Source organism: Halomonas flagellata (assembly GCF_022487945.1).
GTDB classification, from domain to species: Bacteria; Pseudomonadota; Gammaproteobacteria; order Pseudomonadales; family Halomonadaceae; genus Halomonas; species Halomonas flagellata.
In genome coordinates this window covers 1-56,917 of record NZ_JAKVPY010000003.1, presented here as the reverse complement: position 1 = coordinate 56,917, position 56,917 = coordinate 1, and the positions used below count along the sequence as shown (strand labels likewise).

The following is a 56,917-nucleotide window of genomic DNA, read 5'->3' as shown; positions in this document are numbered from 1 at the left end:
GAGGCGTGCCATGGCATGGCCCCGGTATCCCGACGCACTCCTGGCCGGGGAGAAAGGGGGCCGGAAAGGGTAGACTAAGGTCTATGTTGATAAAATGAATTATGTGTTCAGAATGAGAAAGTCATGGCTGTAAGCGGATGCGTCCAGGGCTTTCCGGTCTGGCAGTCTGGCAGGAGTGGGCCCTCAAAGGCCGTTTCGACACCCAGCGTGGACATGCCGGTCTCGGCCATGGGTTTGTGTATTGTCGTGCAACAACTACAAATCGGAGTGACAGAATGATCAAGACGAAATGGGTAGGCAAGACGGCATTGTCAGGTGCACTTTGCCTGGCACTGTTCAGTGGCAGCGCAAGCGCCTGGGAACCGGAGCGAAATGTCGAGTTTACTGTGCCGTACAGTGCCGGCGGAGGCAGCGATATCAACGCGCGTATGCTGGTAGAAGTAATCCGCCAGAATGACCTGGTCGACCAGACGATTCTGGTCAACAACCGGCCAGGCGGTTCGGGAGCCGTGGGAAATAGCTATACATACAACAAACGGGGAGACGGCCATGCCATCATGACCTTCAACGGCGGTCAGATGATGAGCATGGTGACGAATAACGCCGATGTTCAGCTGGAAGATCTGACCCCTCTTGGTACGCTGGCGCTTGATACCTTGCTCCTGGGGGTCGCTGCCGACAGTGATATCGAGGACGTGGACGATCTGATCGAACAAGCGAAAGAGGATCCGGGCAGTGTCACCATTGGCGGCGCCGGGCGAGGAGGGGAGGACCATCTCGCTTTCGCCATGCTCAATTCCGGCCTGGGTGCTGAGTTCCAGTATGTGCCCTTCGGGGGAACGGGGGAAGTGACCTCGGCCTTGCTGGGTGGCCACATCGATGCGGCTGTATACAAGCTGGGTTCGCGTATGGATCCCACCCAGGTGCGTAGTCTTGCCGCCCTTGCCGAAGAGCGTCTGGAAGCACCCTATGACGAGGTGCCGACCTTCGCCGAGCTCGGTTATCCCGATATCCAGCTCATGATCTTCCGCGGCTATGCCGGTCCTCCCGAGATGCCCGAGGAGGCCGTTGCCTACTGGGAGGATGTGCTGAAGAAGGCCTCGGAAAGCGAGCAGTGGCAGAACGACTATATCGAAAAGAATAACCTGCTCGGTACTTTCATGGGTGCCGAGGAAAGCGCCGAGTTTTACAGTAAGGAGAAGGCCAGGTATACCGATAAATTCAAGGAAGTCGGTATCATAGAGTGAGGTCAGGGGCGGCGATGTGGTGTGTCTGACATGCCATGCGCTGCCCTGTTTGCTTTGTTGTCGTTCCAAGTGTTTATTTCAGTCATCAATATGCATGGATGAACAGGGCTTTCATGATGAAGGGGGAGGTGGATATGAATGCTGAAAAGTCTCCTGAGACAGATAGCCTGTCCTGGTTGCCGGCTTTGGTCACTATCGGCATCGTGCTGATGGGGACTTCATGGGCTGTGCTTGGGTATTTTAAATACGGGTTTTGGGTAAATGATGGCCCAGGCGGTGGCTTCTTCCCGGTTGTGGCAGGGCTAGGTGCGGCCGTGCTCGGCACCTATGAGCTCTTGTTTTCTGCGGTAAGAGCCAAGGCCATAGGAGCAAAATGCCTTTGGCCAGCGGCTGCCATGGCAATAACGGTTGCCACTATTCCCTTGCTCGGCATGGTTCTGGCCATGACGCTTTTCATCGTGTTGTGGATTCTTCACGCTGAGCGCAAGACATGGCAAAAGGCTGTCCTGACTGGACTCGGCGCTGGCGTGGCAATCTACTTGGTGTTTGGCCTGTGGTTGAAGGTTCCGTTTCCTCAAGGCCTGTTCCTTGAGATGATACAATAAGGGGTAAGTCTCCCATGGATATCCTGCAGTCACTATTGTTAGGTTTTGCGACCTCTCTGACCGTTCCCAATGTATTTGCTGCGCTGGTCGGGGCAAGCTTGGGGATAATGATCGGCGCCATTCCGGGGCTCGGCTCAGTGACCGGGGTTGCTCTCTTGTTGCCACTGACCTTTCAGATGGATCCTATCACCGGTATCATTATGCTCGGTGCGCTGTATTATGGTTGCATGTATGGGGGGTCCTACAGCGCCATCATGCTCAATATTCCCGGTGATGCACCGGCCGTAGTGACCGCACTCGATGGTTACCCCCTTTCCAAGAAGGGCCAGGCAGGAAAGGCGCTGTTTACCGCCAATATCTCTTCCTTCATCGGTGGTACCATCGGCATTGTCATGCTCACCTTCATGGGGGCGGCCCTGGCCAAGATTGGCCTGATGTTCGGTCCCGCGGAGGTTGCGGCCCTGGTGATCCTGGCCCTCTGCTCCATTGGCTGGCTGCTTGGTGACATTCCCAAGAAGGGTCTGATCTCGACATTTGTCGGTATCATGCTGTCCATGGTAGGAATCGGTCTGGCCTTCGGTCAGCCACGCTTCACCTTCGATTCAATGTACCTGTTGAATGGGATTTCCTTTATTCCCCTGGTCATCGGCATGTTCGGCTTCAGCCAAGTCCTGGAAATGATGGTTAACAGGATCGATGCGGCAGGATTGATGACCAAGATCGGTCTTCGGGGGAGCCTGTTGGATAGAAGTGAAATGCGCCGCATCATTCCAGCATCGCTCCGTTCGGGTGTTCTGGGTAACCTCGTGGGGATTCTTCCCGGTGCTGGCGCTACTACCGGCTCCTTTTTGGCGTATGTTCTCGAAAGGAAGGTGGGACGCAACGGCGATAAGCTTGGTACAGGTAGAATAGAGGGTGTGGCGGCTTCGGAAGCCGGAAACAACGCCGCGGCGGCTGGCTCCTTTGCCCCGCTTCTCTCCTTGGGCATCCCAGGATCCGGCACTGCTGCCGTCCTGTTGGGAGGCTTGATGATGTGGGGTGTACAGCCGGGCCCCATGCTCTTCCAAAACAGCCCTGATTTTGTCTGGGGTCTGATTTCTTCCATGTACCTGGGTAATGTCATGGCGGTACTCGCTGCCTTGGCTATTATCCCCTTCCTGGTGAAATTGCTGAGAGTTCCCCCTGCCTTCATGATTCCTGTCATCGCGGTTGTCTGTGTGGTGGGGTCCTACAGTGTCAATAACAGCATGTTTGATGTCTGGTTCATGCTGGGAGCTGGGGTGGTGGCCTACTTCATGAATGTCGCCAAGTATCCGGTGGCGCCCCTGCTGCTGGCTTTCGTACTGACACCCAGGCTTGAGACCAGTCTGCGTCAGGCATTGGATATTTCGCGTGGGGATTTCTCGATCTTTTTCAATAGCCCGATTGCAGCCACGTTGCTTAGCATTACTCTGTTGTTCATCGTGTATCCCTTGGCAAAGAAACTGCTATTCGTTTCTCGAAAGGGGAAGGTGTTGGCCAAATAATGATAGGGCTTTATGGATTTAGTTGGATGTAGTGATTGTATGTTGAGCCGAGATGGTGGCTAGCCTCATTCTTTTTCGAGATGTGATATGAACGATAGAAAATATGAGATTATTGAACATTTGACGGCAATGCTCGGGGCTAGTGGCGTGTTGCATGAGTCTGGTGACTGTGAGCGATATCGTCGTGATTGGGCCGGCCATGAGCTGGGGGCTCCCTTGGCGGTGGTGCGTCCGAAGAATACCGAGGAAGTTGCCCAGGTCGTTGGCTTCTGCCATGAGCACAGGGTGTGCATGGTGCCCCAGGGAGGACATACCGGTCTGGTCAAGGGTGCTTTGCCTGACAGCCGCTATCCCGAGGTGGTTATCAGCCTTGAGCGCATGACGCGCATTCGCCACATCGATCCGCTCAACTTCAGCATGGCGGTCGACAGCGGTTGCATCCTGGAGCAGGTCAAGCGTGTGGCGGAAGAGCATGACTGCTTCTTTCCCCTCTCGTTGGGTGCACAAGGTAGCTGCCAGATCGGTGGCAACATCGCCACCAACGCCGGCGGCGTCAATGTGCTGCGCTATGGAATGATGCGTGAGCTGGTGCTGGGCATGGAGGTGGTATTACCCAACGGCGAGATCTGGAACGGCATGCAGGCGCTGCACAAGGACAACCGGGGCTACAACCTGCAGCAGCTGTTCCTGGGCAGCGAAGGAACACTGGGCATTGTCACCGGAGCGGTGCTCAAGTTGTCGCCTCGTCCGGAGCAGTCGCAGACGGCCCTGCTGGCACTTCCCTCCGTTGAGGCTGCGGTGCGACTGTATGCCCAGGCCCGACGTGCCTGCAGCGATCTGCTTTCCGCTTTCGAGTTGATCCCGCGTCAGTGCATGGAACTGGCTTTCGAGGCTTCTCCCCAGTTGTCTGACCCGCTCGATACCGCGTATCCCCATTATGTGTTGCTGGAGTTGGATGCCACGGGGCCCGTGGATCTGGCCGGAATGCTCGAGCATCTACTGGAAGCGAGCATGGAGTCTGAGGTGGTACTGGACGGAGTCCTGGCATCCAGTGGCCAGCAAGCCGATCAACTCTGGTTGATCCGTGAAAGCATGGTGGAGGGACAGCTGCTTCGGGGCGAACATCTGCGCACGGACGTGTCGGTGCCCATTTCTGCGATCTCCCGTTGTGTGGAGCAGGCCACGGCAGCCGTCTCCGCTATCGAGCCGAAGGCCACGACAATCGCCTACGGCCATATCGGCGATGGCAACCTGCATATCAATGTCCTCCCGCCTGCAGATATGGCGAAGGATCAGTTGTCCCATCTGCTCGGGCGCCTGGAGACAGCCATCTTCGAGGTCGTGGACCGTTGCGATGGCAGCATCAGTGCCGAGCATGGCATCGGGCGTAGCAAACAGGAGGCGCTGCTAGCCAGGAGTTCCGAGACGGAGTTGAAGCTACTGGCGGGTATCAAGGCGGTCTTCGACCCCCATCACCTGATGGGGGCAGGGCGTATATTGCCATCTACAGGGGAGGCATCGTGACCGTCTCGCCTTCTCTGTTTCACCTTGAGCTTGCCCCTTGGAAACTCGGGTTTCGAACATCATGACAGGAACCACAATGCAAGCCATCACCCCACGTCATTGTCTGCCCGAAGACCTCGCTAATGCCCTGCTGGTAGGGCGGGTCTGGCGAGACACCCCTCGCTCCGGTCCTGCCATCGTGATGGTCCGCCATGGCCAGGTGGTCGATATCACCGCCAGCGTTGCCACCATGGCTGACCTGCTGGACCGCGACGATGCCGCGACCTTCGTTGCCAATATCCAGGGCGAGGTGCTGGGGCCGGTCGAGACCCTGTTGGACAACTCCCTTGCTCATCCCAAAAGGTCACCCTACCTGCTGGCACCTTGCGACCTTCAGGCTATCAAGGCCTGTGGAGTGACCTTCGCTGTCAGCCTGCTTGAACGCGTGATCGAGGAGCAGGCCGGTGGCAGCCCGCAGCGGGCCAGCGAGCTGCGACAGGAAATCCAGGCATTGATTGGTGGCGATCTGTCGCAGATTCGCCCCGGTTCACCCCAGGCCTTGGCGCTAAAGGCCGAGCTGCAGGCCAAGGGTGTCTGGTCGCAATACATGGAAGTGGGAATCGGCCCCGACGCTGAAGTGTTTTCCAAAGCCCAGCCACTCTCCTCGGTGGGATTAGGCGACCGGGTCGGGCTACATCCGGACTCGCAATGGAATAATCCCGAACCGGAGATCGTCCTGGCGGTGGCTGCCGATGGCACGCCCCGTGGCGCGAGTCTGGGCAATGACGTCAACCTGCGCGATATCGAGGGACGCAGTGCCCTGTTGCTGGGCAAGGCCAAGGATAACAATGCCTCCTGTGCCATTGGGCCTTTCATTCGCTTGTTCGATGACCGGTTCACGCTTGATACCGTGCGTGAGGCCAAGGTTTCGCTGCGTATCGAGGGGGAGGATGATGGTTTCTCGCTGGAAGACAGTAGCGACATGCGCGAGATCAGCCGTGACCCCATGGAACTCGTGAATCAGACCATCGGGGCGCATCATCAGTACCCTGATGGTTTCATGCTGTTCCTTGGCACCATGTTCTCGCCTATCCAGGACCGTGATGGCCAGGGCCAGGGCTTCACCCACCATCTGGGCGACCGGGTGACCATCGCCACCCCCAGCCTCGGTGCACTGGTCAATGCCGTTGGCCGCAGTGATCGTTTGCCCCCCTGGACCTACGGACTGCGCGCCCTCCATGCCCACCTGGCGCGTCAAGGTCAGGCCTGAGCCCTGCGTTAGCCTAGCCCGATGTCCTACATCGGGTCTTTCACCGAATCGAATGCGAAGGTAAAGGAGGAAACCATGTCCCTTACAGGACAACTCTTGATCGGCCAGCGCACCGTCACCGGCACCCGCGCCGAGATCCAGGCCACCGACCCGGCCACCGGCAAGCCCCTGACGCCAGTCTACCCCGGGGGCGGCGAGACCGAAGTCGACCAGGCCTGCGCCCTGGCCGAGGCAGCCTTCGCCAGCTACCGCGAGAGTTCGCTCGACGAACGTGCGATGTTCCTCGAGACCATTGCCAGCGAGATCGAGGTGCTCGGCGATGCGCTGATCACCCGCGCCATGGCGGAAACCGGCCTGCCGAGGGCGCGCCTGGAGGGCGAACGCGGCCGCACCTGCGGCCAGTTGCGCCTGTTCGCCTCGGTAGTGCGCGCCGGCGAGTGGCTCGACGTGCGCCTCGACCCGCCGCTGCCCGAGCGCCAGCCCATGCCCCGCGTCGACCTGCGTCAGCGCCACGTCGCCCTGGGCCCCGTGGCGGTGTTCGGCGCCAGCAACTTCCCGCTGGCCTTCTCGGTGGCCGGCGGCGACACCGCATCAAGCTTAGCCGCCGGCTGCCCGGTGGTGGTCAAGGGCCACTCCGCGCATCCCGGCACCTCCGAACTGATCGGCCGTGCCGTGCACGCCGCGGTGGCCAAGTGCGAGCTGCCCGAGGGCGTGTTCTCGCTGCTGTTCGGGGCGGGCAACGAGATCGGTCAGGCGCTGGTCGCCGACCCGCGCATCCAGGCGGTGGGCTTCACCGGCTCGCGGCGCGGCGGCACCGCGCTGATGCAGACGGCGCAACGCCGCCCGCAGCCGATCCCGGTCTATGCCGAGATGAGCTCGATCAACCCGGTGTTCCTACTGCCGGAGGCATTGAAAAACCGAGGCAAAGAGATCGCCGAAAGCTTCGTCGCCGCGCTGACCCTGGGCGCCGGGCAGTTCTGCACCAACCCCGGACTGCTGCTCGGCGTAAAGGGCGAGGCACTTGATGCCTTCCTTGTCGCTGCTGGCGAGGCGGTCAAGGCCAGCGCCGCGCAGACCATGCTGACCCCGGGCATCCATGGTGCCTATGAGGACGGGGTCGGCGCACTGGCCGGGCATGACAGGGTCCGCGAAATCGCCCGTGGCCAGGCCGGTGATGGCCCCTACCAGTGCCAGGCGGCGCTGTTCGCCGCCGCGGCGGACGACTTCCTCGCCGACGAGGCGTTGCAGGCCGAGGTGTTCGGCGCTAGCGCGCTGGTGGTCGAATGTGCCGACCTGCAAGAAATGCAACGTGTCGCCGCCCACCTCGAGGGTCAGCTCACCGCCACCCTGCAACTCGACGACGGTGATCTCGAGGCGGCCAAGGCACTGCTGCCGGTGCTGGAGCGCAAGGCGGGGCGGGTGCTGGTCGACGGTTGGCCGACCGGGGTGGAGGTGTGCCACGCCATGGTTCACGGCGGACCCTTCCCGGCCACCTCGGATGCGCGCAGCACCTCGGTGGGCAGCTCGGCCATCCGGCGCTTCCTGCGTCCGGTATGCTACCAGAACCTGCCGGCAGCGCTGCTGCCCGAGGCGCTCCAGGATGCCAACCCGCTGGACGTGACCCGGTTGGTGGACGGTCGGCGTGAACTCTGAATCGCCGGCCAATATGACACCACTCGGCCGGCGCAGTGCCAGCCGAGTGGTATTGTGGCTTATGCCGTTGTGTCGGTTGAAGCGTCGTATTGGCTGACAGGGTGCTGAGGCTCAGGCGTCTAGCGGTTTGAGGTGTGCAAGGTAGCGATCTTTTCGCGCCACATAGCTCTGGCTGCTCTCGGCCAGTCCCGCCACTTCATCCGGACTCAGGGTGCGCACCACCTTGGCCGGCGAGCCCAGAATCAGCGAGTTGGGGGGAAACTCCTTGTTCGCGGTGACCACCGAGCCGGCGCCGATCAGGCAATTCTCTCCGATCCGTGCGCCGTTGAGGATGGTCGAGTGCATGCCGATCAGGCTGCCGTCGCCGATGGTGCAGCCGTGCAGCATGACCAGGTGACCCACGGTGACGTTCTTGCCGACGCTCAGGGGACAGCCAGGGTCGGTATGCAGCACGCAATTCTCCTGAATGTTGCTGCCGTCGCCGATGCTGATGGGTTCGTTGTCGCCGCGCAGCACGGCTCCTGGCCAGATGCTGACGTCCTTACCCAGCCTGACGTCGCCGATGATGGCGGCCTCGCGGGCGATAAAAGCGCTGTCATCGTAGCGGGGCGAGAGATCCTCGAGCGCATAGGTCGTCATGTCCTTTCTCCAGTGTTCGTATGTCGTTAGTCGGGAGGTTGTTGTCTGTCTGGCCGCTGGCGGCGTCGCCGCCCAGGGTGAGGACACCGTAGGAATCTCGGTTAGCGGTGTCAATTATTTTGAATTCAGAATGTTGTTTGTCGCCTGTGCCAGGCTGCTATCCAACTTGTTGATTATAAAAAGTAACTGGCCTTTTTTCGGTCAGAATAGACAAAAGTCTATATTGATGAAATGAATTTTGAGTTCATAATTATATTTGTGCGGTCCTGGCAATCTCCGAGCCGTGCAACAGGCACCGCAAGCCAGATCCACCACGGTGTAGTGTTCAACTGGAGGTGTACTGCCATCCGTGGATAAGGGGGCCGTGCGCCGAGCATAACGACGGCAGGTGAGGCCTCCGGGTTCCTGCCAGCCGCTGACGAAGCAGGAGGGAAACATGGAGCCAACATCGACGGCCGAGCTGGAATTCGTCAAGGATGGGCGCATCGCCTGGCTGATCTTCAACCGTCCTCAGGTCCGCAACGCCATGACCTGGGGGATGTACGACGCGCTCGAGCGTCACTGCCAGGTGTTGAACGAGGATCCGGACATCGACGTGGTGGTGCTGCGTGGTAGTGGCGGCGAAGCCTTCGTTGCCGGTACCGATATCAAGCAGTTCACCACTTTCGACACGGCCCAGCATGCGCTGGATTACGAACATCGCATCGATCAGGTCATCGGCGTCCTAGAGTCGCTGAGCAAACCCACCATCGCCCTGATCGAGGGGTTCTGCGTCGGCGGTGGCGCGGCCATCGCTATGGCCTGCGACTTCCGCTACTGCACGCCCGATCTGCGTTTTGGCGTGCCCATTGCCAAGACCCTTGGTAACTGTGTCTCCATTGCCAACCTGTCGCGCCTGATCGATCTGGTCGGCGCTGCCAGGGCCAAGGAGGTGCTGATGCTCGCCAAACTGTTCAAGGCCGAGGAAGCGAGGCTGGCAGGACTGGTGACCGAGGTCATTGCGCCCGAGGGGATCGAGGTTGAGGTCAGGCAAGTGGCCGAAAGGCTGAGTGGCTTTGCGCCCTTGACCCTGCGCGCTTCCAAGGAGGAGATCCGACGCGTCCTGGCGGCGCGACGGCCTGCCGCTGGCAGCGAAGAGGACTTGATCGCGCTCTGCTACACCAGCCGCGACTTCAAGAGTGCCGTCAACGCTTTCGTCAACAAGACACCCCATGCCTGGCGCGGAGAGTAGTGGCCGTCCCGTGGCTTTTCGCGACCTTTCCTGATCGCAACGTTTTCCAATGACAACGAGGTGGCAAACATGCTTCCCTTAACGAAAATGAAGGTACTCGACATTTCTCAGATCATGGCCGGTCCCTACTGCACCATGGTGCTCGGTGACCTGGGGGCGGACGTCATCAAGGTGGAGAAGGCCAACGGCGGTGACGACAGCCGCCAGATGGGCCCTTACATCAACGACGAGTCGACCTGCTTTGCCCAGATCAACCGCAACAAGAAGAGCATCTCGTTGAACCTCAAGGAGGAGGAGGGGCGTGAGATCTTCTATCGGCTGGCCAAGGAAGCCGACGTGATCGTCGAGAACTATCGCACTGGGGTGGCCAAGAACCTCAAGGTGGATTACGAGACCATCAAGGCCATGAACCCGGGCATCATCTACTGCTCCATCTCCGGCTATGGTCAGACCGGCCCCTACAGCCACAAGGGAGGCTTCGACCTGGTGGCCCAGGGCATGACGGGGCTGATGTCGATGACCGGCGAACCCGGCCGGCGTCCGCTGAAGACCGGCATCGCCGTCTACGATATCGGCGCCGGCATTACCGCCGTCTATTCGATCCTGGCGGCCTACATCCACAAGATGAACACCGGGGAAGGACAGCTGGTCGACGTGGCCATCGCCGAGTGCGGCCTGCCCTGGTTCACCTGGGAAGCGGCGGCCTATTTTGCGGAAGGCACCGTGCCCGAGCCGACCGGCTGGCGCCATCGCGTCTCGGCTCCCTACCAGGCCATCAAGGTGAAGGATGGCTACATCATGCTGGGCTGTGCCAACCAGCGCACCTGGGAGCGCCTCTGCCATGAGGTGATCCATCGCCCCGATCTTCTGGAGGACCCGCGCTTCGTCACCAACCATCTGCGCGGGCAGAACGTGGAAGAACTGGAAGCCGTGCTGGAAGCGATCTTCGTGCAGGACGAACGGGAAAGCTGGTTGACCAAGTGCGACCAGGCGGGTGTGCCGGCGGGCCCCATCAACAACTTCGCCCAGGCGCTGGACGATCCCCATTACCAGGCGCGCGGCATGGTGCAGGAGTTGGAGCACCCGGTCATCGGCAAGATGAAGACCGTCGGCTTCGCCAGCAAACTCTCCGAGACCCCGCCACAGATTCGCCGACCGGCCCCACTCTACGCCCAGCACACTGATGAAGTCATGGCCGAGCTGGGTGTCGACGAGGCGCACTGCGATGAGCTGCGTCGCAAGGGGGTAATCAAGTGATGACAGCGTGGAGCGGTAAAGCATGAAGATCCTCGTCGCGGTCAAACGTGTCATCGACTACAACGTCAAGATCCGGGTCAAGCCGGACAACTCCGACGTCGATCTCACCAACGTCAAGATGGCCATGAACCCCTTCTGCGAGATCGCCGTGGAAGAGGCGGTGCGTCTCAAGGAGCGCGGGGTGGCGACCGAGATCGTGGCCGTGACCGTGGGGCCCAAGGCCGCCCAGGAGCAGCTGCGCACCGCCCTGGCATTGGGCGCCGACCGCGCCGTCCACGTCGAGACCGACGAGCGCGTCGAGTCGCTGGGCGCGGCCAAGGCGCTGGCCAGGGTGGTGGAAGTAGAGCAGCCGGGCCTCACGATCCTCGGCAAGCAGGCCATCGACACCGACAACAACCAGACCGGCCAGATGCTCGCCGCCCTGACCGGCCTGCCCCAGGCCACCTTCGCCTCCGAGGTGGTCGTCGAGGACGACAAGGCGCGGGTGACCCGCGAGATCGACGGCGGCCTGCAGACCGTGGAGCTCACGCTGCCCGCGATCGTGACGACGGATCTCTGCCTCAACAAGCCGCGCTACGCCAAGCTGCCCGACATCATGAAGGCCAAGAAGAAGCCGCTGGACGTCAAGAGCCCGGCGGATCTCGGTATCGAGGTAGGCAGCCGCGTCAAACTGCTCAAGGTCGAGCCGCCGGCCGAGCGCCAGGCGGGCATCAAGGTGGGCTCGGTGGACGAGCTGGTCGACAAGCTGAAGAACGAAGCCAAAGTGCTTGGAAAGGAGCTGATTGCATGAGCATCCTGGTCCTGGCCGAACATCACGACGGCGTCCTGGCCGACGCCACCGCCCATGTGGTCGCGGCGGCGCAGCAGATCGGCGGCGAGATCGACGTCCTGGTGGCGGGCGAGAACGTCGCCGCCATCGCCGAGGCCGCCGCCAGGCCGGATGGCGTGAGCCGCGTGCGCGTCGCCGACAATGCCGCCTACGCCCACCTGCTGGCCGAGCCCACCGCGGCGCTGCTCGCCGAGCTGGCCGGCGACTACAGCCATGTGCTGGCGGCCGCTTCCACCACGGGCAAGAACGTCCTGCCGCGGCTGGCCGCGCTCCAGGACGTCAGCCAGCTCTCCGAGATCATCGCCGTGGAGAGCGCCGACACCTTCAAGCGCCCCATCTACGCCGGCAACGCCATCGCCACCGTGCAGAGCGAGGATGCACTCAAGGTGATCACCGTGCGCGCCACCGCCTTCGACGCCGTGGGCGAGGGCGGCAGCGCCAGCGTCGAGGCGGTGGACTTCGTCGCCGACAACGCCCAGTCCCGCTTCGTCGAGGAACAGCTGGCCGAGAGCGACCGCCCCGAACTGGGCTCGGCCAAGGTGGTGATCTCCGGCGGCCGCGGCATGGGCAGCGGCGAGAACTTCCAGCTGCTCGAGGGCATCGCCGACAAGCTGGGCGCGGCCATCGGCGCCTCGCGCGCCGCGGTGGACGCCGGCTTCGTGCCCAACGACATGCAGGTCGGCCAGACCGGCAAGATCGTCGCCCCCGACCTCTACCTCGCCGTGGGCATCAGCGGGGCCATCCAGCACCTGGCGGGCATGAAGGACTCCAAGGTGATCGTGGCGATAAACAAGGACGAGGAGGCGCCGATTTTCCAGGTCGCGGACTATGGCCTTGTCGCCGACCTCTTCGAGGTGCTGCCGGAGCTCGAGCAGAAGTTGTAAGGAAAGTCGCTTCCAGGTCGCGCTCTCCATGACAAACGAAATGGTGACTGACTTGTTTGAGTTCTTATGAACCTGTGGGTCAGGTCGTGAGAGAGCGCAATAAATTGATAATGTCTGCCGACGCGCCCCAGTCGTAAGCCTGAGGCGCTTTGTTTTGATTATGAGTAATTAATTGTTACCCAGCAGCGGATCCACCACGCCCAGGACGTAGAAGGCCACCAGGGCGATCAGGCCGGTGAACACCAGGTAGTAGAGCGTCGGCAGGATGGTCTTGCGGATGGTGATGCCTTCGCGGCCGAGCAGGCCCACGGTGGCCGAGGCGGCGACCACATTGTGGATGGCGATCATGTTGCCCGCCGCGGCCCCCACGGCCTGCAGGGCGACCATGAAGGCGGTGGAGACCCCCAGCGCCTCGGCCACGTTGAACTGGAACTCCGACAGCATCAGGTTGGAGACGGTGTTGGAGCCGGCGATGAAGGCACCGAGGGCGCCCACGGCCGGAGCGAAGAAGGGGTAGACCCCGCCCACGCCGTCGGCGACGAACTGCGCCATGGCCACCGGCATGGAGACCAGGTCGGCGGCGTTGACCCCGGAGTTGATCAGGATCCGCACCATGGGGATGGTGAAGATCAGCACGAAGCCGGCGCCGAAGATGGTCCGGGTGGACTCGCCGAAGGCGGCCTTGAGCTCACCGGCACTCATGCGATGCAGCACCGCGGTGACCAGCACCACCATCAGCAGGATGCCGCCGGGCAGATAGAGCGGCTCGATGCTGCCGGACACGCCGGCCTCACCGAGGATGTTGCTCCAGCCGACGCTCAGGGAGGTCAGAGCCTGCTTGAGCGGGTCGATGGTGCGCGAGGCCACCAGGAAGATGGCCAGCAGCAAATAGGGTACCCAGCCCATGAGGGTGGTGATCGGCGTCTTCCCCACGATGTCCTCGGTCTTGATCACCAGCTTGCCGATCCACTCGTCCGGCCAGGACGTGCTCTCGGGGAAGTCCCAGGTGTCCTTGGGAATCAGGAAGCCCCTTTGCGCGGCGGGTACGACGATGGCCAGGCCGACCATGGCACCGATCATCGAGGGGAATTCCGGACCCAGCAGCACACCAGCCAGCATGTAGGGCACCACGAAGCAGACACCGGCGAAGATCGCGAAGGGGGCGATGGAGAGCCCCTCCTTCCAGGAACGGTTGGCGCCGAAGAAGCGCACCATGATCACCACCATGATCAGCGGCATGAAGACGCCGACGATGCCGTGGACGATGGCCACTTCGCCGGCGATCAGGCGGAAGTACTCGGTCCAGGTCGCGCCGTCAGCGACCAGGCGCTCGGTGATCGCATCACGGTTGATGCCCCCTGAGACACCGACCACGATCGGCGTGCCCACCGCACCGAAGGAGACCGGCGTGGACTGGATCATCATGCCCACCACTACGGCGGCCAGGGCGGGAAAGCCGAGCGCGACCATCAGCGGGGCGGCCACGGCGGCCGGGGTGCCGAAACCGGAGGCCCCCTCGATGAAGCAGCCGAACAACCAGGCCACGATGATCGCCTGGACACGGCGGTCGGGGCTGATCCCCGAGAAGCCCTTGCGGATCGCGGTGATGCCGCCGGAATGCTTCAGGGTGTTCAGCAGCAGGATGGCGCCGAAGATGATCCACAGGATCGAGACGGTGAGGATCAGCCCCTGGAAGGTCGAGGCGAGCACCCGGTTGAAGGTCATCTCCCAGGCGAACAGGCCGATGAGGGCCGTGACCACGAAGACTATCGGCATGGCGGTCCTGGCGGCCATGCGCAGGCCGATCAACAGCACACCGGCCAGTACCAGGGGCACGAAGGCGAGTAGGGCAAGAGTGGTATCAGTCATGAGGCTGGTTTCCTCGGTTCGTTGTCTGGTCTTGCGTTTGAAGAACGAGTGAGCGGGTTTGCTGCCGTCGGGGCGGCGGGCGGTCGCAAGATACGCGCAATCCGACCGGGGTGGCCAGATGTGGAAAATTGGTATGACCAATCATTGGTGAGCTGGCGAGCACGACGGGGATGACGAATTCCATTGAAAATACAGCCCTTTTTTCCTCCTCGGGAGGGCGGCTTCTGGCTGCGGAGGGGCACCGTGCTTAGACTAATGGACAAGCCAGTGTCGTATGGCGACCCGGGTGTGGTCACCGGTTGGCGGGGCTCGGCAAAGCCTGGCACTATCGAACCATGAACATCATCGGATGCGAGGAGTCGGCATGACACGGGTACTCTACGATCTCTGCGGTATCGACGAGGGGCTGCGATTCTCGCCCTACTGCTGGCGGGTCAAGTTTGCCCTGGCCCACAAGGGACTGGACGTGGAGACGCGGCCCTGGCACTTCACCGACAAGGAGGCCCTGGCCTTTGCCAGCCACGACAAGGTGCCGGTGCTCGTCGATGGTGACGAGGTGGTGACCGAGAGCTACGAGATCCTGCGCTACCTGGACCGCGCCTACCCGGAGGCTCCGCTGCTGGGAGAGGGGATCGCCGAGGCCCGGGCGCGCTTCTTCAAGTACTACGCCGAGCGCTCCCTGGCGCCGGCGATGCTGCGCACCATCATCATGGACCTGCTCAACGCCATCCATCCCGACGACCGCGACTACTTCCGCGAGACTCGCGAGAAGCGTTTCGGCCGCACCCTCGAGGAGTTCCATTCGCCGGCCAAGGGTCTGGCCCAGCTCGATGCCGCCCTGGAGCCGTTGCGCGGTCAACTCACGGAGGCCGACTATCTCGATGGCGATGCACCGGCCGCTGCCGACTACCTCGTTTTCGGCAGCTTCATGTGGGCGCGCTGTGTCTCCAGCGCCGATCTGGTCTCCAATGCCGACCCGGTCTACGCCTGGGTCGAACGCATGCTCGACCAGCATGGCGGGCTGGGGCGCAGCGCCATGCGAGTCACCGATGTCGAGGGCGCCTACCGCTGAGGCGCCCCTGCATCGGCCGGGACCGCAGGAGCATGCAAGGAGAGGACGATGATCGAGCTCTACTACTGGACGACCCCCAATGGCCACAAGGTCACGATCTTTCTCGAGGAGACGGGGCTCGACTATGAGGTTCGCCCGGTCAATATCGGCCGGGGCGAGCAGTTCACCCCCGAGTTCCTGACCATTGCGCCCAACAACCGCATCCCGGCCATCGTCGACCGCATGCCGGCCGACGGCGGGCAGCCGCTGGCGCTGTTCGAGAGCGGGGCGATCCTCGAGTACCTGGCCGACAAGACCGGAAGCTTCCTGCCACAGGGCGGCCGCGAGCGCTATGTGGTGCTGCAGTGGCTCTACTGGCAGATGGCCAATCTCGGCCCGATGGCCGGCCAGAACCATCACTTCCGCAACTACGCGCCCGAGAAGATCGAGTACGCCATCGAGCGCTATGTGGGGGAGACGTCGCGACTCTATAGCGTGCTCGATCGGCGGCTGGACGACCACGAGCATGTCGGCGGTGACGACTACTCGATCGCCGACATGGCCATCTACCCCTGGGTGAGGTCCTGGGACAAGCAGGGGCAGGACATCGAGGAGTATCCCAATGTGCTGCGCTGGATGCGCACCATCGAGGAGCGCCCGGCGGTGCGGCGCGCCTATTCCCTGGTGGAGGAGGTCAACCCGAACGACGGCGTGGAGATGGACGAAGAGGCCCGCAAGTATCTGTTCGGGCAGCGCTGAGCCGCCGTCTTCCCTGCACGTGCATGACCGACGCCCGGCCCCTGGCCTGGCGCTGTCTTCCGGGGACCTGGAGAACCGTGTGATAGGGTGTTGCGGCGCACAATCAGCCCTGCTATGTTGCAATGCAACGCAAGGCGTTCTGCCTTGGCTTGCCACCCAGACGGAGGTCACCCCATGAGCAAAGCAACCACCGAGAAAGCTACCGAGCAGTTCCAGAGCGTGTTCGTCGAGCCGGCGCGTGCCTATGGCTCGCTGACCCTGGAGTACAGCGAGAAGCTGCTCTCTGCCCAGTTCGATGCGGTTCGTGCCTTCACGGACCTGGGCCTGGCCCAGGTCCGCAGCTGGCTGGACGTCAAGGATCCCGAGAGCTTCAAGAAGGTCCTGGAAGGCCAGCAGAAGGCCGCCCAGGACATGGGTGAGCGCTTCAAGGGCGATGCCGAGAAGGTCGTGGCGCTGAGCCAGGAGTACCTGCAGAAGGGCCAGAAGCTGGTCGAGGACAGCGTGAAGTCGGCCACGGCCGCCACCAAGTAACGCCGTCGGCCGTCCAGGCGGCCCCATGACAAGAACGGGCCGCCTCCCTTTGGGGAGGCGGCCCGTTCTTGTCATGGGGCCAGGGTGCCCGTCACTGGCCGCTGCCACCGAGCAGGGCGATGACCTCGTCATCCTCCACCTGGCCGAAGTCGGCGAAGAACTGCCCCACGGCCTGGAAGTGCGGAGGGGCGTCCAGGCAGACCACCTCGTCGGCCAGGGCGGCGAGTCTCTCCACGGTATCGGGCGGGGCGCAGCCGATGGCGGCGATCAGCCGGGCGGGGTCGCGCTGGCGGAGGGTGGTCAGGGCGGCGGCCATGGTGGCGCCAGTGGCGCTGCCGTCGTCGACCACCACCACGATGCGCCCCGTCGGGTCGATGGGCGCGCGCACCGGGGTGTAACGGCGGCGCCGCTCGGCGATCAGCTCGCGCTGGCGCTCGATCTCATCGGCGAGCACGTCCTCATGGCAATGGCGGGCCACCTCTCCCAGGTGCACGCTGCCGTCCTCGCTGACCGCGCCGATGGCGAACTCCGGGTTGCTGGGGGCACCGATCTTGCGTACCAGCACCACATCCAGTTCGCCCTCCAGAGCATCGGCCAGCTGCCGGCCCATGGGCACGCCGCCACGAGGTATCGCCAGCACCAGCGGATTCCGGCCCCTGAGGTGGGCGAGCCGCTCGACCAGTTGCCGGGCGGCATCGAGTCGATCACGGAACATGGCGAGTCTCCTGCGTGGTTCGCTCTGCCTTTAGTGTAGGCAGCCGGAGCACGGGTGGCTCGTGCCACCGAACGCCGGCGCCGCCAGCGGGGCCGGCGGCGTCGGTCAGGGCTCAGGCCTTGGACTCTGCTCCCTTGCCCGCCGAGGCGATCATGCCGAACATCACCCCCCGGCGCCGCCGGTAGCGATCATCCCTCGGCCCTGGCCTCGAGACGGAAGCGGGCAATCCGGCTGATCTGCTCGATGGCCGTACGGCGCTCCTCGTCCTGGTCGTTCTCCAGGCGTGTCGCGAAGGCCGCCAGGATGGCGTGGCGGTCGTTGCCCTTCACGGCCATCACGAAGGGGAAGCCGAAGCGGGCCTTGTAGGCCGCGTTCAGGCGCTCGAAGCGAGCCATCTCCTCGGGGGTACACTGATCCAGGCCGGCGCCGGCCTGTTCGCGAGTGGAGTCATCGGTCAGCTCGCCGGCGATGGCCGCCTTGCCGGCCAGGTCGGGGTGGGCGCGAATCACCTCCAGCTGGCGCTCCGGGCTCGCGTCACGCAGCACCCGGCCCATGGCCTCGGCCAGGCCTGCGGGGGTGTCCTGGGCCTCACCGAGGCCCTGTTGCCAGGCCAGTTCGGCGACCCAGGGCGAGTGCTCGTAGATGTCGCCGAAGCGGCTGACGAAGTCGTCCAGGCCGAGTCGGCTGGGGCGGGGTGTCAGGATCTTGTCGCTCATGGGTGGGCCTCCTGGGGCTCGTCACGGTTCATTTGATGGTCGCACCTCTAACTGTATACAAAAAATATTTTGAAATGTACTCCATTTGGAGCTAAAACTGTTCTCATGGATCGGGCCGATCACACCATCATAGAGGAGAGTGACAAATGGGACGCTTGACCACCCATGTGCTGGATACCGCCCAGGGCCGCCCCGGCCAGGGCATTCGCATCGAGGTCCTCCGCCTGGAGGGGGAAACCCGTACCCGGCTCAAGGAGGTCGTCACCAATGACGATGGCCGCTGCGATGCCCCGATCCTCGAGGGCGACGACTTCCTCGCCGGCGAGTACGAGCTGGTGTTCCACGCCGGTGACTACCTGCGTCGCCAGGGCGTCACGGCCAGCGAGCCGCGCTTCCTCGACGTGATCCCGCTGCGTTTCGGGGTGTCCGACGCCGCCCAGCACTACCATGTGCCGCTGCTGTTGTCGCCGTACGGCTACTCTACCTACCGCGGCAGCTAGCCTTGGACCGAAAACTGGTCGTCGGTCACCAACAACAATGCAATGAGTTGAGGTTTCCCTCATGCAAGCGTACATCCTGGACTTTGCCAACTTCATGCTGAGGTGGCTGCATGTCATCGCCGCCATCGCCTGGATCGGCGAGTCGATCTACTTCGTGATGCTGGACAACAGCCTGAAGCCCCCGAAGGACGAGAGCTGCCGGAAGAAGGGCGTGTTCGGCGAGATGTGGGCCGTACACGGCGGCGGCTTCTACCACAACCAGAAGTACGCCACGAGCCCCGAGGCCCTGCCCGACGATCTGCACTGGTCGTTCTGGAAGTCCTACACCACCTGGCTGTCGGGCTTCGCCCTGTTCGTCATCCTCTACATGGTCAATCCGGGCTTCTATCTGGTGAACCCCGACAGCGACTGGGCATGGGCGGCGGGCATGACCGGCTGGCAGGCCAATGTCCTGGCGCTACTGTTCCTGCTCGGTGGCTGGGTCGTATACAACGAGCTGTGCAAGCGCATCAGCCCCGACATGCAGCGCGACGGCTTGCTGAGCCTGGGGGTCGCCGTGCTGATGGTGGTGGTGGCGTACCTGAGCACCCAGATGTTCGCCGGGCGCGCGGCCTTCCTGCTTACCGGTGCGGTGATGGCCACCGCCATGTCGGCCAACGTCTTCTTCTGGATCATTCCCGGGCAGCGCCGCATGGTGGCGGCGATGAAGGCAGGCGAGACCCCCAACCCCCTCGACGGCAAGCGCGGCAAGCAGCGTTCGGTTCACAACACCTACTTCACCTTGCCGGTGGTGCTGCTGATGATCAGCAATCACTATTCCTTCGCCTACTCCCATGAGTACGCCTGGGTGATCATGTCGCTGTTCATCTTCGCCGGCGCCCTGATCCGCCAGTTCTTCGTGCTGATGCACTCGGGAAAGATCCAGCCGGCCTATCCCGCCGCGGGGGTGCTGTTGCTCGCCGTGGCGCTGTGGATCGCCGCGCCGGCCAGCGGTCCAGCGGTGGCGCGCGACACCGCCGATGCCGGTCCGAGCCTGGAGGAGGTGCATGCCATCGTCGAGAATCGCTGCGTGGCCTGTCACTCCCGGGAACCCAGTCAGCCCGGCTTCGGCTCCGCACCGGCCGGTATCACCTATGACACCGAGGACCAGGTCCACCGTCAGATGGAGCAGATCAAGCAGGTGGTGGGGAGTGGCTACATGCCGCTGGGCAACATGACCGGCATGACCGACGAGGAGCGTGCGACCATCGCCGCCTGGAGCGACTGATACCGCCATGGATGCGCTCCGACGGCCCGCCGCTACGGCGGGCCGTCGTGTTCGAGACAGTCGTCGATCGGGGCGCTTAGCGTATACAATGAGAGCAGTCAGGGGTCGAAGGAGAGAGCTTCATGAACCAGCGCCAGACCGTGGCCGAGCGCAAGCCTGCCGGAACTCGCCTGGGCAAGAATGGTGATGGTGCCGAACGCCATGATGCCATCTACCGCTCTATCAGCGATGCCATCATCGAGCACCGGCTCAAGCCGGGGGCTCGCCTGCGCGAGGATGCGTTGTCGGAGGTGTTCGGCGTCAGCCGTACCGGCATTCGCAAGATCCTCCAGCGCCTGGCCCTGGAACAACTGGTCACCCTGACGCCGCGGCGTGGCGCCAGTGTCACCCGTCCCACGGCCGATGAGGCCAAGGACGTCTTCGACGCCCGCCAGATGATCGAGTGCGGCCTGATGCCGGAGGTCGCCCGGCGCATCACCGAGGCCGACGTGCGCGAGCTGCGTGATATGGCACGGCGCGAGCGCGAGGCGCTGAAGTCCGGCGAGCAGAGCACGGCGATCAAGCTCTCCGCCGCCTTCCACGAGCGCCTGGCCCGGCTTTCGGGCAATGCCACTCTGGCCGAGTTCGTCGGTCGGCTCTGCTCGCGCTCCTCGCTGATCCTCGCCGTCTACGGCAACGCCGGCCACCTGGGCTGCGAATCCCATGACCACGACGACCTGATCGGCCACCTGGAAGCCGGCAATGGCGAACGCGCCCAGGCCTTCATGAGTCGCCATCTCAAGGCCATCGAGGCGTCGCTCTCGATCGTCGAGGAGGAGGACGAGGCGCCCGACCTGCACCAGATCTTCTCGGGCTGATCCTCCCAAGCGGTAACGCAACGCGACGGCGCCAGCCGGCCGAGGCCGACTGGCGCCGTCGCGACAGGGGGCATTAGCGCTGTGCAGCGTGGGCCTCCTCGATGGAGGAGAGCATCGCTTCGAGCAGGGCAACCCCCTCCTCGCCGTATGTTTCCTCGATGACCTGGCGCACGGCCGGCTGGGCCGAGGCGGCGAAGGCCTCACGCTGTTCCGGCGTGATGGTGTTGACCTCCATGGAATCGGCCAGCTTGGGCAGGCCCTGGTCGGAGGCCTCGATGATCCGGGACATGGCGCGGCCGGCGTCGACGGCGACCTTGGAGGCCCAGTCGATGATGCGCTGATGCTCTTCGGGCAGGCCGTCATAGAAGTCCTGGTTGACGAACCAGACATAGGGGGTGATCAGGTGATTGCTGATCGTCAAGTAGTCCTGGACCTCGTCGAACTTGGCGAAGGCGGTCTGCTGGATGGGGTTCATCTGCCCATCGGCGACCCCGGTCTGCAGGGCGGTATACACTTCTGCCCAGGCGAGGGGCGTGGCCCGGGACCCCATTGAATTGATAAGGGCCTCGTGGGTGGGCAGGGTCATCGTTCTGATGCGCAGTCCGTCCATGTCCTCGGGTGAGGTGATGGGACGCTGGGAGTTGGTGAACTGGAAGAAGCCGCCACTGTCCAGCAAACCGAGCACCTTCAGCCCGGTCTCCTCGTTGATATCTTCGGCCAGCATCTGGCCGAACTCGCTCTCCAGGGAGATGACCTCGTTGGCCACGCCGATGTTGGGAAAGGCGAAGGGGATGTCAAACACACCGATCCTCGGGTAATGCTCGGCAACGCCACCGGCGGTGGAAATCGAGGACTCGATGATGCCTTGGCGCACCTGGGCGATCGCCTCCGCATCCTTGCCGAGCTGGCCGGCCGGATAGATGGTCACTTCGATCTCGCCGTTGCTCGCGGTCTCGACGAGTTGCTTGAACACCGCCGATAGGGCGCCGGCGTTGCTGGCCATGATTTCCGGCGGGTTGACGTGGGCGATGCGCATGGTGGTCTCGGCGGCCGCGGCGGCGCCGGCGATCCCCAGGGCCAGGCCGAGGCCGGTGAGGGTAGTGGTAATCCGTGCTTTCATGATGCTTCTCCGGTGGTGTTGTTGTTGCGATGCATGGTGGGTGGAGATCCCCCGTCCGCGGGCGGGGTAGCAGCGTCGCGCCCTAGTTGGCCAGCCCCAACAGGCGGGGTATCGTCAAAGCGATCGGTTCCCAGTAGGCCACGGCGAGCAGCACGCCGATCTCGACGAGGATGAAGGGCCACAGGGATTTGGTGATTTCCTCGATACGCTCGCCGGTGACCGATGCCAGGACGAACAGGCAGGCGCCGACCGGTGGTGTCATGAGCGAGATGGTCAGGGCAAGGATGATGATCATGCCGGCGTGCACTGGCTCGAGGCCGATGGTCAGGGTCAGGGGGGCGAGCACGGGCGCCAGGATGATCAGGGCGGCGTTGATGTCCATGAACAGGCCGATGACCAGCAGCAGGGCGATGATCATGGCGACGATGGCGGCCGGGCTGTCCGAAATGGACAGGAAGCCGGCGGCGATCAGCTGGGGGATCTGGTTGAAAGTCATCCACCAGCCGAGAATGGTCGCCGACGCGATGATCAGGAAGATCACCCCGGTGATCAGCGCTGTGCGCGCCAGCATCTCGTACAGGTCCTTCCAGGTGATGTTGCGATAGATCACTCCGCCCACCACCAGCGCATAGAGTACGGCCAGGGCCGCGGCCTCGGTGGGCGTGGTGATCCCGGTCAGGATGGCGCCGAGGATGAACACCGGGAGGATCAGGGCCAGCAGGCTGCCGCGGAACTCCTTGAGGATGAGGGTCAGGCTGGGCCGCTGATCGGACTTGGGCAGCCCCAGGCGACGCCCGGTGGCGGCGATCAGGCACATGCACACCAGGCACAGCAGCAGCCCCGGAATGATGCCGGCGGCGAACAGCCCGGCGATGGATACCCCCATCAGCGAGCCATAGATGATGGCCAGGGTGGAGGGTGGGATGATAGGGCCGATGATCGAACCGGCCGCGGTGACGGCGCAGGCATAGGGGCCGGTGTAGCCCGCCTTCTTCATCGCCGGGACCAGGGTGTTGCCGAAGGCCGCCGCGTCCGCCGTGGCCGAGCCGGTGAGGCCGGCGAAAAGCACCGAGGCCAGCATGTTGGAATGGGCCATCCCACCGCGAAGCCAGCCCACCAGGGACTGGGCAAAGTTGACCAGGTTCAGGGTCAGGCCCGAACGGTTCATGATCTCGCCGGCCAGGATGAAGAAGGGCATGGCGAGAAACGGGAAGAGATTGAGCCCGGAGAAGAAGCGGTCCGGCACCATGGCCAGGAAATGGCCGCCGCCCATGTCGATGATGCCGATCAGGCCGGCCACGCCGAGCACGATGCCTACCGGCATGCCGAGTATCAGGAGTCCGAAGAAGACGATGGCTACGATGATCATGACGTTACCTCAGGCGCGTTCCGCCGCGGGGTGCGGGTCGGGGGCGAAGAAGTCGTAGACGGCGACCATCACGAATTGCAGGCAGGCCAGGCCCGAGGCGACGGGAATGATGATGTAGGGATAGCCCCGGGGCATGCCGAAGATCATGGTCAACTGCGAGAACCCGCGTTCCACGTAGCCCAGGCCATAGATGAACATGAAAGCGAAAAAGGCGAAGCCGATCACGTCGAAGCTCAGGGCCAGGAATTTACGCATCGGGCGCGGGAAACGGTCGAACAGGATGAGCACGCCGACGTGCTGCCGATAGCAGATGCCGGTCGAGATGGCGAGGAGCGCGACCCAGATCATCAGGTAGCGGGCCAGTTCCTCCGTGAAGGTGAGATTCCAGGGCAGGACGTAACGGGCCAGGATCCCCAGCCATACATCGAGAACCAGCACGATCACCAGGGCCACGCATAACCGCTCGACCCAGCGGTTGAGGGACCGGCTCATTGCCAGCGCCTTGAGGCTGACCTTTTCCACCTTTCTCCTCCTCGGACACGACGAGGGTACGCCGGGACCTTTTGGTTGTTGTTGTAGATTCAGGTTTAAAACATGAATTTCGTATTGTCAATGTATTTGGTTCCAATGTTTCAGGGTCGATCCGGTCGGCCCAAGGAGGCTTGCGTTGCCTTGAGAGGGTTGTCGGAATGTGGTTAATAAACTGATATATAAAATCTTTAACTTATTGATAATTTTTGTATACTAAAATATGTGACGATGGCGCTGAGTCGAGTGCCACTTGGTATACGAAAGAAAATGAGACAATAATTTCTTGAATGAGCCGCATTGAAAATGTAGTGCTGATGGAGAGAGGATCACCGAGGCCTTCCCCCTCGATCCGGGTCAGAGGGCTCATCCAACAGTGATCAGGCGATCCTTCGCTTGTCGCGACGACAGGGATGAGCGGTCTCGTAATGCTGACGCCAGGCCAGCGGGTGGGAGGGAAGGATGCAGGATGAGTCGAATCGAAGCGCTCGGATCTGGCAGGGAGGCATGCTGGCCCTGCTGGCCACCACGATCTGGGCAGGCAACTTCGTTGCCGCTCGGGCCGCTTCGGCCAGCATCGATCCCATCGCTCTCACCTTCCTGCGTTGGAGCCTGGCCACGGCCTTGCTGTTGCCGTTCGTGGCGAACCGTTTGCTTGCGGCTCGGCGGGCTCTGGCAGTGAGCTGGAAAGGGATCGTGGTGGCCTCCTTCTTCGGCATCACCGCCTTCAACACAAGCGTCTATATTGCCGGCAACCATATCGGCGCCACCCATATGTCCCTGGTGAACGCCGCCGCACCGATCCTCATTCTCTTGCTGTCGGTGATTCTCCTCGGGGAGCGGGTGTCCTGGATGGGTATTCTGGGCATGCTGCTGGCGGCGGGCGGCATCCTGTTGTCTGCCCGGGATGGTGGCTCCGCCGATCTGACCGTGGACATGGGACGTGGGCTGGGTTGGATGACCCTGGCGGCCAGTTGTTTCGCGATCTACACGGTGATGTTTCGGCGGTTACTCGGCAGGCTGCCCTTCATGGTACTGATCGGGAGTTCCTTCCTGATGGGAACCTTGCTGCTGCTCCCGCTGTTCGCTTGGCGAGTCGCCGTCGTGGGCATGCCGGAATGGAGTGGCCAGAACCTCTTTCTCATCGGGTATGCGGGCATCGCGGCGTCGTTGGTGGCGTTCGTCTGCTGGAACCGGGCCGTGGCTCTGATCGGTGCCGCCCAGGCCGGATACGTCTATTACCTGGTGCCGTTCCTCAGCGCCGCGCTCTCGGTCGTCTTTCTCGGTGAACTGCCGGGCCCCTGGACGCTGGTCGCCGCCCCCCTGGTGATCCTGGGCATCGTGCTCGCGGTCCGCGACGCAAGGCGTGCCTAGGGAGAGTGGCTGTCAGTCGAAGTCACGGACCTGCTCGTGGGCGATCTCGATGTCCTCCAGGCGAACGCGGCCCGACTTGCCGGCCAGTCGCACCGCCTGGACGCTGAGGTAGTGGATAAGCCCCATGGGGCCGACGTAGGTATGGAAGAGGAAACTGCTGGAGATATCGCAGGACAGGGTCCAGGTAGCCAGCTCTCGATTCTCGCCGGATAGGGAGTCCGTGAGATAGAGGATCGGCATATCGCGCTCGCGAGCGGCCTGCATCACGCGGGTCAAGTCACCGACGCGACGACGCATGCCGATGGCGATCAGCAGGTCGTCCTCGCCGAACTCCGTGACATGCTCGCCAAGGGTTTCGCCAGGGTGGGGCAGCAGGTGAACCTGGTGACGGAACTGGATGAACTGCCAGCGGGCATAGGCGGCCACGAAGTAGCTGTTGCGAAAGCCGACCAACCAGATGCGCCTCGCCTGGACGATTTGGTGCAGGGCGGCGTCGAGGCCTTCGTCATCGAGTTGCTCGAACGTCCGCGTCAATGCCGCGATATGATCGCTCAAGAAGGCCTGGCTTTCGGAAGGCAGCGGCGACGAGTCCTGGTGGCGCTCATGCAGATAGATCGGTGACCCCCACTGCTTGATATCGCGGACCAGGCGGCGGGCCTCTTCGAAGTTGCGAAAGCCCAGCCGCTTGAAGAGCCGTGAAGCGGCGGCCTTGGAGACACCGGCCAGCTTGGCCAGTTCTGTCGCACTGTAGGCGGACAGCTCGCCGGGAAAGTCGAGGATCAGTTCGGCAAGCTTGCGTTCGCTGGAAGGCAGTTCCGGCAGGTGTTCCTGGATCCGGGACTCGAGGGAGCGCGGTCGCTCCTTGGCCTGAGGGAGGGGGCCGTGCATCATCCGGGTCCTCTTGACGGTGAGGCAGATCATCGAGCGTGGCGACCGCCAGCCCGGCGGGACCAGGTCCCACAATGAAAAAGTTAACACAGATGCACCGCTGCTGAAATTATGATTTCAGCAGCGGTGCTGTTTGTGGCCAGTACCGGGCCCGACTCCTGGCCGGGGGCGACCTGAGAGAAGCTCAGAGGTGGGCGGAGGCCGGCAGTCGCTGGCCGCGCATCAGCAGGAAGTAGAAGAGTCCGCCGAGACCGGCGCCGATCAGCCAGGCATAGCCGTTCAGCGCCGCCAGGGCCGGGACCCACACCGAGGAGATCGAGAACAGCGCGGCCCCCCCGAACGCCATCAGGGCCTTGTGGTTCCAGCCCTTGACGTAGTAATAGGCACTATCGGGGGCCGAGGAGAACATCTGCTGGATATCCAGCTGCTGATGCCTCACCAGGTAATAGTCGACCACGATGATGCCGTAGAAGGGGGCGATGATGGCGCCGAGCGCATTGACGAAGCCGGGCACGCCGATCTGGCTGATCACCGAGACCCACAGCGCGCCGATGAAGAAGGCAATGATCGCCGTGATCAGCCCGCCCATCTTGAAACTGATCCTGCTGGGAAAGAGGTTGGCCAGGTCGTAGGCCGGCGGAATGAAGTTGGCGACCAGGTTGATGCCCACGGTGGCGGCGAAGAAGGTCAGCGCGGCGACGATGGTCAACGGCAGCGAATCGACGCGCTCGACGATATCCGCCGGGTTGGTCAGGGCATCGCCGAACAGCACCAGGGTGCCGGCGGTGATGATCAGGGCGATGAACGAGAAGAAGGCCACGTTGAGCGGCAGGCCGAGCAGGTTGCCGAGTTTCATCTCGCGTTCGCTCCTCACGAAGCGGGAGAAGTCGCCGAAATTGATCACCACCGCGGCGAAGTAGGCGACCATGGTGCCGACGATGGCCAGGAAGGCGACGATGCCACTGCCGGAACGTTCGCCGCCACCGCTGAAGATGGTGGCGATGGCGGGCAGCAGTTCGCTGCCGGCCTGGACCCAGACCACGATCATCAGGGCCACCATCACCAGGTAGACCAGCGGGCCGGCCCAGTTGAGGAAGTGCTTGATGCGGTCGATGCCCTGCCAGAAGATCGCGATCTGGAAGATCCACACGATCACGAACGACACCCAGGCCACGCCCGACAGGCCCAGGAACGTGCTGCCGTCGCCGGCGCCGAACAGGGCGGTGATCAGCAGCGCCACCGCGGTGGAGGCGAAGTAGGTCTGCACTCCGTACCAGAAGATGCCGATGATCGCCCGCAGCATGGCCGGCAGGTTGGCCCCGCGCACCCCCATGCTGGCGCGGATCATCACCGGAAAGGGGACCCCGTACTTGACGCTGGGCTTGCCGGTCAGGTTGACCAGATACATCACGATGACGCCGGCCAGGATGATCGCCGCCATCACCGCCCAGCCATTCAGTCCATATGAGAGAAACAGCGAGGCCGCCAGGGTGTAGCCGAACAGGCTCTGGATGTCGTTGGACCAGACGTTGAAGATTTCGAACCAGCCCCAGGTGCGCTTGCTGTGGGGTATCGGGGCCAGGTCCACGTTATGGAGCGTCGAGTCGATGCTCTTGATTTCCAGTTCGCCGTCCATCCTGAAATGCTCCCTGTGCTGAAGGGTTGTCTCGTTTTCTGCAGCATAAGGTAGTCAGGGGGAATCCGCCTGCGATGAATATTGCGTCGCGAGACGCGTCGACCATCACGATACCCCGAGCCAAGTGGCTCGGGGTATCGTGTTCAGGGGCGTAGGGGGACGCCCTACGGCTGGGTTGGCGCCACCGCCATCTGATGGTTGCGCATCAGGAAGTGGTAGAACAGGCCGCCGAGTCCGGCACCGATCAGCCAACCGTACCCATTCAGGTCGCTGAGGGCGGGAATCAGCACGGTGGAGATGGAGAACAGCGCCGCCATGCCGAAGGCCGCCAGGGCCTTGCTGTTCCAGCCCTTGACGTAGTAATAGGCGCCAGCGGGGTCGGAAGAGAACAGCTGCTCCATGTCCAGGTGCTGACGCTTCACCAGGTAGTAGTCGACCACGATGATGCCGTAGAAGGGCGCGACGATGGCGCCGAGCGCATTGACGAAGCCGGGCACGCCGATCTGGCTGATCACCGAGACCCACAGCGCGCCGACGAAGAAGGCAATGATCGCCGTGATCAGCCCGCCCATCTTGAAACTGATCCTGCTGGGAAAGAGGTTGGCCAGGTCGTAGGCCGGCGGGATGAAGTTGGCGACCAGGTTGATGCCCACGGTGGCGGCGAAGAAGGTCAGCGCGGCGACGATGGTCAGCGGCAGCGAATCGACGCGCTCGACGATGTCCGCCGGGTTGGTCAGGGCATCGCCGAACAGCACCAGGGTGCCGGCGGTGATGATCAGGGCGATGAACGAGAAGAAGGCCACGTTGAGCGGCAGGCCGAGCAGGTTGCCGAGCTTCATCTCGCGTTCGCTGCGCACGAAGCGGGTGAAGTCGCCGAAGTTGATCACCACCGCGGCGAAGTAGGCGACCATGGTGCCGACGATGGCCAGGAAGGCGGCGATGGCGCTGCCGGAGTGGCTACCGTCGCCGCTGAAGATGGTGCCGATGGCGGGCAGCAGTTCGCTGCCGGCCTGGACCCAGACGATGATCATCAAGGCCACCATCACCAGGTAGACCAGCGGGCCGGCCCAGTTGAGGAAGTGCTTGATGCGGTCGATGCCCTGCCAGAAGATCGCGATCTGGAACAGCCACACGATCACGAACGACACCCAGGCCACGCCCGACAGGCCCAGGAAGGTCGAGCCGTCACCGGCGCCGAACAGGGCGGTGATCAGCAGCGCCACCGCCGTGGAGGCGAAGTAGGTCTGCACCCCGTACCAGAAGATGCCGATGATCGCCCGCAGCATGGCCGGCAGGTTGGCCCCGCGCACCCCCATGCTGGCGCGGATCATCACCGGAAAGGGGATGCCGTATTTCACACTGGGCTTGCCGGTCAGATTGACCAGATACATCACGATGACCCCGGCCAGGATGATCGCCGCCATCACCGCCCAGCCATTCAGTCCATATGAGAGAAACAGCGAGGCCGCCAGGGTGTAGCCGAACAGGCTCTGGATGTCGTTGGACCAGACGTTGAAGATCTCGAACCAGCCCCAGGTGCGCTTGCTGTGCGGTATCGGGGCCAGGTCCGCGTTATAGAGCGTCGGGTCGATGCTCTGGATATCCAGATCGCTATCTTTCATCGGGATCACCATTGTGGTTGTTGTGGTGGGCCCCGCCTGCCCGGCTCATGGGCAGGCGGGGTACTCTCAGCTACAGAAGCGCTGGCAGGGGGCCCAGTGCTTCATCAGCAGGTAGTAGGTGAGACCGGCCGGGATCAGGCTGGCGTACCAGGAGACCGCGGAGAAGCTCAGGGCGGCGGCGATGCCGACGGCAGTGGCGATCAGGGCGGCGTAGTTGACGCCCTGGTAGGGGCCGGCCTCGTCATACAGCTTGCCGAGATCCAGGGTACGGCGACGAATGATGTAGTAGTCGACCACCAGGATGGCGAAGATCGGACCCAGGAACGCCGAGTAGGTCTGCACGAAGAGCTGCAGGCCGGCGGCGGACTCGGGCTGCACCAGCTTCCAGGGGAAGGTGGCGAAGGCCAGCAGGCCGACGATCACGGTGGCGACCGGGAACTTCATCTTGAACACGTCCATCAGCACGTAGGTCGGCGGTACCACGTTGTTGAGCACGTTGGTGGTGACCTGGGCGAAGGCGATGAACAGCAGGGTGGTCATCAGCAGCGGGGTGTTGTCGACGGCGTTGGCGAATACCTGGATGGGGTCGGCGGTGCCGGTGGCCTCGGAGACCATGAAACCGATCAGGCCCATGAACAGGGTGCAGGGCAGGATCGACATGGCATAGATGGTGGTCAGGATGCCGGGGCCGGTGCCGTGCTTGTGCTCACGGGAGTAGTCGCTGACGTTGAGCATCATGGTGCTGTAGATGCCCAGGAACAGCATGGTGGCGCCCCAGAAGGGCAGGCCCCAGGAGCCTTCCATGGTCAGCAGGTTGGCCGACAGCTCGTCGCCGTAGCGCTGCACCGTGGCATAGAACATGTAGGTCAGCGAGGCGAGGATGAAGGCGCTGCCGATGTTCTCCAGCCACTTGATGCCCTGGAAGCCCATCACCGACAGGCCGATCTGCAGGAACTGGAAGGTGATGAAGTAGAACACCAGGTTATCGAAGCCGAACAGGGTGGCCGACACCATGTTCAGGGCGCCGGCACCGATCCAGCTCTGGAAGCCGTACCACACGATGGCCGGCACGGCGCGTACCAGTCCCGGGACGCGGGTACCTGCGAAGCCGAAGGCGCTGCGCGCCTGGACCATGAAGGGGATGCCGTACTTGTAGCCGGCGGCACCATTGATGGCGAGCGCGATACCGATCACGAAGCAGCCGATGGCGATGGCCAGGGTCGCCTGGATCAGGTTCAGCGTGCCGACCACGCTGGAGCCCATGGCGAAGGTGCCGATCGAGACGCAGCCGCCGAACCAGGCCAGGAAGTAGGAGGCCCGGCCCATGATGCGGGTCTGCTGGGGAGCGAGTGACTCGTCCCCGGGCGCCTTGGTGCTGTCATGGGCGACGGTCTGGCCGGATACCGGGATGTCGGTGTCGGCCGTGGTGGGTTGTGGGTTGGGGTGGCTCATGGTGTTGTCCTCGCAAGTCGTTGCTCGATGTTGTGGTTATGCCCCGGCGGGCGACGGCCCGGGTGGCGATGCTTGCGGCGTGCTCAGTGGCTTGGGTTTGTCGTTGTGGTGCTGTGTCGTGGTGGTGCGTTGTTCGGGTCAGCGCCGTGGTGTCAGCTCCGAAAGGTGTGTGAAGCGTCCGGTGAAGGCCTTGGGACGCGGAAAAGCCAGGTCGCCATGCTTGCTGGTGCCCAGCCCCAGTCCCACCAGCGCCTCGGTCAGTTTCACCGCGGCGGTGACGCCCTCGACCACCGGCAGGCCCACTTCCCGGGCAATCTCGTCGGTGAGGTCGGCCATGCCGCCACACCCCAGCACGATGGCGCCGATGCCGTCCTCATCACGGGCCAGGCGGCATTCGCCGATGATGCGGTTCAGCGAGGCGTCGCCATTCTCTTCCAGGTCCAGCACCGGGATCTCCGCGGCCCGCACTCGGCGGCAGTGGTGACGGAAGCCATACTGCTCGAGCAGGTGCTCGGCGATGATGCCGGTCCGCCCCAGGGTGGTGACGATGGAGAAACGGGTGCTGATCAGGCTGGCCATGTGGAAGGCGGCCTCGGCGATGCCGATCACCGGTGCCCGGGTCAGCTCGCGGGCCGCCATCAACCCCGGATCACCGAAGCAGGCGATCACGTAGGCATCGACGCCCTCGCGCTCCCCGGCCAGCACCTCCTCGAGTACGCCCACGGCGCTGATCGCCTCGTCGAAGTGGCTCTCGATGGAGACCGGCCCGTCGTCGGGCTGGGTCGCCGAGATATGGGTACCCGGCGCGGCGATGCGGCGTGCGGCCTCTCCGATCGTCGCCGTCATGCTGGCGGTGGTGTTGGGGTTGATGACGCGGATATGCATGGCGTTGGCTCTCTTGTATCTCTTGTGAACAACGTAAAATGTCTTTGTACACAAAATAGATGGCTTTTGTTTTGCCTGCAAGTCGTAGAGCGAAACCTGCCAGGAGAGGGAATATCTGTTTGGAAACAAAAGGTTGTGGCGTATTTCGAGATGTTTTCGGCCAGGGCTGCCTACTAGACCATGGTCGCTAGCCTGATTCGCCCCTCTTTGTGGCGACAATTGCATTGCGTAATTGTATACATTATGACCTGTCTCTCTCCACAGGGTGTCCTGGCGGGCTTGTATCACCACAGGAGTGGTGTCCACAGGCGTCGGTGGCAGGAAAAGACGGAAAAGGGGTTGCAGTCGCATTGAACACACCCTATCTTTTTCTTGTATACATAAATTCCTGGCCCGCTACTGTCGTGGGCTATCGCAGTGGGTGGCGGTGCCCCGTGAGGGGCTGTACCCACCCCGGGGGATGCGCCCGGCCGCCGTCCACGCGCTGCCGCACCGATCACTCGTGTCGAGTGTCCATAACAATCAGGAAATTGCGCCATGACCCAGCTTACGTCTTCTGACTATCCCCGTGACCTGATCGGCTATGGCCGTACGCCGCCCCATGCCAACTGGCCGGGCAAGGCGAGGATCGCCGTGCAGTTCGTGCTCAACTACGAGGAGGGCGGCGAGAATTGCGTGCTGCACGGCGACGCCGGCTCCGAGCAGTTCCTCTCCGAGATCATCGGCGCTCCGTCGTTTCCCGATCGCCACCTGAGCATGGAGTCGATCTACGAATACGGCTCGCGGGCCGGCGTGTGGCGTATCCTGCGGGAGTTCGAGCGCCGTGGCCTGCCGCTGACCGTGTTCGGGGTGGCCATGGCCCTGGAGCGCCACCCCGAGGTGGCCCATGCCTTCAAGGAGCTGGGGCACGAGATCGCCTGCCATGGCTACCGCTGGATCCATTACCAGGAGGTGCCGGAGGCGGTGGAGCGCGAGCACCTGCAGCGCGCCATGGCGATCTTCCAGCGCCTCTATGGCGAGAAGCCACTGGGCTGGTACACCGGGCGTGACAGTCCCAACACCCGCCGCTTGGTGCTCGACGAGGGCGGTTTCCTCTACGACAGCGACTACTACGGCGACGACCTGCCGTTCTGGACCCGCGAGGCGGACAGCCAGGGCGAGTTGCATGACCACCTGGTGGTGCCCTATACCCTGGACAGCAACGACATGCGTTTCGCCGCTCCCCAGGGCTTCAACACCGCGGATCACTTCTTCACCTACCTGCGCGATGCCTTCGACGTGCTCTATGCGGAAGGGGAGGAGGCGCCGAAGATGCTCTCCGTGGGCCTGCACTGCCGGCTCATCGGCCGCCCGGGACGCTTCCGCGCCCTGCAGCGCTTCCTCGACCATATCGAGGCCCACGATCGTGTCTGGGTGACGCGCCGCGTGGACATCGCCCGCCACTGGGCCGAGCACCATCCGGCCCCGGCGACCCGTTAGGACGGGGGGCGAATCGTGCGGGCGGCAATCCCATACGGCACCAGGCCCCACCCGGTGATACCGGGTGGGGCCTGGTGGCTGGCTGCAGGGGCGAGGGTCAGGCGATCAGCCGACCCATTGGGTGGCCTGGGCAAAGGCGAGGAAGCCCATGGAGATCAGCACCCAGACGCAGAACAGCGGGAAGAAGAACTTCACCCATTTCTGCCAGGGCACACCGGCGATGGCCAGGGTGGCCATGAAGTAGCCGGAGGTCGGGAAGAGGATGTTGCCGACCCCGTCACCGAGCTGGTAGGCCAGCACCGCGGTCTGGCGGGTCACGCCGATCAGGTCGGAGAGCGGGGCCATGATCGGCATGGTGACCAGCGCCTGGCCGCTGCCGGAGGGCACCACGAAGTTGAAGGCCAGCTGGGAGAAATACATGCCGATGGCCGACAGCAGGGTGGGCAGTTCACCGACGAGGTTGCCGAGGCCGAAGACGAGGGTATCCATGATCTGGCCATCCTCGAGCACCACGGCCACGCCGCGGGCCACCCCGGCGATCATGGCGCCGACCAGCACGTCGCGAAAGCCCTTGTTGAAGGCTTCGCAGATGCGCTCGGTGGTCAGGCCAGCGATCAGGCCGACGACGATGCCCATGACGATGAACAGGCCGGCCATCTCCATCATGAACCAGCCCTGGCGCAGCACGCCGTAAACCAGCAGGCCGAAGAAGGCGAAGGTGGCGATGGCGGCCAGCTTCTGGCGGCCGTTGGCCATGAGGGCGCCTTCGTCGGTGGCATGCTGGTAGAGCGAGCGCTTCTCGGCCTCGTCTTCGTCACCGGCCATCAGGCTGAGCTCGGGGCTGGCCTGGACCTTGCGGGCATAGCGCATGACGAAGTAGATGCCGGCACCCAACACGATGGCGAAGGCGGCGGCCCGCAGGCCGAAGCCGGAGTAGAGCGGCAGGTTGGAGAGTTGCTGCCCCAGCCCGGTGTTGATCGGGTTGAGGATGCCGGTGGTGAAGCCAGCGGTGGTGGCACACAGCGCCACGGCGGCGGCGGTCACCGAGTCGAAGCGCAGGGCGATCATCAGCGGCAGGATGACTGGCACATAGACCAGCGCCAGCTCCTGGGTGCCGATGATGGTGGCGACCACGGCGAACACCGTCATCAGCACCGGGATCATCAGCAGGCTTCGGCCGGCAAACTGGCGGCTGAGCTTGTCGACGCCGATCTCGATGATGCCGGTGCGCCGCAACACCATGAACATGCCGCCGATCATGAAGGTGAAGAATACCACCTCTCCGGCGCTCATCAGGCCATTGGGTATCGCCAGCATGAAGTCGACGATGCCGGTCGGGTTGGGCTCGACGAACTGGAAGGACTCGGCATCGATGGTGATGCGCCCCGCGGGGCCGGGGATCCGCTCGAATTCGCCGGCCGGCACGAAGTGGGTTGCCACCGCCGCGATGGCGATGAAGACGAACAGGATGGCGTAGATATGGGGTATCTGAAATGCTCGCTTGGGTTTGTTGAAAACGGCTTCGGCTTCACTGGCTTGAGGTTGTTGAGACATACAAGACCTCGGATTGTTGTTGGATCTGAGTGGAGTCGCATCGTCACCCTTGCCGGGTGGATGGGCTCGGGATTGCACAAGGGGATCGCGGTGACCTGAATCCGGTCCTCACGAAACAGTGGTCAACTGATGGGACACGACCTCATGGGGCGTGGGGTGCTCGGTGTGTCTTCCTCCTCGGCTGCTGCGTCTGGGTTCGATTGAAGCCCATTATGGAAAAAAATTCCACAATTATTTTTTCACTTTTCGCGAAGATTTGAAATTTTAGTTTCAGAAGCTAAGATGAGGGTACCGGATGGCCCGGAGGTCAATGCCTGGTGCTCGAGGAGACTTCGTGGCGAGCGAAGGCGTCGGCGCCTTGGGATGTGTCCGCCTCGGCCGTCTCTCATTCCCGGGAGGGTGAGCCTCTCCCACACAGGAGGTTGTATGCTGGAACTCGAGGCCCGTCCCCTGACGCCTGAGGCCTTCGCGCCCTTCGGCGACGTGATCGATACCCGCACGTCCGATTATTTCCATATCAATGCAGGCCGCACCCGTCGCTATCACGACCTGGCCAGGGTCGAGACCCTCGGCGAGCAAGCGCGGGCGTTGATCAGCATCTTCGTCAGCCAACCCGTCAGTGTGCCGCTGGAGCTGGATTTCCTTGAGCGCCATCCTCAGGGCAGCCAGGCCTTCGTGCCGATGCACGAGGAGCGCTTCCTGGTGGTGGTGGCTCCTCCCGGCGACACCATCGACCCCGACAGCGTGCGGGCCTTCGTCACCGACGGTCGCCAGGGCGTCAACTACCGCGCCGGCACCTGGCACGCCATCCAGTCGGTGCTGGAGCGCGAGGGCGAGTTCCTGGTGGTGGACCGCGGCGGCGAGGGCAACAACTGCGACGAGCACCCCATCGGCATCCGCGTGACCCTGCCGGAAGGCGAGGTCGTCGCCTCTACCAGCGAATAAGAGGAAACCCCATGAGTCAGCGTCAGTACTACGCCCCCCAGGGCGGCCATCCCAGCCAGAAGGTGATGACCACCGACCGCGCCATGTTCACCGAGGCCTTCGCGGTCATTCCCAAGGGCGTCTATCGCGACATCGTCACCAGCAAGCTGCCCCACTGGGAGAACACGCGCCTGTGGGTGCTGTCGCGTCCGCTGTCCGGCTTCGCCGAGACCTTCTCCCAGTACATCATGGAGGTCTCCCCCGGCGGCGGCAGCGAGCGGCCCGAGACCGACCCGGGCGCCGAGGGCGTGCTCTTCGTGGTGGAGGGCGAAACGGTGCTGACCATCGCCGGCGAGAAGTATCACATGGAGCCCGGCGGCTACGCCTTCATCCCGCCGGGTAGCGACTGGCAGCTGCGCAACGAATCCGACGCCCCGGTGCGTTTCCACTGGATCCGCAAGGCCTACGAATACGTCGACGGCATCGAGGTACCCGAGGCCTTCGTGGTCAACGAGAACGACATCGCCCCGACGGTGATGCCGGACTGCAACGAGGTGTGGGCCACCACCCGCTTCGTCGACCCGGAGGATCTGCGTCACGACATGCACGTGACCATCGTCACCTTCCAGCCCGGCGGCGTGATTCCCTTCGACGAGACCCACGTCATGGAGCACGGCCTCTACGTGCTCGAGGGCAAGGCGGTCTATCACCTCAACCAGCAGTGGGTCGAGGTCGAGGCAGGCGACTACATGTGGCTGCGCGCCTTCTGCCCCCAGGCCTGCTATGCGGGTGGCCCGGGGCCCTTCCGCTATCTGCTGTACAAGGACGTCAATCGCCACATGGCGCTGCCCTACAGCAAGCGCGGCTGATGCACCCTGCCCGGTCATGCGACCGGGCAGAGGCCCTGACACGATGACACCCGCCGCTCGGCGGGTGCCGTCGTGTTCGACGGCAGGATCAACCGCGGTTGATGGCGGCGATGGCATCGCCGGTGTGCTGGACATGATCGGCCAGCAGGCGCCGGGCCCGCTCCCCGTCACGGGCCTTGAGTGCCTCGAGGATCTCATGATGCTCCTGGGTCGATTCCTCCCAGCGCCAGACGGCCATGCACGATCCACTGGCGCAGCACCTGGCAGGCATCTTCCGCCAGCGGCGGGCTGGTGATGGGCCGACTGGCGGTGGGAGCTGGACGTTCCATGGCCATCTTTTTCAGGCTTGTGATTGCAGCTCAGCCCTGCTTTTCTTGCGATTCCACCGAATCGAGGAAACAAGCGAGACGCCGATCAGCCCTGCCCCGGCCAGACCGGTGATGACCTCGGGAATATGGTATAGCGTCTGCATATACATGATGACCGACAGGATAAGGATCGCGTAGAAGGCGCCGTGTTCAAGGTAGCGGTACTGCGATAGCGTGCCTTTCTCGACGAGCATGATGGTCATGGAGCGGACGTACATGGCGCCGATCCCCAGCCCGATAGCAATGACAATCATATTCTGCGTCAGTGCAAAGGCACCGATCACGCCGTCGAAGGAAAAGGAGGCGTCCAGTACCTCGAGATAGACGAAGGCGCCCAAGCCCCCCTTTGCCGCGCCCGACAAGGCTTTTTCCTTCATGTCGAGGATGCCGCTCAAGACTTCCACCACGAGAAAGGTCAAGAGCCCCCATACCGCCGAACGAATGAACACCGTCATCTCACCTGCCGGGAGGAAGCGCGAAACAGCGAGCATGATGACAAGCACGATAGCGATCTCGATGCCGCGGATCGAGGAATAGCGACTGGCCCACTCCTCCAGCGCGTGGACCCAGTGGATGTCCTTTTCATGATCGAAGAAGAACTTCAGACCCACCATCATCAGGAAGGTGCCGCCGAAGGCGGCGATGGGCAGGTGGGCGTCGTGCATGATGGCTGCGTACTGTTCGGGCTGCGAGGCGGCGACCATGACCGCCTGCCACGGGCCGATCTTCGCCGCGATCACCACGATCAGGAGCGGGAAGAGTACGCGCATGCCGAAGACGGCGATGAGGATACCCCAGGTCAGGAAACGCTTTTGCCATTTCGGCGTCATGTCCTTGAGCTTGTTGGCGTTGACGATCGCGTTGTCGAAGGACAGCGAGATTTCCAGCACCGCCAGTACGCAGCAGATGAAAAAGATCGAGGCTGCACCGCCGATCGTGCCCGTCATCTGCCAGCCGAACCACCCACCCAGGGCAAGCCCAGCACTGGTAACGACAAAAGCCCACTTGAAATAACCGAGGGCCGACGCATGCGATCGCGATTGCAGTGTCATAGGCATATCTCCGGTACGGCCGGACGTCTGTCGCCCGGCCTTGGCTGAGGAATAAGGTGATAAAAGTACGACGCGCCGAAGAGGATCTGCGGTCCGGGCGCGCCGTTCGCCACGTCAAGCAGGCTCCTGCATCGGAGCACGCCGTTCCAGAGCTTCTCGAGCCTCGCGCCGCGCAGCCTGCACGTCGGGGTCGGGATCGAGGCCTGCTGCAAGCAACCTCTGGGTATAGGGTTCGCGTGGGTTGTCGAAGATGTCGCGCACTGTCCCTTGCTCGACGATCTTGCCGTTCTTCATCACTATCACATGGTCGGCAAAATCCCTCACCACGGGCAGGTCGTGGGCAATGAAAATGAAGGCGATCCCGAGTTCCTCACGAAGCTTTGCCAGAAGGTCCATCACCTGCGCCTGGATCGACACATCGAGCGCCGAGACCGCCTCGTCGCAGACGATGAGCTTCGGCTCCAGCGCGAGCGCCCGAGCGATGGCGATGCGTTGTCGCTGGCCGCCGGAGAACTGGTGAGGATAACGGGCGGCGTGCTCGGGCTGAAGTCCGACCTGCGAGAGCAACTGCAGCACACGGTCCCGCCACTGTGCACGAGGCAATATCTCGGAATGGATGACCCACGCCTCCGAGATCAGGTCGAACACCGACATGCGTGGGTTGAGCGACTGGGTCGGATCCTGGAAGACCATCTGCAACTGGCGCCGTACCCGGGCCATCTGACGAGGCGTCTTGGCAAACAGGTCCTCGCCCTCCCACAGCGCGCGGCCACCCGAGGGCTCCTCCAGACGCAGGAGCGTTTTGGCCAGCGTCGATTTTCCCGAGCCGCTTTCCCCGACAATCGCCAGCGTCTCACCGGCCCTGAGGTCGAAGGATGCTCCCTTGAGCGCGGTGAAAGTGCCGTAGCTTTTCGACACCTTCTCCAGCCTTAATAGTGGCTCCCCTGAGAGAGCGGAATCACGCATCTCCCCCTTGCCAGGCGCAGCCGCGATCAACTTGCAGGTATAGGGGTGGCGGGGATTGTGATAAACCTCGCGCGCGGTTCCCCGCTCGACGATCCGCCCGCCTTCCATGACCACGACCCGGTCGGCGGTCTCGGCCACGACGCCCAGGTCATGGGTGATGAGCAGCAGGCCCATGCCCGTTTGCTGCTGGAGTTCTTCGAGCAGGGCAAGCACCTCGGCCTGAACCGTCACGTCGAGTGCGGTGGTCGGCTCATCGGCGATCAGGATGTCGGGCTGGAGCCCGAGCGCCATGGCGATCATCAGGCGCTGTCGCTGGCCACCGGAGAACTGGTGAGGATAGCGGTCCATCGCCGCTTCCGGCTCGGGTATGCCCACGCGGTGCAGCAGTTCGAGGGCTCGGCTGCGGGCTTCTTCCTTCGGGCGACCGTGGGCCGTGAGCGTCTCCATGATCTGCCAGCCCACCGTGTAGACCGGGTTGAAGTGGCTCAGTGGGTCCTGAAAGATCATCGCGATCCGGCAGCCATTGATCTTTCGACGCTCCTCGGCGCTCGCGGTGAGCAGGTCGCGCCCCTCGAACAGGATGCGGCCCTGGGTGATCTCCCCGGGCGGGGTGTCGATCAGGTTCATGATCGCGGAGGCGGAAACGGACTTGCCGGAGCCACTCTCGCCCAGGATGGCCAGTGTCTCGCCAGGGTCGAGGTGCCAGCTTACCCCGTTCACCGCGTTCACCGTACCCGCGGCCGAATGAAACTGCACGGACAGGTCTTGGACCTCAAGCAGATGGTCGGTCATGTCTTCTTGCCTCCCAGTTCAAGGCGCCACCGCTGTACCGGGTCGAGGGCAGTGCGCAGCCAGTTGGATAGCAGGTTGAGCGAAAGCGTTGTCAGGATGATGGCCAGGCCTGGCCAGAAGGCGAGCCACCAGGCAGTGGTCAGATAGGAGCGGCCCTGGCTGACCATCAGGCCCCAGGTGATCTCGGGCGGCTGGATGCCGATACCCAGGAACGACAGCGAGGACTCGGCCAGCATCACGAAGGCGAAGTCCAGTGTCGCGATGGTCATTAGCGTCGGCACGATCACCGGCAGGATATGCCGGAACACGATGCGCGGCGTGGACGCGCCCATGACGCGGGCGGCCTGCACGAACATCCGCTCACGAATCTCCAGGACCTCGGCGCGCGTCGTGCGCAGATAGATCGGGATGCGGGTGATCGCGAGCACGATGATGAGGTTCCCGACCGAGGGGGCGAGGATGTAGAGCACGATGACCGCCAGGAGCAGCGAGGGAAACGACATGATGATGTCGGCCAGTCGCATGATGACCTGCCCCACGCGACGCCCTGCATAGCCGGCGATCAGGCCGAGCGTGGTGCCGATCACCATCGAGCAGGCGACCGCCCCGGCAGCGACCATGATAGTGTTCTGCGCCGCGACAATGATACGAGCGAGCAGTGGGCGGCCAAGGGCATCTCCCCCCAGCAGGAACTGCCAGCCGTTTTCGAGCGAGAACGGCGGCGCGTTGCGTCCGCGCAGGTTCACCTGGGAGGCCGCTTCGGACAGAGCGGCCGGGCCGAGCAGGGCGCAGGCGAAGATGACCAGCAGGAAGAGTGCGGCACAGAAAGCGAACTTGTCGGCCCACAGCATGCGCAGCACGGTGAACAGGCGCTGTGCCGGCCGGTGGTTGGTATCGGGAACGGGGGCGGAAACTATCATCGGTCAGTACCTGATCCGAGGATCGAGCACGGCGTAGGCCATGTCGATCAGGAGGTTCATGATGAAGATCGCGAGCGCGGTGACCACGATCGAGGCGAGGATCACGTTGAAGTCGCGCTGGAGAATCGAGTCGATCATCAGCTTGCCGACGCCGGGAAAGCCGAAGATCGTCTCGACGATGACGGCGCCGTTCAGCATCGCCGCCGCCTGGTCACCGATCACCGTGATGACGGGCAGCATGGCGTTGCGCAGCGTATGCACGAAGATGATCGGGCGGTTGCGAACGCCCTTGGCCCGCGCCGTCTTGACATAGGCCGAGGTCAGCGCCGAGATCATCGAGCCCCGTACGACCTGCAGGATCAGCCCGAAGGGCCGTACGAACAGTACCGCGACGGGTAGCACCCAGTGCCAGACGCTGCCGGTGCCCGAGGTGGGTAGCCATCCCAGCTGGACAGAGAAGAGCACAATCGCCACGATGGCGATCCAGAAATCGGGGGCGGAGGCACCGACGAGCGAGATCAGCGAAGTCAGCCGGTCGAACAATCCGCCGACCCGGAAGGCCGCGAGTGAGCCGAGCACTACGGCAGTGACGGTGACGAGCGCCATGGTGATGAGTGCCAGTTGCAAGGTCCACACGAAGGCTTCGAGCACCACATCGATGGCGGGGCGGGCCTTGCGGATCGACTCACCGAAATCCAGGCGAAGGAGATCGGTGACGTAATTGCCGAACTGGACCAGCAGCGGGTCATTCAAGCCGTGGATCTCACGAAAGTTCTCGAGCATCTCCTGGGAGGCATCGATGGGCAGGTAGAGGGCGGCCGGGTCCCCGGTCAACCGGGACAGGAAAAACACCAGCACCACGAGCCCTAGCAGCGCGAGGAAACTCGCCGCAGCTCGTTGTCCAATCATGCGTTTCATGGCGTCTCCTTGGTCTTGGGGTAGGCGGGGCGATGCCGATCGCCCCGCGTCGAGGTTGTTATTCGAAGGCGATGTCTGCCAGTTGTAGCTGGCTGTTGGTCGCAATCGTCGGCTCCCAGTCGAGACGTTCGTTGACGCGAGCGAACCCGACCATGTGGAACAGCAGCGCATCGGCCACGACGTCATCGTGAAGGTAACCGAAGAGCTCCGACCAGAGCTTGGCCCGCTCCTCGCCGGTCGCCGCGGTCGCCTGGGCGATCAGCTCATCCACGCGGGCATCCGCGATGCCGGATTGACGGCCTTCGGAGTGATACTTGAAGTACATCGAGAAGACCGCATCGCCACGCGCATTGTCGTGCATCGCCGCCACGAGTTGCGGATTGCGATCCTCGGGATAGGGCTTGGAGTAGAGGTTCTCGAACTCGGCGACCTCATACATCTGGAGATCGACGTTGAAGCCGACGTCGGAAAGCATGAAGTGCAACGTTTCCATCACCTCCGTGACATTCGGGTAGTTGCCCGTCCTGCCGACCAGGGTGATCTCTCGATCGACCGGCACACCAGCCGAAGCGGCTTCCTCGAGCAGTACGCGGGCCTTTTCGGGGTCGTACGCCGGCGGAGTCAGCTTCGCGTTCCAGCCCTGGGTCGTCGGCGGCACGATGGCCGTGGCCAGTTCGGTGCCCTCGGGCAGCAGCGAGCCGACGAAGGCCTCGCGATCGATGGCATGGTTGATGGCCAGCCGCACCCGGCGATCATCCAGCGGCGCCATCGAATGATCGAGCCGGAGGTAGAGGGTCTCCGAGTTCGGATAGGAATGATCGAGTTCAGGATCATCCGCCTCGATGGCAGAGATCGACGGGGCGATGTCGGCCTCATCCGTTTCCACCATGGCGGCACGCACGGCCGGATCCTGCCGGAACAGATAGGTCGCGCCGCTCACCTCGGGCGTATCGCCCCAGTAATCGTCGCGCCGTTCCAGCCGGATGTTCTGGCCAGGGTTCCACTCCGCCAGGGTGTAGGGACCCGTGCCGATGGGCTCACGGGTGAATTCGACCGGCGTCTCCGACGGGACGATCGTCAGCAGCGACATCAGCAGTGGCATGATGGGTTGCGCCGGCTCTGCCGTGAAATCGATCGTATGCTCGTCGACGATGGCCGGCGTGATTTCCATCCCACTGTAGTAGCGCGCTATCTCGCAGCTGATCTGGTCGCTCATCGCGCGAGCGAATGAATGCTTGACATCCTCGGCGTCGAAGCTGGACCCGTCAGAGAAGGTAACACCCTGGCGCAGGTGGAAACGCCAGGTGTTGTCGTCCACCTGCTCCCAGCTTTCCGCGAGGCGTGGCTTGATGCCGCCACCGCCGTCGCGTACGTCGAGCTCGGTCAGTGTCTCCGAGATGTTCTGCATGACGACTCGACCGATGTTCGAACGGGTTGCCATGCAGGGTTCGACCAGGTCGGTCTCTTCGGCGAGGACGACCGTGACGTTCTTGTTTTCCTGCGCGATGGCCGGGCCGAGGGACGCCGACGCGAGCAGAGCGCCGATCAATAGATGGTTGGGTTTCATTCCCTTTCTCCTGATATTTCGCAGCGTGTTGTTGAGACGGCCCGCGGCGTCGCTGCCTCCGCCGCAAGCGCTGAGCGATATGGCTTACTAGCGATTATTGCGCACGATTCGCACGAGCCGTTCGCCGTTCGATACGACGAGAGCGGAACCCACGATGACCGCGGCGCCGATCCAGGTGGCCGTGTCGGGGATTTCCGAGAACATCACGAAGCCCAGCAGCGCCACCGCCGGAAGGCGCAGGAAGTCGATCGGTGCGACCAGCGATGCGTCCGCCAGGCTGAACGCGCGGGTCATCATCGCCATGTTGATGGCGCCGAGCACGCCCTGAAGGACCAGGAGCCCCAAGACCGCCGGAGACGGCGTGGTCCAGAAGAACACTGCCGGGACTAGCGCGAGCGGCGCCGTGACGATCAGATTCCAGGCGACGAGGGTGTCGGTATTGTCGCGCGCCGACATGGACTTGAGCATCAGTTGCGCCACCGCGACCAGTGCCGCGCCGGCCAGCGCGAAGAGCAAGGCCGGCGACACGGTGCCGGCATCTGGACGCAGCACGATCAGTGCCCCGGCGAAGCCGGCGAGAACGCCGACGATCCGCCCCGGCCCCAGCCGCTCGCCCAGGAAGAGCGCCGCGCCCAGCGTCAGGAAGATGGGGGCGGTGAACATGATCGCCGTCGCATCGGCCAGCGAGGCGGCGGCGAAGGCGGCGTAGAAGGCCACCAGCGACAGCAGCTTCAGCACCGCCCGCACCGCATGGAGCGCACGGTGGTTCGTCGCCAGGAGACGGCGATGGGTCACGATCCAGGGGGCGAAGGCGAGCAGGCCGAAGACGCTGCGGAAGAAGCCGATGACGAAGGGGTGGACCTCGGCCGAGACCAGGCGCACGAGCACGGCGTCGACAGCGCTGAGCGTCGCCGCACCGGCGACCAGCAAGGCGGCGAGTGTCGCGTTGTTCGCTGTGGTGCCATTCCCCGGGCATGTCGCCGGCATCGGGTTTCCTCCTGCCTGTGGAATACCTCCGAACCATGGCTCACCCCTCAAGAAGTTGTCAATCAATAAATGGAATCGCCAATACTGTCTGTTTTTTACTATTTTTAAAATATTGATCTATAAGTATAAAAATCAATATTTATCCTTTGGTCTATAGGTGGTGGCTTCCCGGTTAACTTGACAACATCTTTGATCATGACGATGCTCACCGTCACCGGGCAGCGAGAGTGCCCCAATGACGCATGGAGTGAATGCACGAATGACACCCGACGAAATCGCAGCCCGCATGGACGGAACGCTGGTCGCTCGCCCCGGCGGGATGAAGGCGATCCTGCCGTCATCGGCGGTGCAGAATCATGCCGCTTTCCTTTCCGTTCTTCCCGATGGCGCATTGCTCTGCGCGTGGTTCGGCGGAACGCTCGAAGGCAAGTCGGACATCTCGATCCACGCCTCGGTACTGGCGCCGGGCGCCGATGCCTGGGGGCCTGCGCAACGCCTCACCGACGACCCGGCCCGGTCCGAGCAGAACCCGGTGATCTTCACGTCGCCCGAGGGCGAGATAATGCTGTTCAACACGGCCCAGCCCGCCGGCAACCAGGACGAGGCGCGGGTGATGATGCGCCGACTCGAGTTGGATGGTGGCCACGTCGCCAGTGGCCCATGCCGCGACATCGGCTTGCCGGATGGGACCTTTATCCGCGCCCCCCTGCGCATCCGAGGCGATGGTGCATGGATGCTGCCGCTGTTTCGTTGCAATCCTCGCCCAGGGCAACGCTGGAATGGCAGCCACGACACGGCCGCGATGGCGGTATCGACCGACCGGGGCGACACCTGGACGGTCGAGGACGTGCCGGACTCGCTGGGCGCGGTTCACATGTCACCCGTGCCCCTCGGGGACGACCGGCTGGCCGCCTTCTATCGTCGACGTCAGGCCGATTTCGTGCACCGCTCGGAAAGCGTCGACGGCGGCCATACCTGGACGCCCCCCGTCCCCACCGACGTGCCGAACAACAACTCCTCGATCGGCGTGACGCGACTCGCCGATGGGCGAATCGCCATGGTCTGCAATCCGGTCTCGGCGGCGATGTCCCAGGATCGGCGCGCGTCACTCTATGACGAACTGGGCGAGGACGACGACCGGCCCGACGCCGTGGGCGGCTGCCTGCCGACCTGGGGCGTGCCGCGTGCGCCGCTGACGCTTTGCCTGTCCGAGGACGATGGCCGCAGCTTCCCGCACCGCATCGTCATCGAGGACGCCCCGGGTACCTGTCTTTCCAACAACTCGGTGGACGGCCGCAACAAGGAGCTGTCCTACCCCGTCATCCTGCAGCGGGCCGACGGGCAGGTGGACATCGCCTACACCCTGTATCGGCGGGCCATCAAGCACGTTCGGCTCAGCCTCGATTGGATCAACGGAGCAATCGCATGAACGACATCATCGGCATCACAATGGGCGACCCGGTCGGGGTCGGTCCCGAGATAACGGTCAAGGCACTGGCCGAGATGACACCCGAACAGCGAGCTAAAACGCGCGTCTTCGGCAACCTGGCGACGCTCGAGGCGGCCCAGACGGTGGTCGGCACCTCGCTCGATCTCTCTGGCCTGGTCGAGGATCTGGACGTGCCAGGCGCACCATTACCCTGGGGGCGACTCGACCCTGCGGCCGGCGACGCCGCCTTCCGCTTCATCGAGGCGGCGGTGCGCGCGGCCGAGGCCGGCGCGATCGGCTGCATCGTCACGGCCCCCATCAACAAGGCGGCGCTGAATGCCGCCGGTCACCATTACGATGGCCACACCGGCCTGCTGCGTAGCCTGACGGCGGCGGATTCGGCCTTCATGCTGCTGGCATCCGAACGGCTGGAGGTGATCCACGTCTCCACCCATGTCTCGCTGAAGGAGGCGATCGGTCGCGTCACGCCCGAGCGTGTGCTGGACACGATCCGCGCGGGACACGCGCACCTGCGACGCATCGGGATCGAGACGCCACGGATAGCCGTCGCAGGGCTCAACCCCCATTGCGGCGAGAACGGCCTTTTCGGCAACGAGGACGTGGAACAGATCGGGCCGGCCATCGCCCAGGCACGGGATGAGGGCATCAGCGTCGAGGGCCCCATTTCGGCCGACACGGTCTATTACCGCGCCTATCAGGGCGGCTTCGACCTGGTGATCGCGCAGTACCACGACCAGGGCCATATTCCCATCAAGCTCGTGGCATTCGACACGACCGTCAACGTCACGGTGGGACTGCCGATCGACCGCACATCGGTGGATCACGGCACCGCCTTCGACATCGCCGGTACCGGCAAGGCCAACCACACCAACATGAACGCCGCCATCGCCTATGCGCGCAAACTGGCGGCAGGAAGGTGTCAATGAAGACTCACGACATCAGCGGCGTGTTCTGTGCCGCCGCGACCCCCTTCGCCGAGGACGGCAGCCCGGATCACGCCGCCTTCGCCCATCACTGCCACGCCCTGATCGAGGAGGGCTGCGACGGTATTGCCCTCCTCGGCACGACCGGCGAGGCGAATTCCTTGGGCCTGTGGGAGCGGCAGGACCTCCTCGACCGCGTCATCGAGGCGGGCATCGCCCCATCACGGCTGCTTCCCGGGACTGCACAGACCAGCGTGACGGACACCGTGGCCCTGACTCGCCACGCGGTAGAAACCGGTGTTCGGGCGGTCGTGCTGTTGCCCCCCTTCTATTACAAGGGCGTCAGCGACGAAGGGCTCTTCCGTGCCTACGCCGAGACCATCGACCGGATCGCCGACGACCGGCTGCGGGTGATTCTCTATCACATTCCCCAGATGTCGGGGGTCGCGATCTCGCAGCAGCTCATCGCTCGCTTGCAAGCCGCCTATCCCGGGATCGTGGTCGGGGTGAAGGACAGCTCCGGCGACCTCGACAACATGCGCCGCACCATCGCCGAGTGTCCGGACTGTGCCGTGATGGCCGGGGCCGACCCGTTGATGCTGCCCTTGCTGCAATCGGGAGGCGCCGGTTGCATCACGGCCAGCTCGAACCTGGTCGCGTCGGACCTGAGGGTCGTCTTCGATGGGTGGGAGGATCCCGCGCGAGAGGCAGAGGTCGCGGCGGCGCAAGCGTGCATCAACGCGTGGCGCGAACTGAGCAACGCCTATGTCCAGCTGCCAACCGTCAAGGCGATGCTCGCCCGACGCCGGGGCTTGGACGGCTGGACCCGCGTCCGCCCGCCGTTCGTTGAACTTGACGACGAAGAACGTGCGTCGATCTGGGCGCAGATGGAAGAACTCGAGCATGAGGGGGCAGCATGACCGCAATCGACAACCCGATCACCATTCATCAACCCCAGCAACTGGAAGTCGGCACTGGCGCCGCCGCCCGCCTGGGGGCATGGGCGGCAGGGGCCCGGCGACCGCTGGTCATCGCCGGTGAGCACACGGCGGGCTATGTCGACGCCCTCGAGTTGCCGGGGCAGGTCACCGTCTTCGCCGACATTCCGCCAGAGCCCGACACCACTGCACTCGACCGGGCGATTGCCGTAGCCCGCGATTGCCGACCCGACCTGGTCGTGGGCCTCGGCGGCGGGTCGGTGATGGACATCGCCAAACTGGTCGCCGCACTCTGGGACGGCGAGCAGACGCTCAGGGACGTCGCCGGGCCGAACCGCGTGCAGGGCCGTCGCACCACCCTCGCCCAGGTCGCCACTACGGCCGGCACCGGATCCGAGGCAGGCATTCGTGCACTGGTCACGGATCCTGAGACAAAATCGAAGATCGCGGTGGAAAGCCCGTTCCTGCTGGCCGACTTCGCCGTACTCGATCCCGTGCTCACCTACTCGGTACCGCCCGCCGTGACCGCCGCGAACGGGATCGATGCGATGGCGCATTGTGTCGAAGCATTCACCAACATCAAGGCGCACGACCTGATCGACGGCTATGCGCGGATGGGGATGTCCCTGATCGGAAAGTATCTGCCCCGTGCGGTCGCCGATGGTCAGGATACCGAGGCGCGCGCCGGCATGATCCTCGCCTCGTATTACGGCGGGATCTGCCTCGGCCCGGTGAATACCGCCGCCGGCCACGCGCTCGCCTATCCCCTCGGCACACGGCTCGGCCTGCCGCATGGATTGTCGAATGCCATCATCTTCCCGCACGTGCTTGCCTACAATGTGCCGGTGCGACTCGAGAAGAGCCGCGAAATCGCCAATGCGCTGGGGCTTGACTTCGACGACTCCCCCGAGTCGCTGCTGGCTTCTGCGCATGCCTTCTGCCGTGACCTCGGCGTCGAGATGCGCCTGGCCAAACACGGTGCCCGAGAGCAGGACCTGCCTGGTTGGGCCGAGGAGGCACACGGCATCCGGCGGCTTATGGACAATAACCCACGCGACATGACCGTCGGCGACGCGCTCGAGATATACCGTGCCGCGCTTTAGATCGCAGCGCTTGGCGTCTCACCGGCGGTTGTACACACCCGGCCAAGGGACCTGATGCCCATGCCGCAATCGAGCTGGCCGCAGGGGGTATGCCGATGCCACCTCGGCCAGGGCATCCCCCTGATGGCCGGTCGAGCGAGTCGCCAGGCCAAGCGGTGACGTGCAATCAATCATCAAGCGAATTCCCAAAGAGAGCTGCGATGGCGCCCACGACTGAACTTCCGAGACTGGCGATCGTTGCCGACGATCTGACCGGCGCGCTCGACTCCGGCGCGGCGTTCGCACGATATGGCTTGCGGACCCTTGCCGTGACCTCGCCAGAGGCCATCGATCGCGTATTAGCCGAGGGACGCCCCGAGATCCTGGCCATCTCGACGCAAACGCGCGACGCTTCCCCGGATGAAGCGAGACGGCGGGTAGCGCAGGTAGTGGCGACACTGCCTGCCGGCACCCCCATCTTCAAGAAGGTCGACTCCCGGCTCAAGGGGCCGATCGCCGCCGAGCTTGACGGAATCCCCTTCCACCGGCTCGTCGCCATGCCGGCGATCCCGCTATTCGATCGCGTCGTGCGCAATGGGTGCGTCAGCGGTTTCGGCGTGGACTCGCCGATATCGGTGGCCGCCGCCCTCGGCCACCATGCCAACCGCGCCTGCATTCCCGACATCGTGCATGACGAGGACATGGACCTGTGGCTTGACGCGACCGATCCCGATACCCTGCTGCTCGGCGCGCGCACTCTGGCCGAACGGGTGGCGCGGCGCATGGCCGATCATCGCAACCCGGAGGATGCGCCACTGTCCTTCCCCCCGGCGCTGTGCATTGTCGCAGGGTCGCGGGACATGATCACCCTGGCTCAGATCGAGTCGCTACTGGCAGCGCACCCGGATGCCGTGCATCTTCCGGCACCGAACGGCTGCTTGGTCGCAGCGCCGGGACAACCAGCGCGACTGATGGTGTTGCAGGCCGTTTCAGGGCCCGGTTCGGTCGCGGGCGAGACGGTGGCGGCCAGCCTGGCCGCGTCGTTGGCCCAGCTCGTGGAGCCCGGCGCCGTGACCTTGCTCCTGACGGGTGGCGCGACGGCGGAGGCCGTGTTACAGGCCAACGGTATTCTGGTCATGGAGCTGCTGGGTGAAATTCTTCCCGGGCTTCCAGTCTGTCGCGCCGGGGATATTATAATCATCACTAAATCGGGCGGCTTCGGCGCGAATGACACGCTTGCCAGGGTCGCCGAAATGGTCTGCACGACATAACGGAACAGCCGCATGAGTGATAGACGGGAACCGACTTCGGGACGACGTAGTTTAGGCGAGATGGTCTACGACCATCTGCAGCGTGCGATCAAGTCGGGGTCCTACCAACCCGACGAGCGTCTGCCTACCGAACATGAGCTTGCCGCCGAGTTTCAGGTGTCTCGCCCCATCGTGCGGGACGCGCTCCAGAAGCTTCGCGAGCAAGGACTGATCTATTCTCGGCGCGGCGCGGGCAGCTTCGTACGAAGCCTCGGCCTACGGCAGCCGCTGGGTTTCGGACAGATAGAAAACATTGCCGATCTGGAAGATTGCTATGATTTCCGCCTCAGTGTCGAACCGGAGGCAGCAGCCCGGGCGGCGGAACGGCACAACGCGGAAGACCTCCAGCGCATCAAGTCCGCCCTGGACATGCTGCGTGACGCAACCAACCGTCGCCGGCACCGCGAGGACGCAGACTTCCAGTTTCATCTCGCGATCTCACAGGCGTCGGGAAACCGCTATTACGCGACGGCGATGGAGGCGCTGGAAGACCACATCGCCGTCGGCATGCAGTTTCACGGGCTGTCGCTCAAGACGACGCCCGATGGCCTGCGACATGTGTTTGAAGAGCACCGCGCCATCGCCGAGGCGATCGAGCAACGCCATCCCGAACTGGCGCGTGATCTCATGCGTCAGCACCTGACCGGGTCGCGCGACCGCCTGTTCGAAGGCAAGCGACGCGCGGCAGTCTAGCCGCCCGCCGGAGTTGACCGATCGATCGTCGCAAGAAATACGGATGTCGAGTCAAGTTTATCGATCTGAGGCGCCAGCTGATGGTTTGAGCCTTTGCTCGAGAGGCGTTCGTCACCTTCCATTGTCCCGTGATGCTCGGGGAAGACCAGTTAGGCCAATGGCGTCTCCTGCGCCCGTGTGCGTTGCCCCATCAGCTTCGCCGCTGGCGAGGTGATGACCACCGCCACCTTCGAGGGGGCGTGCCGGGCAGCGGGCGACGCTGAGCTTCGCCGGTATCGGGAAGGTGGAACTGGACCTGAACTGACCCGTCGCAAGGGGCGTCGGGAGGGATAATGCTTTCCGGGCTGACCAATCGGTCAGATTTTTCGCAGGCTAACTAACCCAGGCAATTGATATTGCTTGGGTTTTTTCGTGTCCCAAAAAAGTTATGAAAATATTTTCCAGAAAATGTTGACGCCTCATTCGGGCGGTCCTAGTCTCGTATACAGAAATATTTTCCAATAACAACTCTCCACAAGAACAAGGCCACTCACAGGAGGAATCTCCATGGCTCGCATGACCGCCGCAGAAGCCGCCGTTCACGTGCTCAGGAAGGAGGGCGTCGATGTTGCCTTCGGAGTGCCCGGCGCCGCCATCAACCCCTTCTATGCCGCGATGCGCAAGCTCGGTGGCATCGACCATGTCCTGGCCCGCCACGTCGAGGGTGCCTCGCACATGGCCGAGGGCTATACCCGCACGAAGGCCGGCAACATCGGGGTGTGCATCGGCACCTCCGGCCCCGCCGGCACCGACATGATCACCGGGCTCTATTCCGCCTCGGGCGATTCCATCCCGATCCTCTGCATCACCGGCCAGGCGCCCCGTGCCCGGCTGCACAAGGAGGATTTCCAGGCGGTGGACATCCAGGCCATCGCCGGCCCGGTCACCAAGTGGGCGGTGACCGTGCTGGAGCCGGCCCAGGTGCCGCGGGCCTTCCAGCACGCCTTCCAGCTGATGCGCTCCTCGCGCCCCGGCCCGGTGCTGATCGACCTGCCCATCGACGTGCAGATGAGCGAGATCGAGTTCGACCCCGACACCTACGAGCCACTGCCGGCCTACAAGCCCGCCGCGACCCGGGCCCAGGCCGAGAAGGCGATCGCCATGCTCAACGAGGCCGAGCGGCCGCTGATCGTGGCCGGCGGCGGCATCATCAATGCCGATGCCAGCGAGCTGCTCACCGAATTCGCCGAGCTCACCGGGGTGCCGGTCATCCCGACCCTGATGGGCTGGGGCACCATTCCCGATGACCATCCGCTGATGGCGGGCATGGTCGGCCTGCAGACCTCGCACCGTTACGGCAATGCGACGATGCTGGCCTCGGACTTCGTGATGGGGATCGGGAACCGCTGGGCCAACCGCCACACTGGCTCGGTGGAGACCTATACCCAGGGGCGCAAGTTCGTCCATGTGGATATCGAGCCGACCCAGATCGGCCGGGTCTTCGGCCCCGACTACGGCATCGTGTCCGACGCCAGGGCGGCGCTCGAGTTGTTCGTCGAGGTCGCCCGGGAGATGAAGGCCACCGGCAAGCTGAAGGATCGCAGCGGCTGGGCGGAAGAGTGCCAGGAGCGCAAGCGCACCCTGCTGCGCAAGACCCATTTCGACGAAGTGCCGGTCAAGCCGCAGCGGGTCTACGAGGAGATGAACAAGGTCTTCGGCAAGAACACCCGCTACGTCAGCACCATCGGGCTGTCGCAGATCGCCGGCGCCCAGTTCCTGCACGTCTACCAGCCGCGCCACTGGATCAACTGCGGCCAGGCCGGCCCGCTGGGCTGGACCATTCCGGCGGCGCTGGGGGTACGGCGTGCCGATCCGGACGCCGAGATCGTGGCGCTCTCCGGGGACTACGACTTCCAGTTCATGGTCGAGGAGCTGGCCGCCGGCGCCCAGTTCAAGCTGCCCTACCTCCATGTGCTGGTGAACAACTCCTACCTGGGGTTGATCCGCCAGGCCCAGCGCGGCTTCGACATGGACTACTGCGTGCAGCTGTCGTTCGAGAACGTCAACTGCCCGGAGATCAACGACTACGGCGTCGATCACGTTTCCGTGGTGGAAGGGCTGGGCTGCAAGGCGCTGCGCGTCACCAAGCCCGAGGAGATTGCGCCGGCCTTCGCCGAGGCACGGGACCTGATGCGTCAGTTCCAGGTGCCGGTGGTGGTCGAGATCATCCTCGAACGGGTGACCAACATCGCCATGGGAACCGACCTGGACGGCGTCAACGAGTTCGAGGCCCTGGCCGAGAACGTTGCCGATGCGCCGACCTCCATCGCCGCCCTGACCTGACATGTAAAACGTTGCGAGGGGCGCCGGGGACAGGCCAAAGAGGAGGTCCTGCGCCATGGATGGCGTCGGTAGCGCCCAGGGACGGGTTCACAGCGCCTCCTCGAAGGCCTGTCGCCGGATCGGCCCCGAGTGATAACGCACGACCCAAAGGAGAACGCTATGCCCAAGTTTGCCGCCAACCTCAGCATGCTGTTCACCGAGGAGGACTTCCTCGACCGCTTCGAGGCCGCCGCCGACGCCGGCTTCACGGGGGTGGAATACCTCTTTCCCTATGACTACTCGCCCGCCGAGCTGAAGTCGCGGCTCGACGCCCACGGCCTGACCCAGGTGCTGCACAACCTGCCGGCCGGGGACTGGGCCGCCGGTGAGCGGGGCATCGCCTGCCACCCGGACCGTGTCGAGGAGTTCCGCGCTGGCGTCGACAAGGCGATCGAGTACGCCACGGCGCTGGGCTGCGAGCAGGTCAACTGCCTGGCCGGTATCCAGCCGGAGGGCGTCAGCGACGAGCAGGCCCGCGAGACCCTGATCGACAACCTGCGCTTCGCCGCCGACAGGCTCGAGGCCGCCGGCATCCTGCTGCTCGCCGAGCCCATCAATACCCGCGACATCCCGGGCTTCTTCCTCAACCGCACCGAGCAGGCCCTGGCGATCTTCGACGAGGTGGGAAGCCGAAACCTCAAGCTGCAGTACGACATCTACCATATGCAGATCATGGAAGGGGATCTCGCCCCGACCATCGAGAGGCACCTGGATCGCATCGCCCATGTGCAGCTCGCCGACAACCCCGGCCGCCACGAGCCCGGCACCGGCGAGATCCATTACCCCTTCCTGTTCGCCCACCTGGATCGACTGGGCTACCGGGGCTGGATCGGTTGCGAGTACAAGCCGAAGACCACCACCCGCGAAGGGCTGGGCTGGCTGGACGCGGTGCGCGGCTGAAGACGCTCTGGGGGCTCTCCAGCGCTGGCGGTCCCTTTGGGGTCAGACCCCGGCGGAGAGACTCACTGCCTGAGACGTGCCCCATGACAGGCCCGGCGGCTTGGTTGGGGTCTGACCCCAAAGGGGCCATGCCGCCGGCGTATGCCACGAAAAAGCCGCATCAAGGCGCAACGACAAGCAAGACAGAGGAGAGACATCATGAGCAAGATCGGATTCATTGGCCTGGGCATCATGGGCCGCCCCATGGCGGGGCATCTGCTGGACGCCGGCCACGAGCTGACCACCGTCAAGCGCGGCAAGCTCGACGAGACCCTGGCGTCCAAGGGCATCAAGGAGCTCGACGATCCCCGGGCGGTGGCCGAGGCCAGCGAGGTGGTCATCACCATAGTCCCGGACACCCCCGACGTCGAGCAGGTGCTGTTCGGCGAGGGCGGGGTGGTCGAGGGGCTCAAGCCCGGCACCCTGGTCATCGACATGAGCTCCATCGCCCCGATCGCCACCCGGGAGTTCGCCCGGCGCATCACCGATGCCGGCGGCGAGTACGTCGACGCCCCGGTCTCCGGCGGCGAGGGTGGCGCCATCAACGCGGCCCTGACCATCATGGTCGGCGCCACCGAGGCGGGCTTCGGGCGCGCCCGGCCACTGCTCGAGATCATGGGCAAGACCATCACCCATATCGGCGGCCATGGTGCCGGCCAGACCTGCAAGGTCGCCAACCAGATCGTGGTCGCCCTGACCATCGAGGCCGTGGCCGAGGGCCTGCTGTTCGCCTCGAAGGCCGGCGCCGACGTGGCCAAGGTGCGCGAGTCGCTGCTCGGTGGCTTGGCCCAGTCGAAGATCCTCGACGTCCACGGCGAGCGCATGATCCAGCGCACCTTCGACCCGGGCTTCCGCATCCGCCTGCACCAGAAGGATCTCAACCTGGCGCTGGAAGGGGCGCGCAGCCTCAACCTGGCGCTGCCCGGTACCGCCAATGCCCAGCAGCTGTTCCAGGCCTGCGCGGCCCACGGCGGCGCCGACTGGGATCATGCCGGCATCCTGCGGGCGCTGGAGGCGCTGGCCGACCACGAGGTCGGCTCCTGAGCGGACGCACGCCCTGAGCCATCCTGAGGGCGCGTGGAACAACCGCCCCACGGCAGGTGGTTTCACGGCCGACGAGGTTTTTCGCCGGCCTTCGTGCTTGGTCGGCGAAAGACGGGGGAGGTGACTGCTCCCTGGGGGCAGGCGTCGGGTCGTCGTCTGCCCCGGCCATCGCGAGGTGGCCTTGCCCGGCGGCGGGTTCTTCCTTCCGAAACCCCGCCCGTCGCCGGGTCCTTTTGTCTCCCTCTGCTTTCTACCCCTTTCCTTCCTGTTGCTGCCGGAGGCGGCGAGGAGTACCCGATGTCCGCGATTTCACCCTCCAGGACCCTGGAACCAGCGCCTGGCGAGCCCGAGTCCTGCAGGCCAGAGCTCCTCGGCGACGCGATGGCCCCGCGTGCCTGGCTCAGGCAACTGGCTGACACCGCCGTCGCCGCCGTCCACCCCGATGCCCTGCTGCCCGAGGTCTTGCCCGAACCGCCACCGGGACGCACCGTCGTGGTGGGGGCCGGCAAGGCTGCCGCGGCCATGGCCGCCGCCCTGGAGCGAGCCTGGCAGGAGCGCCAGCCCGCGGCTCCCCTGAGTGGTCTGGTGGTCACGCGCCATGGTCATGGTGTACGGGGCCACGAGGCATCCCGTCGGTGCATCGAGGTGCTGGAAGCCTCGCACCCCATGCCCGACGAACTCGGCGAGCAGGCCGCCAGGCGCATGCTCGAGGCCGTATCCGGGCTCGGCGAGGAGGACCTCGTCATCGCGCTGATCTCCGGCGGTGGCTCGGCGCTGATGAGCCTGCCGGCCCCGGGCATCAGCCTGGCCGAGAAGCAGGCGATCAACCGCGAGCTGCTGCGCTGCGGTGCCCCGATTCGCGAGATCAATACCGTGCGTCGCCACCTCTCGGCGATCAAGGGTGGGCGCCTGGCCGTGGCGGCCCATCCGGCGCGGGTGCTGACCTGGCTGATATCGGATGTCCCCGGTGACGACCCGACCCTGGTCGCCTCCGGACCGACCCTGCCGGATGCCTCGACCCCGGCGGATGCCCTGGCGATTCTCGAGCGCCATGCCATCGCCCTGCCGGATGCCATACGCCACCATCTTCTCGGCGATGACGGCTCCGCGGTGCTGCATGCGCCGGGATTTGCCCGGGACGCCACGCGGGTGCTGGCCCGGGCCCGCGATGCCCTGCAGGCCGCCCGGGCGGCCGCCGAGCGCTGCGGCATCGAGGTGCGGCTGCTGGGTGATGACCTGGAGGGCGAGGCCCGCGAACTCGGCCGTGCCCAGGGGCGGATGGCGCTGGGGGTTCGTGACACCCTCGAACGGCCACTGCTGCTGCTCTCCGGCGGCGAGACCAGCGTCACGGTGCGCGGCGCGGGCCGCGGTGGCCGCAACGTCGAGTATCTGCTGGGGCTCTTCGAGACCCTCAAGGGCGCCGAGGGGATCCACGCGCTCGCCATCGACACCGACGGCATCGATGGCTCCGAGGACAACGCCGGCGCGCTCTTCGGTCCCGGCGACTGGGGCCGTGCAAGGGAGGCGGGTCTTGACCCGATCGCTTACCTGTCACGCAATGATGCCTATACTTTCTTCGAGGCCCTCGACGATCTGATCGTCACCGGGCCGACCTGCACCAACGTCAACGATTTCCGTGCCATCCTGGTCTTGCCGAGGACACCATGACGCTTCCCCCCCACGCCCCCATCCACGATCCCATCCGCCGCACCAAGATCGTCGCCACCCTGGGCCCGGCCAGCGACCGCGACGGCGTGCTGGAGGCGATGATCGGCGCCGGCGTCGATGTGGTGCGCCTCAACTTCTCCCACGGTGCGCCCGACGACCACCGCCGGCGCCTCGTGCGGGTGCGCGAGATCGCCGATCGACTCGGCCGCAGCGTCGCGGCGCTGGGCGACCTGCAGGGGCCCAAGATCCGCATCGCCCGCTTCCGCGACGGCGCCGTGGACCTCGAGGAGGGCCAGCCCTTCATCCTCGACATGGCGCTCGACGGCAACG

The 56,917-nt window shown here is 64.0% G+C and carries 51 protein-coding genes; 31 read left to right on the top strand and 20 right to left on the bottom strand.

Translation table 11 applies throughout. From position 1 onward, the window contains the following. The first annotated feature begins 275 nt into the window (after positions 1-275). The 6 genes from MKP05_RS03115 to MKP05_RS03090 all read left to right on the top strand — a co-directional run bounded on the left by MKP05_RS03115 (position 276) and on the right by MKP05_RS03090 (position 7,804). Positions 276-1,247 (top strand): Bug family tripartite tricarboxylate transporter substrate binding protein, encoded by a 972-nt coding sequence (locus MKP05_RS03115; RefSeq protein WP_240566974.1) that lies wholly within the window; start codon positions 276-278, stop codon positions 1,245-1,247. Between the two features lie 35 nt (positions 1,248-1,282). Further along, the gene (locus tag MKP05_RS03110) at positions 1,283-1,852 is read left to right on the top strand and encodes a tripartite tricarboxylate transporter TctB family protein (protein WP_240566973.1); all 570 of its coding nucleotides are present in this window, start codon (positions 1,283-1,285) and stop codon (positions 1,850-1,852) included. A 14-nt stretch (positions 1,853-1,866) separates the two neighbouring features. Continuing rightward, positions 1,867-3,378 (top strand): tripartite tricarboxylate transporter permease, encoded by a 1,512-nt coding sequence (locus tag MKP05_RS03105; RefSeq protein ID WP_240566972.1) that lies wholly within the window; start codon positions 1,867-1,869, stop codon positions 3,376-3,378. 87 nt (positions 3,379-3,465) lie between these two features. Next, entirely contained in the window at positions 3,466-4,902 is a 1,437-nt protein-coding gene (locus tag MKP05_RS03100) for an FAD-binding oxidoreductase (RefSeq protein WP_240566971.1), read from the top strand. 76 nt (positions 4,903-4,978) lie between these two features. Next, positions 4,979-6,151 carry a fumarylacetoacetate hydrolase family protein gene (locus MKP05_RS03095; protein WP_240566970.1) on the top strand — a complete coding sequence of 391 codons (1,173 nt, stop codon included), beginning with the start codon at positions 4,979-4,981 and terminating at the stop codon, positions 6,149-6,151. A 75-nt stretch (positions 6,152-6,226) separates the two neighbouring features. After that, entirely contained in the window at positions 6,227-7,804 is a 1,578-nt protein-coding gene (locus MKP05_RS03090; protein WP_240566969.1) for an aldehyde dehydrogenase (NADP(+)), read from the top strand. Between the two features lie 111 nt (positions 7,805-7,915). Here the strand turns inward: MKP05_RS03090 and MKP05_RS03085 are convergent, their stop codons facing one another. Next, complete coding sequence (locus MKP05_RS03085; RefSeq protein ID WP_240566968.1) at positions 7,916-8,443, bottom strand: gamma carbonic anhydrase family protein; 528 nt, start codon at positions 8,441-8,443, stop codon at positions 7,916-7,918. 436 nt (positions 8,444-8,879) lie between these two features. Here MKP05_RS03085 and MKP05_RS03080 point away from each other — a divergent pair, with 436 nt between their 5' ends. The 4 genes from MKP05_RS03080 to MKP05_RS03065 all read left to right on the top strand — a co-directional run bounded on the left by MKP05_RS03080 (position 8,880) and on the right by MKP05_RS03065 (position 12,644). Further along, positions 8,880-9,674, top strand: a complete 795-nt coding sequence (locus tag MKP05_RS03080; protein WP_240566967.1) for an enoyl-CoA hydratase/isomerase family protein — start codon at positions 8,880-8,882, stop codon at positions 9,672-9,674. 69 nt (positions 9,675-9,743) lie between these two features. Beyond that, complete coding sequence (locus MKP05_RS03075; protein ID WP_240566966.1) at positions 9,744-10,931, top strand: CaiB/BaiF CoA transferase family protein; 1,188 nt, start codon at positions 9,744-9,746, stop codon at positions 10,929-10,931. Positions 10,932-10,953: 22 nt separating this feature from the next. Further along, positions 10,954-11,721 carry an electron transfer flavoprotein subunit beta/FixA family protein gene (locus MKP05_RS03070; protein WP_240566965.1) on the top strand — a complete coding sequence of 256 codons (768 nt, stop codon included), beginning with the start codon at positions 10,954-10,956 and terminating at the stop codon, positions 11,719-11,721. Next, entirely contained in the window at positions 11,718-12,644 is a 927-nt protein-coding gene (locus MKP05_RS03065; protein ID WP_240566964.1) for an electron transfer flavoprotein subunit alpha/FixB family protein, read from the top strand. The genes MKP05_RS03070 and MKP05_RS03065 overlap by 4 nt, the downstream gene beginning before the upstream one ends. A gap of 168 nt (positions 12,645-12,812) precedes the next feature. On the opposite strand, the gene MKP05_RS03060 is transcribed toward MKP05_RS03065, so the two are convergent. Next, complete coding sequence (locus MKP05_RS03060) at positions 12,813-14,513, bottom strand: L-lactate permease (protein WP_240566963.1); 1,701 nt, start codon at positions 14,511-14,513, stop codon at positions 12,813-12,815. A 364-nt stretch (positions 14,514-14,877) separates the two neighbouring features. Here MKP05_RS03060 and MKP05_RS03055 point away from each other — a divergent pair, with 364 nt between their 5' ends. From MKP05_RS03055 to MKP05_RS03045, 3 genes are all read left to right on the top strand, one after another. Then, positions 14,878-15,585 carry a glutathione S-transferase N-terminal domain-containing protein gene (locus tag MKP05_RS03055; protein ID WP_110282397.1) on the top strand — a complete coding sequence of 236 codons (708 nt, stop codon included), beginning with the start codon at positions 14,878-14,880 and terminating at the stop codon, positions 15,583-15,585. Positions 15,586-15,633: 48 nt separating this feature from the next. Then, complete coding sequence (locus tag MKP05_RS03050; protein WP_240566962.1) at positions 15,634-16,323, top strand: glutathione S-transferase N-terminal domain-containing protein; 690 nt, start codon at positions 15,634-15,636, stop codon at positions 16,321-16,323. Positions 16,324-16,497: 174 nt separating this feature from the next. Then, on the top strand, positions 16,498-16,854 hold the full coding sequence (locus tag MKP05_RS03045; RefSeq protein ID WP_240566961.1) for a phasin family protein: 357 nt from the start codon (positions 16,498-16,500) through the stop codon (positions 16,852-16,854). Positions 16,855-16,945: 91 nt separating this feature from the next. Here the strand turns inward: MKP05_RS03045 and MKP05_RS03040 are convergent, their stop codons facing one another. After that, a complete protein-coding gene (locus tag MKP05_RS03040; protein WP_240566960.1) occupies positions 16,946-17,569 on the bottom strand; it encodes a phosphoribosyltransferase in 624 nt (207 codons plus the stop codon). 188 nt (positions 17,570-17,757) lie between these two features. After that, complete coding sequence (gene uraD / locus MKP05_RS03035; protein ID WP_240566959.1) at positions 17,758-18,285, bottom strand: 2-oxo-4-hydroxy-4-carboxy-5-ureidoimidazoline decarboxylase; 528 nt, start codon at positions 18,283-18,285, stop codon at positions 17,758-17,760. 146 nt (positions 18,286-18,431) lie between these two features. Here uraD and uraH point away from each other — a divergent pair, with 146 nt between their 5' ends. From uraH to MKP05_RS03020, 3 genes are all read left to right on the top strand, one after another. Further along, on the top strand, positions 18,432-18,785 hold the full coding sequence (gene uraH, locus MKP05_RS03030; RefSeq protein WP_110282392.1) for a hydroxyisourate hydrolase: 354 nt from the start codon (positions 18,432-18,434) through the stop codon (positions 18,783-18,785). Positions 18,786-18,846: 61 nt separating this feature from the next. Beyond that, a complete protein-coding gene (locus MKP05_RS03025) occupies positions 18,847-20,052 on the top strand; it encodes a urate hydroxylase PuuD (RefSeq protein WP_240566958.1) in 1,206 nt (401 codons plus the stop codon). A 122-nt stretch (positions 20,053-20,174) separates the two neighbouring features. Continuing rightward, positions 20,175-20,909, top strand: coding sequence for a GntR family transcriptional regulator (locus MKP05_RS03020; RefSeq protein ID WP_240566957.1), 735 nt, complete (start codon positions 20,175-20,177; stop codon positions 20,907-20,909). A gap of 73 nt (positions 20,910-20,982) precedes the next feature. On the opposite strand, the gene MKP05_RS03015 is transcribed toward MKP05_RS03020, so the two are convergent. From MKP05_RS03015 to MKP05_RS03005, 3 genes are all read right to left on the bottom strand, one after another. Beyond that, positions 20,983-22,029, bottom strand: coding sequence for a TRAP transporter substrate-binding protein (locus MKP05_RS03015; protein ID WP_110282389.1), 1,047 nt, complete (start codon positions 22,027-22,029; stop codon positions 20,983-20,985). An 82-nt stretch (positions 22,030-22,111) separates the two neighbouring features. After that, positions 22,112-23,398: a TRAP transporter large permease gene (locus MKP05_RS03010; protein WP_240566956.1), complete on the bottom strand. Its 1,287-nt coding sequence runs from the start codon at positions 23,396-23,398 to the stop codon at positions 22,112-22,114. 9 nt (positions 23,399-23,407) lie between these two features. Beyond that, positions 23,408-23,920, bottom strand: coding sequence for a TRAP transporter small permease (locus MKP05_RS03005; protein WP_240566955.1), 513 nt, complete (start codon positions 23,918-23,920; stop codon positions 23,408-23,410). A gap of 513 nt (positions 23,921-24,433) precedes the next feature. On the opposite strand from MKP05_RS03005, the gene MKP05_RS03000 reads away from it, so the two are divergent. After that, a complete protein-coding gene (locus MKP05_RS03000) occupies positions 24,434-25,300 on the top strand; it encodes a DMT family transporter (RefSeq protein WP_240566954.1) in 867 nt (288 codons plus the stop codon). Positions 25,301-25,312: 12 nt separating this feature from the next. Here MKP05_RS03000 and MKP05_RS02995 read toward each other — a convergent pair whose 3' ends face one another. The 5 genes from MKP05_RS02995 to MKP05_RS02975 all read right to left on the bottom strand — a co-directional run bounded on the left by MKP05_RS02995 (position 25,313) and on the right by MKP05_RS02975 (position 31,783). Then, positions 25,313-26,191: a MurR/RpiR family transcriptional regulator gene (locus tag MKP05_RS02995; protein ID WP_240566953.1), complete on the bottom strand. Its 879-nt coding sequence runs from the start codon at positions 26,189-26,191 to the stop codon at positions 25,313-25,315. 181 nt (positions 26,192-26,372) lie between these two features. Further along, on the bottom strand, positions 26,373-27,824 hold the full coding sequence (locus tag MKP05_RS02990; RefSeq protein WP_240566952.1) for an NCS1 family nucleobase:cation symporter-1: 1,452 nt from the start codon (positions 27,822-27,824) through the stop codon (positions 26,373-26,375). A 164-nt stretch (positions 27,825-27,988) separates the two neighbouring features. Next, entirely contained in the window at positions 27,989-29,446 is a 1,458-nt protein-coding gene (locus tag MKP05_RS02985) for an NCS1 family nucleobase:cation symporter-1 (protein ID WP_240566951.1), read from the bottom strand. Positions 29,447-29,512: 66 nt separating this feature from the next. After that, complete coding sequence (locus MKP05_RS02980) at positions 29,513-30,898, bottom strand: NCS1 family transporter (RefSeq protein WP_240566950.1); 1,386 nt, start codon at positions 30,896-30,898, stop codon at positions 29,513-29,515. Positions 30,899-31,036: 138 nt separating this feature from the next. Continuing rightward, a complete protein-coding gene (locus MKP05_RS02975; protein ID WP_110282377.1) occupies positions 31,037-31,783 on the bottom strand; it encodes an aspartate/glutamate racemase family protein in 747 nt (248 codons plus the stop codon). Between the two features lie 537 nt (positions 31,784-32,320). Between MKP05_RS02975 and puuE the strand changes: the two genes are divergently transcribed. Further along, positions 32,321-33,262, top strand: a complete 942-nt coding sequence (puuE, locus tag MKP05_RS02970) for an allantoinase PuuE (protein WP_110282376.1) — start codon at positions 32,321-32,323, stop codon at positions 33,260-33,262. 105 nt (positions 33,263-33,367) lie between these two features. On the opposite strand, the gene MKP05_RS02965 is transcribed toward puuE, so the two are convergent. Continuing rightward, the gene (locus MKP05_RS02965) at positions 33,368-34,816 is read right to left on the bottom strand and encodes a YfcC family protein (protein WP_110282375.1); all 1,449 of its coding nucleotides are present in this window, start codon (positions 34,814-34,816) and stop codon (positions 33,368-33,370) included. A 426-nt stretch (positions 34,817-35,242) separates the two neighbouring features. Between MKP05_RS02965 and MKP05_RS02960 the strand changes: the two genes are divergently transcribed. Next, positions 35,243-35,761, top strand: a complete 519-nt coding sequence (locus tag MKP05_RS02960) for an ureidoglycolate lyase (RefSeq protein ID WP_240566949.1) — start codon at positions 35,243-35,245, stop codon at positions 35,759-35,761. Positions 35,762-35,772: 11 nt separating this feature from the next. Further along, entirely contained in the window at positions 35,773-36,609 is an 837-nt protein-coding gene (locus MKP05_RS02955; RefSeq protein ID WP_240566948.1) for a bifunctional allantoicase/(S)-ureidoglycine aminohydrolase, read from the top strand. A gap of 88 nt (positions 36,610-36,697) precedes the next feature. On the opposite strand, the gene MKP05_RS02950 is transcribed toward MKP05_RS02955, so the two are convergent. The 7 genes from MKP05_RS02950 to MKP05_RS02920 form a co-directional block, all read right to left on the bottom strand. Further along, a complete protein-coding gene (locus MKP05_RS02950) occupies positions 36,698-36,847 on the bottom strand; it encodes an FCD domain-containing protein (protein ID WP_219999874.1) in 150 nt (49 codons plus the stop codon). A gap of 102 nt (positions 36,848-36,949) precedes the next feature. Then, the gene (locus MKP05_RS02945) at positions 36,950-38,029 is read right to left on the bottom strand and encodes a DUF475 domain-containing protein (RefSeq protein ID WP_240566947.1); all 1,080 of its coding nucleotides are present in this window, start codon (positions 38,027-38,029) and stop codon (positions 36,950-36,952) included. 114 nt (positions 38,030-38,143) lie between these two features. Beyond that, on the bottom strand, positions 38,144-39,787 hold the full coding sequence (locus MKP05_RS02940) for an ABC transporter ATP-binding protein (RefSeq protein WP_240566946.1): 1,644 nt from the start codon (positions 39,785-39,787) through the stop codon (positions 38,144-38,146). Next, positions 39,784-40,707 carry an ABC transporter permease gene (locus MKP05_RS02935; RefSeq protein ID WP_110282369.1) on the bottom strand — a complete coding sequence of 308 codons (924 nt, stop codon included), beginning with the start codon at positions 40,705-40,707 and terminating at the stop codon, positions 39,784-39,786. Before MKP05_RS02935 ends, MKP05_RS02940 begins: the two co-directional genes overlap by 4 nt. 3 nt (positions 40,708-40,710) lie before the next feature. Continuing rightward, the gene (locus tag MKP05_RS02930) at positions 40,711-41,625 is read right to left on the bottom strand and encodes an ABC transporter permease (RefSeq protein ID WP_110282368.1); all 915 of its coding nucleotides are present in this window, start codon (positions 41,623-41,625) and stop codon (positions 40,711-40,713) included. 58 nt (positions 41,626-41,683) lie between these two features. After that, complete coding sequence (locus tag MKP05_RS02925) at positions 41,684-43,192, bottom strand: ABC transporter substrate-binding protein (RefSeq protein WP_240566945.1); 1,509 nt, start codon at positions 43,190-43,192, stop codon at positions 41,684-41,686. Between the two features lie 87 nt (positions 43,193-43,279). After that, positions 43,280-44,179: a DMT family transporter gene (locus MKP05_RS02920; protein ID WP_240566944.1), complete on the bottom strand. Its 900-nt coding sequence runs from the start codon at positions 44,177-44,179 to the stop codon at positions 43,280-43,282. Positions 44,180-44,438: 259 nt separating this feature from the next. On the opposite strand from MKP05_RS02920, the gene MKP05_RS02915 reads away from it, so the two are divergent. The 11 genes from MKP05_RS02915 to MKP05_RS02865 form a co-directional block, all read left to right on the top strand. Beyond that, on the top strand, positions 44,439-45,608 hold the full coding sequence (locus MKP05_RS02915; protein WP_240566943.1) for a sialidase family protein: 1,170 nt from the start codon (positions 44,439-44,441) through the stop codon (positions 45,606-45,608). Further along, positions 45,605-46,555 carry a 4-hydroxythreonine-4-phosphate dehydrogenase PdxA gene (gene pdxA / locus MKP05_RS02910; RefSeq protein ID WP_240566942.1) on the top strand — a complete coding sequence of 317 codons (951 nt, stop codon included), beginning with the start codon at positions 45,605-45,607 and terminating at the stop codon, positions 46,553-46,555. The genes MKP05_RS02915 and pdxA overlap by 4 nt, the downstream gene beginning before the upstream one ends. Continuing rightward, entirely contained in the window at positions 46,552-47,472 is a 921-nt protein-coding gene (locus MKP05_RS02905) for a dihydrodipicolinate synthase family protein (RefSeq protein WP_240566941.1), read from the top strand. The genes pdxA and MKP05_RS02905 overlap by 4 nt, the downstream gene beginning before the upstream one ends. Beyond that, positions 47,469-48,593, top strand: a complete 1,125-nt coding sequence (locus MKP05_RS02900; RefSeq protein ID WP_240566940.1) for an iron-containing alcohol dehydrogenase — start codon at positions 47,469-47,471, stop codon at positions 48,591-48,593. The genes MKP05_RS02905 and MKP05_RS02900 overlap by 4 nt, the downstream gene beginning before the upstream one ends. 200 nt (positions 48,594-48,793) lie before the next feature. Continuing rightward, positions 48,794-49,843, top strand: a complete 1,050-nt coding sequence (locus MKP05_RS02895; RefSeq protein ID WP_240566939.1) for a four-carbon acid sugar kinase family protein — start codon at positions 48,794-48,796, stop codon at positions 49,841-49,843. Positions 49,844-49,855: 12 nt separating this feature from the next. Then, positions 49,856-50,575, top strand: a complete 720-nt coding sequence (locus MKP05_RS02890; RefSeq protein WP_240566938.1) for a FadR/GntR family transcriptional regulator — start codon at positions 49,856-49,858, stop codon at positions 50,573-50,575. Positions 50,576-51,121: 546 nt separating this feature from the next. Next, a complete protein-coding gene (gene gcl / locus MKP05_RS02885; protein ID WP_240566937.1) occupies positions 51,122-52,897 on the top strand; it encodes a glyoxylate carboligase in 1,776 nt (591 codons plus the stop codon). Between the two features lie 159 nt (positions 52,898-53,056). Further along, complete coding sequence (hyi, locus tag MKP05_RS02880; protein WP_110282348.1) at positions 53,057-53,836, top strand: hydroxypyruvate isomerase; 780 nt, start codon at positions 53,057-53,059, stop codon at positions 53,834-53,836. 198 nt (positions 53,837-54,034) lie between these two features. Then, entirely contained in the window at positions 54,035-54,919 is an 885-nt protein-coding gene (locus tag MKP05_RS02875) for a 2-hydroxy-3-oxopropionate reductase (protein WP_240566936.1), read from the top strand. A gap of 381 nt (positions 54,920-55,300) precedes the next feature. Continuing rightward, on the top strand, positions 55,301-56,587 hold the full coding sequence (locus MKP05_RS02870; protein WP_240567128.1) for a glycerate kinase type-2 family protein: 1,287 nt from the start codon (positions 55,301-55,303) through the stop codon (positions 56,585-56,587). After that, positions 56,584-56,917 (top strand): pyruvate kinase (locus MKP05_RS02865; RefSeq protein WP_240566935.1); only part of this gene is annotated, 334 nt, incomplete at its 3' end. The genes MKP05_RS02870 and MKP05_RS02865, both read left to right, overlap by 4 nt.

What these genes read in the sequence shown, in the direction of transcription:
- MKP05_RS03115 (WP_240566974.1), top strand. Translation starts at nt 276, where the DNA reads ATGATCAAGACGAAATGGGTAGGCAAGACGGCATTGTCAGGTGCACTT.
- MKP05_RS03110 (WP_240566973.1), top strand. Translation starts at nt 1,283, where the DNA reads ATGCGCTGCCCTGTTTGCTTTGTTGTCGTTCCAAGTGTTTATTTCAGT.
- MKP05_RS03105 (WP_240566972.1), top strand. Translation starts at nt 1,867, where the DNA reads ATGGATATCCTGCAGTCACTATTGTTAGGTTTTGCGACCTCTCTGACC.
- MKP05_RS03100 (WP_240566971.1), top strand. Translation starts at nt 3,466, where the DNA reads ATGAACGATAGAAAATATGAGATTATTGAACATTTGACGGCAATGCTC.
- MKP05_RS03095 (WP_240566970.1), top strand. Translation starts at nt 4,979, where the DNA reads ATGCAAGCCATCACCCCACGTCATTGTCTGCCCGAAGACCTCGCTAAT.
- MKP05_RS03090 (WP_240566969.1), top strand. Translation starts at nt 6,227, where the DNA reads ATGTCCCTTACAGGACAACTCTTGATCGGCCAGCGCACCGTCACCGGC.
- MKP05_RS03085 (WP_240566968.1), bottom strand. Translation starts at nt 8,443, where the DNA reads ATGACGACCTATGCGCTCGAGGATCTCTCGCCCCGCTACGATGACAGC.
- MKP05_RS03080 (WP_240566967.1), top strand. Translation starts at nt 8,880, where the DNA reads ATGGAGCCAACATCGACGGCCGAGCTGGAATTCGTCAAGGATGGGCGC.
- MKP05_RS03075 (WP_240566966.1), top strand. Translation starts at nt 9,744, where the DNA reads ATGCTTCCCTTAACGAAAATGAAGGTACTCGACATTTCTCAGATCATG.
- MKP05_RS03070 (WP_240566965.1), top strand. Translation starts at nt 10,954, where the DNA reads ATGAAGATCCTCGTCGCGGTCAAACGTGTCATCGACTACAACGTCAAG.
- MKP05_RS03065 (WP_240566964.1), top strand. Translation starts at nt 11,718, where the DNA reads ATGAGCATCCTGGTCCTGGCCGAACATCACGACGGCGTCCTGGCCGAC.
- MKP05_RS03060 (WP_240566963.1), bottom strand. Translation starts at nt 14,513, where the DNA reads ATGACTGATACCACTCTTGCCCTACTCGCCTTCGTGCCCCTGGTACTG.
- MKP05_RS03055 (WP_110282397.1), top strand. Translation starts at nt 14,878, where the DNA reads ATGACACGGGTACTCTACGATCTCTGCGGTATCGACGAGGGGCTGCGA.
- MKP05_RS03050 (WP_240566962.1), top strand. Translation starts at nt 15,634, where the DNA reads ATGATCGAGCTCTACTACTGGACGACCCCCAATGGCCACAAGGTCACG.
- MKP05_RS03045 (WP_240566961.1), top strand. Translation starts at nt 16,498, where the DNA reads ATGAGCAAAGCAACCACCGAGAAAGCTACCGAGCAGTTCCAGAGCGTG.
- MKP05_RS03040 (WP_240566960.1), bottom strand. Translation starts at nt 17,569, where the DNA reads ATGTTCCGTGATCGACTCGATGCCGCCCGGCAACTGGTCGAGCGGCTC.
- uraD (WP_240566959.1), bottom strand. Translation starts at nt 18,285, where the DNA reads ATGAGCGACAAGATCCTGACACCCCGCCCCAGCCGACTCGGCCTGGAC.
- uraH (WP_110282392.1), top strand. Translation starts at nt 18,432, where the DNA reads ATGGGACGCTTGACCACCCATGTGCTGGATACCGCCCAGGGCCGCCCC.
- MKP05_RS03025 (WP_240566958.1), top strand. Translation starts at nt 18,847, where the DNA reads ATGCAAGCGTACATCCTGGACTTTGCCAACTTCATGCTGAGGTGGCTG.
- MKP05_RS03020 (WP_240566957.1), top strand. Translation starts at nt 20,175, where the DNA reads ATGAACCAGCGCCAGACCGTGGCCGAGCGCAAGCCTGCCGGAACTCGC.
- MKP05_RS03015 (WP_110282389.1), bottom strand. Translation starts at nt 22,029, where the DNA reads ATGAAAGCACGGATTACCACTACCCTCACCGGCCTCGGCCTGGCCCTG.
- MKP05_RS03010 (WP_240566956.1), bottom strand. Translation starts at nt 23,398, where the DNA reads ATGATCATCGTAGCCATCGTCTTCTTCGGACTCCTGATACTCGGCATG.
- MKP05_RS03000 (WP_240566954.1), top strand. Translation starts at nt 24,434, where the DNA reads ATGCTGGCCCTGCTGGCCACCACGATCTGGGCAGGCAACTTCGTTGCC.
- MKP05_RS02995 (WP_240566953.1), bottom strand. Translation starts at nt 26,191, where the DNA reads ATGATGCACGGCCCCCTCCCTCAGGCCAAGGAGCGACCGCGCTCCCTC.
- MKP05_RS02990 (WP_240566952.1), bottom strand. Translation starts at nt 27,824, where the DNA reads ATGGACGGCGAACTGGAAATCAAGAGCATCGACTCGACGCTCCATAAC.
- MKP05_RS02985 (WP_240566951.1), bottom strand. Translation starts at nt 29,446, where the DNA reads ATGAAAGATAGCGATCTGGATATCCAGAGCATCGACCCGACGCTCTAT.
- MKP05_RS02980 (WP_240566950.1), bottom strand. Translation starts at nt 30,898, where the DNA reads ATGAGCCACCCCAACCCACAACCCACCACGGCCGACACCGACATCCCG.
- MKP05_RS02975 (WP_110282377.1), bottom strand. Translation starts at nt 31,783, where the DNA reads ATGCATATCCGCGTCATCAACCCCAACACCACCGCCAGCATGACGGCG.
- puuE (WP_110282376.1), top strand. Translation starts at nt 32,321, where the DNA reads ATGACCCAGCTTACGTCTTCTGACTATCCCCGTGACCTGATCGGCTAT.
- MKP05_RS02965 (WP_110282375.1), bottom strand. Translation starts at nt 34,816, where the DNA reads ATGTCTCAACAACCTCAAGCCAGTGAAGCCGAAGCCGTTTTCAACAAA.
- MKP05_RS02960 (WP_240566949.1), top strand. Translation starts at nt 35,243, where the DNA reads ATGCTGGAACTCGAGGCCCGTCCCCTGACGCCTGAGGCCTTCGCGCCC.
- MKP05_RS02955 (WP_240566948.1), top strand. Translation starts at nt 35,773, where the DNA reads ATGAGTCAGCGTCAGTACTACGCCCCCCAGGGCGGCCATCCCAGCCAG.
- MKP05_RS02950 (WP_219999874.1), bottom strand. Translation starts at nt 36,847, where the DNA reads ATGGCCGTCTGGCGCTGGGAGGAATCGACCCAGGAGCATCATGAGATC.
- MKP05_RS02945 (WP_240566947.1), bottom strand. Translation starts at nt 38,029, where the DNA reads ATGACACTGCAATCGCGATCGCATGCGTCGGCCCTCGGTTATTTCAAG.
- MKP05_RS02940 (WP_240566946.1), bottom strand. Translation starts at nt 39,787, where the DNA reads ATGACCGACCATCTGCTTGAGGTCCAAGACCTGTCCGTGCAGTTTCAT.
- MKP05_RS02935 (WP_110282369.1), bottom strand. Translation starts at nt 40,707, where the DNA reads ATGATAGTTTCCGCCCCCGTTCCCGATACCAACCACCGGCCGGCACAG.
- MKP05_RS02930 (WP_110282368.1), bottom strand. Translation starts at nt 41,625, where the DNA reads ATGAAACGCATGATTGGACAACGAGCTGCGGCGAGTTTCCTCGCGCTG.
- MKP05_RS02925 (WP_240566945.1), bottom strand. Translation starts at nt 43,192, where the DNA reads ATGAAACCCAACCATCTATTGATCGGCGCTCTGCTCGCGTCGGCGTCC.
- MKP05_RS02920 (WP_240566944.1), bottom strand. Translation starts at nt 44,179, where the DNA reads ATGCCGGCGACATGCCCGGGGAATGGCACCACAGCGAACAACGCGACA.
- MKP05_RS02915 (WP_240566943.1), top strand. Translation starts at nt 44,439, where the DNA reads ATGACACCCGACGAAATCGCAGCCCGCATGGACGGAACGCTGGTCGCT.
- pdxA (WP_240566942.1), top strand. Translation starts at nt 45,605, where the DNA reads ATGAACGACATCATCGGCATCACAATGGGCGACCCGGTCGGGGTCGGT.
- MKP05_RS02905 (WP_240566941.1), top strand. Translation starts at nt 46,552, where the DNA reads ATGAAGACTCACGACATCAGCGGCGTGTTCTGTGCCGCCGCGACCCCC.
- MKP05_RS02900 (WP_240566940.1), top strand. Translation starts at nt 47,469, where the DNA reads ATGACCGCAATCGACAACCCGATCACCATTCATCAACCCCAGCAACTG.
- MKP05_RS02895 (WP_240566939.1), top strand. Translation starts at nt 48,794, where the DNA reads ATGGCGCCCACGACTGAACTTCCGAGACTGGCGATCGTTGCCGACGAT.
- MKP05_RS02890 (WP_240566938.1), top strand. Translation starts at nt 49,856, where the DNA reads ATGAGTGATAGACGGGAACCGACTTCGGGACGACGTAGTTTAGGCGAG.
- gcl (WP_240566937.1), top strand. Translation starts at nt 51,122, where the DNA reads ATGGCTCGCATGACCGCCGCAGAAGCCGCCGTTCACGTGCTCAGGAAG.
- hyi (WP_110282348.1), top strand. Translation starts at nt 53,057, where the DNA reads ATGCCCAAGTTTGCCGCCAACCTCAGCATGCTGTTCACCGAGGAGGAC.
- MKP05_RS02875 (WP_240566936.1), top strand. Translation starts at nt 54,035, where the DNA reads ATGAGCAAGATCGGATTCATTGGCCTGGGCATCATGGGCCGCCCCATG.
- MKP05_RS02870 (WP_240567128.1), top strand. Translation starts at nt 55,301, where the DNA reads ATGGCCCCGCGTGCCTGGCTCAGGCAACTGGCTGACACCGCCGTCGCC.